Annotated in this window: 47 protein-coding genes and 2 tRNA genes (2 of these 49 only partly in view); 17 read left to right on the top strand and 32 right to left on the bottom strand. The window is 54.8% G+C overall.

All coding sequences use genetic code 11. The features are described 5' to 3' along the window. The 3 genes from ACQKLP_RS01775 to ACQKLP_RS01765 all read left to right on the top strand — a co-directional run. Positions 1–265, top strand: partial view of an RNA polymerase sigma factor gene (locus ACQKLP_RS01775; RefSeq protein WP_427319484.1) — the end only. The gene continues 350 nt to the left of window position 1, outside the view; 265 of the gene's 615 nt are visible here — the last part of the coding sequence; its start codon lies beyond the left edge, outside the window; it ends in the stop codon at positions 263–265. Positions 266–1,235: 970 nt separating this feature from the next. Then, on the top strand, positions 1,236–1,979 hold the full coding sequence (locus tag ACQKLP_RS01770) for a hypothetical protein (RefSeq protein WP_427319482.1): 744 nt from the start codon (positions 1,236–1,238) through the stop codon (positions 1,977–1,979). Positions 1,980–2,037: 58 nt separating this feature from the next. Next, positions 2,038–2,604, top strand: coding sequence for a hypothetical protein (locus tag ACQKLP_RS01765; protein WP_427319480.1), 567 nt, complete (start codon positions 2,038–2,040; stop codon positions 2,602–2,604). Positions 2,605–2,691: 87 nt separating this feature from the next. Here the strand turns inward: ACQKLP_RS01765 and nagA are convergent, their stop codons facing one another. The 4 genes from nagA to ACQKLP_RS01745 form a co-directional block, all read right to left on the bottom strand. Further along, positions 2,692–3,792 carry an N-acetylglucosamine-6-phosphate deacetylase gene (nagA, locus tag ACQKLP_RS01760; protein ID WP_427319478.1) on the bottom strand — a complete coding sequence of 367 codons (1,101 nt, stop codon included), beginning with the start codon at positions 3,790–3,792 and terminating at the stop codon, positions 2,692–2,694. Between the two features lie 13 nt (positions 3,793–3,805). Next, positions 3,806–5,545, bottom strand: a complete 1,740-nt coding sequence (locus ACQKLP_RS01755) for a RagB/SusD family nutrient uptake outer membrane protein (RefSeq protein WP_427319476.1) — start codon at positions 5,543–5,545, stop codon at positions 3,806–3,808. A 20-nt stretch (positions 5,546–5,565) separates the two neighbouring features. Then, positions 5,566–9,102 (bottom strand): TonB-dependent receptor, encoded by a 3,537-nt coding sequence (locus tag ACQKLP_RS01750; RefSeq protein WP_427319474.1) that lies wholly within the window; start codon positions 9,100–9,102, stop codon positions 5,566–5,568. 274 nt (positions 9,103–9,376) lie between these two features. After that, positions 9,377–10,381: a FecR family protein gene (locus ACQKLP_RS01745; RefSeq protein ID WP_427319472.1), complete on the bottom strand. Its 1,005-nt coding sequence runs from the start codon at positions 10,379–10,381 to the stop codon at positions 9,377–9,379. A gap of 183 nt (positions 10,382–10,564) precedes the next feature. Here ACQKLP_RS01745 and ACQKLP_RS01740 point away from each other — a divergent pair, with 183 nt between their 5' ends. Continuing rightward, a complete protein-coding gene (locus tag ACQKLP_RS01740) occupies positions 10,565–11,116 on the top strand; it encodes an RNA polymerase sigma-70 factor (protein ID WP_427319470.1) in 552 nt (183 codons plus the stop codon). Here ACQKLP_RS01740 and ACQKLP_RS01735 read toward each other — a convergent pair. The 3 genes from ACQKLP_RS01735 to ACQKLP_RS01725 form a co-directional block, all read right to left on the bottom strand. After that, positions 11,079–12,932 carry a glycoside hydrolase family 9 protein gene (locus ACQKLP_RS01735; RefSeq protein WP_427319468.1) on the bottom strand — a complete coding sequence of 618 codons (1,854 nt, stop codon included), beginning with the start codon at positions 12,930–12,932 and terminating at the stop codon, positions 11,079–11,081. The two genes, ACQKLP_RS01740 and ACQKLP_RS01735, sit on opposite strands and share 38 nt — an antisense overlap. Positions 12,933–12,982: 50 nt before the next feature. Next, a complete protein-coding gene (locus ACQKLP_RS01730) occupies positions 12,983–13,717 on the bottom strand; it encodes a murein L,D-transpeptidase catalytic domain family protein (protein ID WP_427319466.1) in 735 nt (244 codons plus the stop codon). 145 nt (positions 13,718–13,862) lie between these two features. Next, positions 13,863–14,267: a hypothetical protein gene (locus ACQKLP_RS01725; RefSeq protein ID WP_427319464.1), complete on the bottom strand. Its 405-nt coding sequence runs from the start codon at positions 14,265–14,267 to the stop codon at positions 13,863–13,865. 163 nt (positions 14,268–14,430) lie between these two features. On the opposite strand from ACQKLP_RS01725, the gene ACQKLP_RS01720 reads away from it, so the two are divergent. Continuing rightward, complete coding sequence (locus ACQKLP_RS01720) at positions 14,431–14,850, top strand: LytTR family DNA-binding domain-containing protein (protein ID WP_341842333.1); 420 nt, start codon at positions 14,431–14,433, stop codon at positions 14,848–14,850. Positions 14,851–14,917: 67 nt separating this feature from the next. Here ACQKLP_RS01720 and ACQKLP_RS01715 read toward each other — a convergent pair whose 3' ends face one another. Together ACQKLP_RS01715 and ACQKLP_RS01710 are read right to left on the bottom strand one after the other, a co-directional pair. Further along, positions 14,918–16,324 carry a S41 family peptidase gene (locus ACQKLP_RS01715; protein WP_427319462.1) on the bottom strand — a complete coding sequence of 469 codons (1,407 nt, stop codon included), beginning with the start codon at positions 16,322–16,324 and terminating at the stop codon, positions 14,918–14,920. Between the two features lie 19 nt (positions 16,325–16,343). Beyond that, positions 16,344–17,516, bottom strand: a complete 1,173-nt coding sequence (locus tag ACQKLP_RS01710; protein WP_427319460.1) for a helix-turn-helix domain-containing protein — start codon at positions 17,514–17,516, stop codon at positions 16,344–16,346. Positions 17,517–17,988: 472 nt separating this feature from the next. Here ACQKLP_RS01710 and ACQKLP_RS01705 point away from each other — a divergent pair. Next, positions 17,989–18,060 (top strand) — tRNA-His (locus tag ACQKLP_RS01705). Positions 18,061–18,559: 499 nt separating this feature from the next. Here the strand turns inward: ACQKLP_RS01705 and ACQKLP_RS01700 are convergent. The 4 genes from ACQKLP_RS01700 to ACQKLP_RS01685 all read right to left on the bottom strand — a co-directional run bounded on the left by ACQKLP_RS01700 (position 18,560) and on the right by ACQKLP_RS01685 (position 27,439). Continuing rightward, on the bottom strand, positions 18,560–21,001 hold the full coding sequence (locus ACQKLP_RS01700) for a TIM-barrel domain-containing protein (RefSeq protein ID WP_427319458.1): 2,442 nt from the start codon (positions 20,999–21,001) through the stop codon (positions 18,560–18,562). An 88-nt stretch (positions 21,002–21,089) separates the two neighbouring features. Then, positions 21,090–22,640, bottom strand: a complete 1,551-nt coding sequence (locus ACQKLP_RS01695) for a RagB/SusD family nutrient uptake outer membrane protein (RefSeq protein ID WP_427319456.1) — start codon at positions 22,638–22,640, stop codon at positions 21,090–21,092. A 30-nt stretch (positions 22,641–22,670) separates the two neighbouring features. Further along, positions 22,671–25,622 (bottom strand): SusC/RagA family TonB-linked outer membrane protein, encoded by a 2,952-nt coding sequence (locus ACQKLP_RS01690; protein ID WP_427319454.1) that lies wholly within the window; start codon positions 25,620–25,622, stop codon positions 22,671–22,673. Between the two features lie 224 nt (positions 25,623–25,846). Next, a complete protein-coding gene (locus ACQKLP_RS01685) occupies positions 25,847–27,439 on the bottom strand; it encodes a DUF6377 domain-containing protein (RefSeq protein WP_427319452.1) in 1,593 nt (530 codons plus the stop codon). Positions 27,440–27,556: 117 nt separating this feature from the next. On the opposite strand from ACQKLP_RS01685, the gene ACQKLP_RS01680 reads away from it, so the two are divergent. Both ACQKLP_RS01680 and ACQKLP_RS01675 read left to right on the top strand, forming a co-directional pair. After that, a tRNA-Asn gene (locus tag ACQKLP_RS01680) sits at positions 27,557–27,630 on the top strand. A gap of 150 nt (positions 27,631–27,780) precedes the next feature. After that, positions 27,781–28,512 (top strand): hypothetical protein, encoded by a 732-nt coding sequence (locus ACQKLP_RS01675; protein WP_427319450.1) that lies wholly within the window; start codon positions 27,781–27,783, stop codon positions 28,510–28,512. A gap of 8 nt (positions 28,513–28,520) precedes the next feature. On the opposite strand, the gene ACQKLP_RS01670 is transcribed toward ACQKLP_RS01675, so the two are convergent. From ACQKLP_RS01670 to ACQKLP_RS01655, 4 genes are all read right to left on the bottom strand, one after another. Then, positions 28,521–29,099 carry a suppressor of fused domain protein gene (locus ACQKLP_RS01670; RefSeq protein WP_427319448.1) on the bottom strand — a complete coding sequence of 193 codons (579 nt, stop codon included), beginning with the start codon at positions 29,097–29,099 and terminating at the stop codon, positions 28,521–28,523. A gap of 119 nt (positions 29,100–29,218) precedes the next feature. After that, positions 29,219–30,562 (bottom strand): RagB/SusD family nutrient uptake outer membrane protein, encoded by a 1,344-nt coding sequence (locus ACQKLP_RS01665; protein WP_427319446.1) that lies wholly within the window; start codon positions 30,560–30,562, stop codon positions 29,219–29,221. Positions 30,563–30,580: 18 nt separating this feature from the next. Continuing rightward, positions 30,581–33,649, bottom strand: coding sequence for a SusC/RagA family TonB-linked outer membrane protein (locus tag ACQKLP_RS01660; protein ID WP_427319444.1), 3,069 nt, complete (start codon positions 33,647–33,649; stop codon positions 30,581–30,583). Positions 33,650–33,864: 215 nt separating this feature from the next. Then, positions 33,865–34,611, bottom strand: a complete 747-nt coding sequence (locus ACQKLP_RS01655) for a DeoR/GlpR family DNA-binding transcription regulator (RefSeq protein WP_341842319.1) — start codon at positions 34,609–34,611, stop codon at positions 33,865–33,867. A 334-nt stretch (positions 34,612–34,945) separates the two neighbouring features. On the opposite strand from ACQKLP_RS01655, the gene ACQKLP_RS01650 reads away from it, so the two are divergent. Both ACQKLP_RS01650 and ACQKLP_RS01645 read left to right on the top strand, forming a co-directional pair. Beyond that, positions 34,946–35,698 (top strand): glycosyltransferase family 2 protein, encoded by a 753-nt coding sequence (locus tag ACQKLP_RS01650; RefSeq protein WP_427319442.1) that lies wholly within the window; start codon positions 34,946–34,948, stop codon positions 35,696–35,698. Between the two features lie 9 nt (positions 35,699–35,707). Beyond that, on the top strand, positions 35,708–36,796 hold the full coding sequence (locus ACQKLP_RS01645; RefSeq protein WP_427319440.1) for a glycosyltransferase family 4 protein: 1,089 nt from the start codon (positions 35,708–35,710) through the stop codon (positions 36,794–36,796). A gap of 64 nt (positions 36,797–36,860) precedes the next feature. Here ACQKLP_RS01645 and ACQKLP_RS01640 read toward each other — a convergent pair whose 3' ends face one another. Then, the gene (locus ACQKLP_RS01640) at positions 36,861–37,601 is read right to left on the bottom strand and encodes a PmeII family type II restriction endonuclease (RefSeq protein WP_427319438.1); all 741 of its coding nucleotides are present in this window, start codon (positions 37,599–37,601) and stop codon (positions 36,861–36,863) included. A gap of 51 nt (positions 37,602–37,652) precedes the next feature. Here ACQKLP_RS01640 and ACQKLP_RS01635 point away from each other — a divergent pair, with 51 nt between their 5' ends. Further along, entirely contained in the window at positions 37,653–38,093 is a 441-nt protein-coding gene (locus ACQKLP_RS01635) for a very short patch repair endonuclease (protein ID WP_427319436.1), read from the top strand. On the opposite strand, the gene ACQKLP_RS01630 is transcribed toward ACQKLP_RS01635, so the two are convergent. From ACQKLP_RS01630 to ACQKLP_RS01620, 3 genes are all read right to left on the bottom strand, one after another. Continuing rightward, entirely contained in the window at positions 38,085–38,648 is a 564-nt protein-coding gene (locus ACQKLP_RS01630) for a hypothetical protein (protein WP_427319434.1), read from the bottom strand. The genes ACQKLP_RS01635 and ACQKLP_RS01630 overlap by 9 nt on opposite strands. A gap of 53 nt (positions 38,649–38,701) precedes the next feature. After that, complete coding sequence (locus tag ACQKLP_RS01625; RefSeq protein ID WP_427319432.1) at positions 38,702–40,105, bottom strand: DNA cytosine methyltransferase; 1,404 nt, start codon at positions 40,103–40,105, stop codon at positions 38,702–38,704. Between the two features lie 163 nt (positions 40,106–40,268). Continuing rightward, positions 40,269–41,093 carry an SGNH/GDSL hydrolase family protein gene (locus tag ACQKLP_RS01620; protein WP_427319430.1) on the bottom strand — a complete coding sequence of 275 codons (825 nt, stop codon included), beginning with the start codon at positions 41,091–41,093 and terminating at the stop codon, positions 40,269–40,271. A 187-nt stretch (positions 41,094–41,280) separates the two neighbouring features. Between ACQKLP_RS01620 and ACQKLP_RS01615 the strand changes: the two genes are divergently transcribed. Then, positions 41,281–42,444 carry a restriction endonuclease gene (locus ACQKLP_RS01615; protein ID WP_427319428.1) on the top strand — a complete coding sequence of 388 codons (1,164 nt, stop codon included), beginning with the start codon at positions 41,281–41,283 and terminating at the stop codon, positions 42,442–42,444. Positions 42,445–42,560: 116 nt separating this feature from the next. Here the strand turns inward: ACQKLP_RS01615 and ACQKLP_RS01610 are convergent, their stop codons facing one another. From ACQKLP_RS01610 to ACQKLP_RS01590, 5 genes are read right to left on the bottom strand one after another with little or no spacing between them, the layout of a single operon-like run. Next, on the bottom strand, positions 42,561–43,274 hold the full coding sequence (locus tag ACQKLP_RS01610; protein WP_427319426.1) for a hypothetical protein: 714 nt from the start codon (positions 43,272–43,274) through the stop codon (positions 42,561–42,563). A 52-nt stretch (positions 43,275–43,326) separates the two neighbouring features. Next, on the bottom strand, positions 43,327–44,334 hold the full coding sequence (locus ACQKLP_RS01605) for a hypothetical protein (protein WP_427319424.1): 1,008 nt from the start codon (positions 44,332–44,334) through the stop codon (positions 43,327–43,329). A 3-nt stretch (positions 44,335–44,337) separates the two neighbouring features. Continuing rightward, positions 44,338–45,063: a hypothetical protein gene (locus ACQKLP_RS01600; RefSeq protein WP_427319422.1), complete on the bottom strand. Its 726-nt coding sequence runs from the start codon at positions 45,061–45,063 to the stop codon at positions 44,338–44,340. After that, the gene (locus ACQKLP_RS01595) at positions 45,060–45,830 is read right to left on the bottom strand and encodes an HmuY family protein (protein WP_427319420.1); all 771 of its coding nucleotides are present in this window, start codon (positions 45,828–45,830) and stop codon (positions 45,060–45,062) included. Before ACQKLP_RS01595 ends, ACQKLP_RS01600 begins: the two co-directional genes overlap by 4 nt. Before the next feature lie 7 nt (positions 45,831–45,837). Continuing rightward, the gene (locus tag ACQKLP_RS01590; protein WP_427319418.1) at positions 45,838–46,527 is read right to left on the bottom strand and encodes an HmuY family protein; all 690 of its coding nucleotides are present in this window, start codon (positions 46,525–46,527) and stop codon (positions 45,838–45,840) included. A 169-nt stretch (positions 46,528–46,696) separates the two neighbouring features. On the opposite strand from ACQKLP_RS01590, the gene ACQKLP_RS01585 reads away from it, so the two are divergent. Both ACQKLP_RS01585 and ACQKLP_RS01580 read left to right on the top strand, forming a co-directional pair. Continuing rightward, positions 46,697–47,026 (top strand): antibiotic biosynthesis monooxygenase, encoded by a 330-nt coding sequence (locus ACQKLP_RS01585; protein WP_341842304.1) that lies wholly within the window; start codon positions 46,697–46,699, stop codon positions 47,024–47,026. A gap of 6 nt (positions 47,027–47,032) precedes the next feature. After that, the gene (locus tag ACQKLP_RS01580; protein ID WP_341838629.1) at positions 47,033–47,155 is read left to right on the top strand and encodes an alanyl-tRNA synthetase; all 123 of its coding nucleotides are present in this window, start codon (positions 47,033–47,035) and stop codon (positions 47,153–47,155) included. An 80-nt stretch (positions 47,156–47,235) separates the two neighbouring features. Here ACQKLP_RS01580 and ACQKLP_RS01575 read toward each other — a convergent pair whose 3' ends face one another. Further along, the gene (locus tag ACQKLP_RS01575; protein WP_427319415.1) at positions 47,236–48,213 is read right to left on the bottom strand and encodes a helix-turn-helix transcriptional regulator; all 978 of its coding nucleotides are present in this window, start codon (positions 48,211–48,213) and stop codon (positions 47,236–47,238) included. Between the two features lie 228 nt (positions 48,214–48,441). On the opposite strand from ACQKLP_RS01575, the gene ACQKLP_RS01570 reads away from it, so the two are divergent. Continuing rightward, positions 48,442–50,586, top strand: coding sequence for a TonB-dependent receptor plug domain-containing protein (locus ACQKLP_RS01570; protein ID WP_427319413.1), 2,145 nt, complete (start codon positions 48,442–48,444; stop codon positions 50,584–50,586). Here the strand turns inward: ACQKLP_RS01570 and ACQKLP_RS01565 are convergent, their stop codons facing one another. The 4 genes from ACQKLP_RS01565 to nirB all read right to left on the bottom strand — a co-directional run bounded on the left by ACQKLP_RS01565 (position 50,587) and on the right by nirB (position 55,797). Continuing rightward, positions 50,587–51,450, bottom strand: coding sequence for a formate/nitrite transporter family protein (locus ACQKLP_RS01565; protein WP_427319411.1), 864 nt, complete (start codon positions 51,448–51,450; stop codon positions 50,587–50,589). A 27-nt stretch (positions 51,451–51,477) separates the two neighbouring features. Beyond that, positions 51,478–52,821 carry an alginate export family protein gene (locus tag ACQKLP_RS01560; protein ID WP_427319409.1) on the bottom strand — a complete coding sequence of 448 codons (1,344 nt, stop codon included), beginning with the start codon at positions 52,819–52,821 and terminating at the stop codon, positions 51,478–51,480. A 76-nt stretch (positions 52,822–52,897) separates the two neighbouring features. Continuing rightward, positions 52,898–53,281 (bottom strand): nitrite reductase small subunit NirD, encoded by a 384-nt coding sequence (nirD, locus tag ACQKLP_RS01555; RefSeq protein ID WP_427319407.1) that lies wholly within the window; start codon positions 53,279–53,281, stop codon positions 52,898–52,900. Positions 53,282–53,304: 23 nt separating this feature from the next. After that, on the bottom strand, positions 53,305–55,797 hold the full coding sequence (gene nirB / locus ACQKLP_RS01550; RefSeq protein ID WP_427319405.1) for a nitrite reductase large subunit NirB: 2,493 nt from the start codon (positions 55,795–55,797) through the stop codon (positions 53,305–53,307). A gap of 198 nt (positions 55,798–55,995) precedes the next feature. Here nirB and cobA point away from each other — a divergent pair, with 198 nt between their 5' ends. Together cobA and ACQKLP_RS01540 are read left to right on the top strand one after the other, a co-directional pair. Continuing rightward, positions 55,996–56,790, top strand: a complete 795-nt coding sequence (cobA, locus tag ACQKLP_RS01545) for a uroporphyrinogen-III C-methyltransferase (protein WP_427319403.1) — start codon at positions 55,996–55,998, stop codon at positions 56,788–56,790. Then, on the top strand, positions 56,765–57,472 hold the full coding sequence (locus tag ACQKLP_RS01540; protein ID WP_427319401.1) for a Crp/Fnr family transcriptional regulator: 708 nt from the start codon (positions 56,765–56,767) through the stop codon (positions 57,470–57,472). Before cobA ends, ACQKLP_RS01540 begins: the two co-directional genes overlap by 26 nt. Positions 57,473–57,564: 92 nt before the next feature. On the opposite strand, the gene ACQKLP_RS01535 is transcribed toward ACQKLP_RS01540, so the two are convergent. Beyond that, positions 57,565–57,671, bottom strand: the 3' portion of a protein-coding gene (locus ACQKLP_RS01535) for a hypothetical protein (RefSeq protein ID WP_427319399.1). 529 nt of this gene lie beyond the right edge of the window; 107 of the gene's 636 nt are visible here — the last part of the coding sequence; its start codon lies beyond the right edge, outside the window; the stop codon is at positions 57,565–57,567.

Genomic DNA, 57,671 nt, shown 5'->3' with positions numbered 1-57,671 from the left:
GGAAACGGCGTTGCCGCCGGAGGTGGAGGTGCGCGACGGGAGTGAGCCGGCGGCATACCGGGAGTTATTACAGTTACTACATTTTTTACCGCCCGCAACGCGGATGGCGGTGAACCTGTTCATCATTGAAGGTTATTCCCATAAGGAGATCGCTGCGATGCTGGGGATCAGCACCGGAACGTCGAAATGGCACGTTTCCGAGGGAAAGCGGCTATTAAAGGAATTTTTGAACAAACGCAATGCGCCACCCACAGCCAGATATTGAAGAATTGCTAAGAACGGCAGCACTAAACCAGGCGCCTCCGGTGGCATCCGCTTCGGAAAAGGAAGCCTCATGGGCGCAAATGCGCGACCTGCTTGATGCGCACGGCGATCCTCCGGCCACCGGCGGCGGGGGAACTTTCTGGATTGAAGTGGTGGTGTTGCTGGGGTTTGCGGCATCTTTCGCGTGGATGCAGGGCGCGGTGCGGTGGGACGGGAAGGACGTGGCGTTGATGGAAACGCGGGATGCGGGGACATCTGATAGCGCGGGGCGGTGGAATGGAAACGACGTGGTGCTGATGGAAACGCGGGATGCAGGAACATCCGATAGCGCGGGATCGGAACTGGGGAAGCGCGGGAAGAAAAATGGAAACGGCGGGAAGGAGGATCGTGGAGCGGAAATTGGAAAGCGTGGGAAGGAGGATCGCAATGGAGCGGAGAATAACAAACACGGAAAATATATTAAAGAAAAGAACGCTCCGGCCGCAATGGAAAAAACAATCCTTCGGAGGATCACCCCCTCAGCAGACGACGGGTCACGACCAACAACATCAAAACGAATAGAAATAACTTCCTGGGTTGAATTTGTTATCGCATGGGTAGACAGCACACAAGGGATGTTTTTTGCTGGCCACTCCAACATCCCCGCTCCCTTCCGTTATACACAGAACGGTTTTGAGCCGGCATTTCAAGATAAAAGGATGCCTACCGCCGGCAGAAGCGTCTCGGGGAAAAATGAATATCACGGGCCCCGGGGGATTTCTTACGCCCGCCGTAAAAAAATCCGGGAAAATCAACCCGACGCAAGCAGCCATCCGGCAGGCACAGCAAGCAGCACCCTGCAAAAAAATTCGTCCATTGCTCCACCCGCAAAAAATACATCCCCCAACACACCGCAACCACAATCAAATTCCAGCGCGGCCTCCGCAAACAAAAACGATCATCCCCCACCCAATACGAACCCCAAAAACACTTTGCCCACGTCCCACTTCGACCTGGCGCCCATCCACACGGAATGGCCGGTGATCGGCTCCGGGTTACGGCTCGTGCCCAAAAACCTGGCTGCCGGACAAGCGCCCCCATCCCGGGCCTACTACGCATCCGGCGGCCTGAGCCTTCGCCTGGCAACATCCTGGAGTACCGGAAGCGCCTTCGGCGCAGGGCTCTTCGTGGAATATTCCGTCCGCCTGGGAAACAGGATCGTATTGCGCCCTTACGCCGGCGCGCAATACTTCTCGGGTAAGGAACAGGAATATCAACTCCCGTACTACAAACCCTCCCGCCAGGATTCCGCGGTACGCTTCCCGGCAGACAGCGGCCATACCCGCTACATCCTCCGAAACACTTCCTACGCCATTGCCGGATTGCCTGTCGCCATCACTTTGCGTAATTGGGAATTATCTACCGGCATCTCCGCCAGTTTCCGGACCGGGCAAAGCGGCACCTCGCAAAATATCTACGAACCCTCGGTCGCCAACTTCGATCCGCGAAAGGAAACGCCCGATTTCAGAAGGAGCGGCGTGCCGGGGAGTTTCGGGATTTCCTGGCAGGCGGGTGCCGACTACCGGTTCGCGGCTCGATGGCGCATTGGCGCGCAATATCAGCTTCGTTTCGTGGAAAGTGCTTCGTCTACCCGGTTCACCCTGCAACCGGCCCACCCATCCCCCGGCAAACAACTCATCTCGCTTCATCTCCGGTATTATCTCAGAAAAAATTAAGCGGCACCCAACCTTCGCGGATGTTTATGCTGTCTGTAACAGTATAAAACTTCATGCAATGAAAAAACCCATGCTCTATCTTGCCCTTGCTTTCGCCGCGCTGTACGGCATGTATTCCTGCACCAAGGAAAACAAGGTGCTGTCCGACCAGCAACTGGCAAAATCCACCCTATCCAGCCTGGCGGATTCCATTCCTATTGACACGATCGACACCATTCCCACAGACACGATCCCGACAGACACCCTGCACGATTCCATTCCCCTCATCACTAACCGGCTGGTCGTTCAACCGCAGACCTCCAATTCGTACCTGGGGATCATCGTGCGCACCTGGGAAACCTACAATTACGATTATGTTGCATTCAGTCACCTCAACCTGATCAACAGCGGAGCGTTGACTTTCGGCGTAACGCAACCTTACGGGCATCTGCCGCATACCACCACGTATTCGCCCGCGCAAATGTTTATCGCCTTTCACACTACCGCCAATGGCTCATATCCGTTCAAGATCAACTTCAAAAACGTGAATTATTCCGGCCGCATACACGTCACCGATTCCGGGTACCGCTTCAACTGGCATCACGATTCCACCATCCTCGTCTATCCCAAATTCGTCCATAAGTAAACAAGCTTCAATAAGGTTTAACAAGACAACAATTGAAAAGGCCGGGCACTTTCTGCGCCCGGCCTCCCTGTTTCTTTTCCGGAAATATTATTGATGGAATTGCCCGTCGAGGTACACGCCTCCGGGATTACCGGCTGCATCGAGCAAAGTGAGGTTGGCGCGGAATCCTGCGCGAACGGCGCCGATGTCTGTATATCCCATTAGTTTCGCTGGGTACACCGTAGCCATCCGTACCGCTTCTTCAAACGGGATACCCGCATGCTGCACGCAATTGCGGATGCCTTCCGCCAGCGTGATCGCCGAGCCGGAAAGCGTGCCGTCCGGTAACGTAAAGCGATCCTTTTGCCGGACGTGCGGATATGCGCCTTCGCTTTTCTCCACCGCATCGGTAATGAGGAACAATCGCTCGCCCATGACTTTCTTGCTGATCGACAAAGCTTCGTAGCTCACATGGATCCCGTCGGGGATGATGCTGGCATGCGCGTTGGACTGGTACACCGCGCCGGGAAGCCCTACATCGCGGTGATGGAACGGGCTCATGGCGTTGAAAAGGTGCGTGGCCGTCTGGATACCGGCGTCGAAACCGGCTTTTCCTTCTTCAAAAGTGGCATTGCTATGGCCGGCGGATAATACCACGCCATGGTCCAGCAGGAGCCGGATGATGTCTGCATCCATCATTTCCGGCGCGATGGTCATCATTTTGACGGTGCCGGCGGCGCGCTTGAGGAGCGCTTCCACTTCCCTGCGCTCCGGTTTGCGGATACAGTCCAGGATGTGGGCGCCGCGCTTTACGGGATTGATGTACGGCCCTTCGAGATGAAGGCCCAGCACGGCGGGATGCGGATTTTCCCTGACCACGTCCATCGCCGCTTCGAACACTTCCAGCCGGTTGGTGGCCAGGGTGATGAGGAAACCCGACGTCCCGGTTTTCACGAGCCCCGCGGCCATATCGTACAAAGCAGCGGAGGAGGGGGCGTCCGAAAAAAGTACGCCGCCTCCTCCGTATATCTGCAAATCCAGCAGTCCCGGAACGATCGTCATCCCGGGATGATGGATGATGTAATAATCTGAAGGGATGCTGTTTTCACTGACCAGTCCTAAAATCCTTCCGTTTTCCAGTAACAGGGCCTCGCCTGTTCTTGTTTCTTTTCCGGTAAAAATCCGCGATTGCGTCAGTGCCAGCAACATAAATCAAGGAGTTTTAATTTGACCAAAGAGGATTCTGCTTCAGCTCATATCCCTTATCGGAGAATATTTTGATCTGATCGGCAGGGATCGGGGTCAAATATACGCGCTCGTTGTCAAAAATCCTGTCGGCATTCGCGGAAACGGATGGAATGATGTAACCTTCGTCTGCACCGGTCAGCGTAACATTCACGAGCCAGGAGCCGCCGCCGGCTTTCTCCCATTCCGACCGCTTGATCCAGGCCCCACGGTTGATGTCCGAATTGGCGCGGGTATCTGCATAGCCCATTTTTTTCCAGCGGCGCAAATCATCGAGCCGGAACCCTTCCATACTGAGCTCCACCCGGCGCTCGCGACGGATTTCCCAGATCAGGGCCGGCACACCGGGGTCGCGCGCGGGATCGTCGTACACCACTCCGTTCACGGCAGGCTGCCCGCCCACCACCTGGAGCGGCGGCAGGGGATCGGCATTGTCTACCGGCCGCGCCCGTAGTTTGTTGATCGATTTGTCGAGGTCGGCCTGCGAAAGGGTACCCAGTTCCGCACAGGCTTCCGCATAGTTCATGAGCACTTCGCCGTACCGGATCACGGGGGCATCGGTGTCGTTCAGATTGCTCGTACCATTGGGTAATGCCGCGATTTCCTCGTTGAGGAATTTATGGTGCGCATATCCCGAGCTGGAAACCGCGTAGTTATTGAACCGGCCCTTCGACCCGTTGGGCCGCAGCGCGGGCGCTACGGTCTGGCGCAGCCGGGGATCGCGGTCGGTCAGCACGTCGGCGATGGTCTTATCGCCTTTGTAAAGCGGAGAAAGACCGATGGGGAGCCCGTCTTTGCAGAGGTACGATTCCACGAGGTTTTTGGAGGGCCCCACCTGCGCATCGGTGTTCACATAACTCATCATGGAATGCGTCAATAAACCGGGCATGTAGCTGCGGTACATGATCATTTCCTTGTTGGAAGCGAGGTCTAGCGAGTTGAACGATAGCCGGTAGCCGTGGGAAAAGCTGAAACTGCCTTTCGTGATGATCTCGTTGGCGGCCCATTTGGCGGCTTCGAGGTACTTTTTGGATTTATCGTTGTTGGCGGCCTGGTATTTTTGCCAGGTGCCTTCGAACAGCATGATCCTCGACATGAAAGCGAGCGCCACCCATTTGGTAACGTTCAGCCCGATGGCGCCGTCTTCCGCACGGATTTTGGCGGCCGCGTATTCAAGGTCTTCCTGCATGTGGTCCATCACCAGCGTGCGGGCGTCGCGGGGCTTGAAGAGCTCTTTTTCCTCGACGATATCAACGGGGCGATCGTACCACTGCACGTCGCCATAATCGTTCACGAGCTGGTAATACGCCATGGCGCGGAAGAACCGGGCAACGCCCATCCAATGTTCGCGGGCGGCGGTTTGCAGGTTCGGCATCGCCTGTACGCGTGCCAGCATGAGGTTGGCGTCCCTCACCCGGGTGAAGCCCCAGTTGGAAGAGGTGTTGGGCACCTGTTTGGTGAAGGGATTGGGCGTTTCCGGCGAAAAATCGTCGTTCAGGCCTTGCCCGAGATAAGTGTAGTTAGACCAGGTGTACCCGGAATTGAAGCCGGGGAAATAAGCGGTGTAAAACCGGTAAGCGAACGCGCGGACGTTCTCCTCGGATGTCCAGTACGTCTGATCGGTGAGTTGGTCGAGCGGCATGCGCACGAGGAATTCCTTGTTGCATCCTCCGGCCAGGGTTGCTGCGAATAAAAGTGCGAATATTTTGCGTTTCATATACAGTCAGTTTAAATCGATTAGAAAGTGATCTGCAGGCCTACGGAATATTCGGCGCGGTAAGGGTACACGCGGCCGAAGGAGTTCCGGTCGGATTGTTCGGGCAGGTAGTCAATTTCGGGATCGATGGGAACGTCGAGCTTATCGAACGTCACCAGGTTTTCGCCGGCTACATAAATGCGGGCGGTTTTGATTTTGGCGCGGCTGATGAGGTGCTGCGGCAGGGTGTACCCGAGCGTGAGGTTTTTGAGGCGCAGGTACGACATGTTCAGCATATACTTCGTTTGGCGGTAGAAGTTCTTCGAGCTTTCCAGTTGTTCGTGGTTGGTGGGGCGGGGATAGAAAGCATTGGGGTTGGAAGGCGTCCAGTAATCGAGCTGGTGCGCGTACCATGCCTCGGCTTCGCGGAACCCGGGGATCACTACCGGCCCGGAAGCCCAGTAATCCCTTTTGCCTACTCCCTGGAAGAAAACGCTGAGGTCGATGCCTTTCCAGTCGCCCCCGGCGCGGAAGCTGTACTGGTAGCGGGGGGTGGAATTCCCGATGATGCGGAGGTCTCCGTGGTCATCGACGGTTTCTTTCCCGAAGGTCACTTTTCCATCGCCGGTAATATCTTTATACTTGATATCGCCGGGGCCGTAGCGGAACCAGCCGCTGCCGCGGGTGAGCTCCGTCTGGTCGGGAATCCCTTCCTTCGGCACCCAAACGCCGCCGGCCTGGGTAAAGTCTCCTTCCTGGAAAATACGGTCGGTTTCATAACCCCAGATTTCGCCCAGCACCCGGCCTTCGTAGTTGCCGTAGATGTTCCTGGTGGCGCTTACGAATTTGGTCAGCGTTTCGGTGAAGTCCGTAACGGCAGCGGTCAGGTTGATGCCGACGCCGCTTTCGGTACGGTGGTTCCAGTCCAGCGCCAGTTCCCATCCTTTCGTCGTCAATTCCCCGAAATTAAGCACGGGGGCCGAGGTGCCGAGGGTAGACGGAACGCCCACGGTTTGGGTGATCATGTCAGACGTAACGCGGTTGTACCAGTCGAACGTGACGCCGAATTTGTTGTCGAAGAACCGGGCGTCTACACCGAAGTCGAGCGTCGTCACTTTTTCCCAGGTCAATGTAGGGGAAACGAGGCCGGGAGACGAGAACGTCAGCATATTGTTGCCGCCCACGAGCCATCCGCTGTTCGCGGAGTTCATGACAGACAGGAAGCGGTAACCGCCGAGGTTCTGGTTGCCCACCTGGCCCCAGGAGCCCCGGAGCTTCAGGAACGAAACCGCCGGCTTCAGATCGTCCATGAACTGCTCTTCGGTGATCACGTACCCCACGGAAGCCGAAGGGAAAAACGCCCATTGGTCGTTCACCGGGAACCACGACGAACCGTTGTAACGGCCGTTCACTTCCAGCAGGTATTTGTTTTTATAATCGTAGTTCACGCGCGCAAAGTAACCGTTGGTGGCCCAATGGCTGGCGTCGCCGCCCACGAACTGGTCGCCCAGCGCCAGGCTGATCTCCCCGAAATTCGGATCGATGAGCTTTCTCCTTTCGGAACTGTTGTAACCGCTGGTATACTGGTCTACGTCGGTACCTACGATCACTTTGAAATTATGCGATTCATTCAGCGATTTCGTATATGTGGCGAAGGCGCGGCCCGTGTGCAGGGTGTTGTAGCCCGACCTGTCGCGCACCATATCGAAAGCGGGGCCCTGGAAATCTTCGGCGTATTCGAGGTTGCCGGCATTCCAGAAGTTGATGCCGCGCAATTTCCCGCCCACCTGGTGGATCCGGGTGTTGGTGGTGGAATACGTATAGTCGACGTCGATCGACAAACCTTCCATCGGCCGGATCGTGGTGCCGATCTGTACCCGGTTGAAGTTCGAGCGGGCACGGTCCATCTGGCTTTGCTGCATTTCCATGATAACGCTGCGCATGGGCTGCCCGCCCAATGTGCCGTAAGGGTAGGTCAGCGGCCAGCGGTAGAGGTAATACCAGGGGCCGTATGTGGCGGCGGAATAGCTGAACGGCTGGGTGAGGTTCGATTGGGAGAACATCATCTTCCCGCGGACGTCCATCCAATCCTTCACCGCGGTATTGATATTGAAAGTGGCGTTATACCGGTCGAACCGGTCGTTTTTCACCTTGAGGATACCGGTTTGGTTGAGGTAGCCGAGGCTGAGGTGGTACACCGTTTTATCGCCGCCGCCGGAGAACGACAGGTCGTGCTTCTGCTGCAGGGCGGTTTTCTTCATCCATTTGCCGGCGGCATCCCAGGTACGGATGGGGTAAAACGCGCCACCGCGGACTTCATAATCCCGGCCGATGACCATTTCATCGCCCAGGTCTACCCCACTGTATTTTTCTTCCCATTCCCTGATCTTCCGGATGCTTTGGGTATCGTACGTCATGCCCAGTGTGGGGAACGAGATGAGATTGGGGTTATTGGTGGTCCGCCGTCTAACGTCCAGTACCATGGAAGCCCAATCGGAGGCTTTTGCCACTTCGGGGAGGTTGAGGGGTTTGGACCAGGAGAAGTTGTTGCTGTAGTTGATGGTGGCGGGAGCGCCTTTCTTGCCGCTTTTGGTGGTGATGAGGATAACGCCCCATGCGGCGCGGGGGCCGTAGATGGCGGCGGACGCGGCGTCTTTGAGGACAGACATATCGGCGATATCCTGGGGGTTTACCATTTGCAGGCTGGTCACTTCCACACCGTCTACCAGGATGAGGGGCTGTGTGCCGCCGCCATTGAGGGAGCCGGTCATACCGCGGAGGCGGATGTTGGGGTTTCGGCCGAGGTCACCGCTGGCGGTGGTGATGGTGAGGCCCGGAACGGCGCCCTGGAGGCCGCGGCCGATGTCGGTGATGGGCCTGGCTTCGAGGGTGCGCTTCACGTCTACGGTGCTCACGGCGCCGGTAAGGTTCGCTTTGCGCTGGGTGCCATATCCCACGATCACCACGTCTTCCAGTTTACGGTGGTCGGCCACCATAACGATAGAAATGGGCGCGGAGCCGGACACGATATGTTCCTGCTGGATGGAGCCTACGGAAGAGAAGAGGATTACTTCGCCGCGGGATACTTCCAAAACGAACTGTCCGCCGCCATCGGAATAGACGCCGCGGGTGGTGCCTTTCACCCGGATGGAAACCCCGGGCAACTGCAATCCGGTTTCATCCAGGACTTTTCCGCGCAGGGGGAAAGTGGAGTCTGCCGCTGCTGCCGGAGCCGCGTGGGCAACGGGGGTTTCCCTGGGCTGCGATACGATCAGGATGGTATTTTCCGCGTAGCGGTACACCATTCCCGTGTTTTGCAGTAAGGATTCCAGCGCCGCGCTGACGCTGCGCGTACCCATGGGCATGAAAACCCGGTGGTGCCGCTGCACTTTCTCGGTAGCGAAAGCGACCCTGAAACCAGAGAGTTTCTCCAGCTGCACCAGCGCCTTTTCCAGCGTGATGTTGGGTGCTTCCATCGTAATTTTCTTTTCATCCAGCGCCTGGCCTTTGAGCGGGGAAGCTACCATCAGCTGGAGCCCCACGATCATGAAGAGCAGGAGAGAGAGACTAAATCTCATAACAAAACGCATTTGCGTGGAATAAACCGCTTTGTACAGTAATGGCAATAGCCGACCATTAGCAAAAACCGCTGATTTTTGCATAACTTGCAATAGTTTAAAATGATGAAGAATCAGCCCCAACAGGCTGTTTACGTTTTAGACCTTCCCCTCCCGACCTGCCACAGTACGGAGGGGTTTTTCGTTAATGGCGCAGGCACGGCTGCCTCGTCATGATCCGATCCATGTGTGTGATTTTGGTTACCGATCTATTTTTAGCTTTCTGTCTTTTTTGTTAACGGACGATACTGCTGTCTGTTTCCATGCAGCCTTCTCCGCTGATGATGATCCCTTTCGCGGAATGGGTATAGGTGGTGTTGCCGACCGTGCATAAAACGAACAGCACCTGGTCGAGCGTTTCGGTACCCTCGAAGGTGGCCCTGATCCTGCAGTTGCGCAACGATTCGCTGGCGAATTCGATGCTAACCTGGTATTGCCCGGCGATCTGTTCCGCGATGTCGCCGAAAGGCACGGAATTGAAATCCATCCCCTTCTTCAGCCAGGTCACGCTTTCTTCCGCTTTTACGCGGCGCGTTTCCGCCACGGCGGCCGAGTTTTCATATACGATCTGCTGGTCTTGCTGTAAAATGCCCAGCAGCTTGTTGCTGTCATGTTCTTCGATCTTCACCTTCCCGCTGTTGACCGTCACTGTCACATGCTCCTGGCCGGGATAGGCCTTGATGGTGAAGGCCGTCCCCAATACGGTGGTCACCAGTTTGCCCGACCGGATGCGGAAGGGCTTTCCGGGCTGTTCGCGGACATCGAAATACCCTTCGCCGGTAAGCGTCACTTCCCGCTCGTTACCGTTGAACGCCACAGGATATAAGAGGGTGCTGCCCTCCCGCAATACCACGGTACTGCTGTCGGGCAGCTGGATGAAACGTTTGCTGTCGGGCTTCGCCGGCGCTTCCGCCAGCAGGGGGCCCGGAACGGATGTGCCCGCCGACGGACGGCTCATCCACAAAAAAGCGCCGATCCCGGCCAGCGGGATCACCACCGCCGCCACTTTCCACCAGCTGCGCCAGCCATTGCCGCCCAGAAGCCGCTCCCGGCGCCGCTGCATCTCGCGAAAATCCTGCATCAATTCGCGCGTCAGCACTTCGTCTGCCTCCCAGCCCGCGTCTGTAGCGTCCGGATGACGAAAACTTTCGTACCATGCCTCCAATGCCTTCAGCTCCTCCGGCGAACATGTGCCGGCCTCGTATTTTTCCAGTAATTGCCTGATGTCTGTCACGCTCATATGTATGATTTGATGCGTCGGTTACCGTATAGGACAATCAATAAAACATCAACCGTTACGCCCTTTAAAAAAATATTTTTCCGGGGTTTCACTTTGTATTTGCCGCTTATTTTTACTTACATTTAACTTGCGATAAAACAGCCAGAATCTATTCCACACTCTCTTCAACATACCGACTCCATATTGCTGGACCGCTGGAAGAACGGCGACCAGTCTGCGTTTGAGGCGCTGTATGAAAGGTATGCCGTCATGTTGCTGAAAAAAGCATATGAAAAAACGGGCGACCGCGAAACCGCGCGGGAATTTGTGCAGGAAGTGTTCCTCGAACTGCTGGAAAGGAAAGACCGGCTCGAAATCCACACTTCTTTCAAAGCGTATGTTTTCACCGCGCTTCGCAACCGGGTCCTGAATTTCATCCACCGCCAATCCATCCACCACAAATACGAGATCTTCCAGGAAACGCGGCCCGCACCGCCTTCCAACGACGTGGAATCCTATCTTTCCCACAAAGAGCTGACCCTTCAACTGTCGGACGCCATCCAGCAACTGCCGGAAAAATGCAGGCAGGTTTTCCTCCTCAGCCGGGGAGAAGAGCTCAGTAACAAAGAGATCGCCGAGCGATCGGGTATCTCCGTCAATACGGTGGAACAACACATGCGCAAGGCTTTGCGCATGCTGAGGAGTGGTCTCCAGCGTACTATTTTGCTGGTCGGGGTGTTACTTTTTCAGTGGTAAGCCCTTCGTTTTCCTTTAGCGCCAACAGGTAAATCAGCACCGCCGTACCATCCATCGTAGGTTCATTGGTGCTGTAATCGCCGTAGTCGTCGTGGTACACCACCAGCGGGCTCTGGAAAGCCGCATACTCGTCAGCTTCCGCGAGCCGAATCCCGATGAGGCTTCCGTAGATCGATCCGTACACCGGCCCGTCCACCAAACCACCGTCTATCGGGTAATTCCCGATGTGCGTGAACGCGGAATGCGGATCAACAGGCGTATCCCCATGCGCGGGCAACCCGTACACCATACTCGTTCCCCATGGGTTACAACCCAGCAACCAGTCTACATTCGCCTGCGCCAGTTCCGCGAAACGCTTGTCTGCCGTAAGATTGCCGTACCAGTAACATTGGACCGCGAAGGCGGCGGTAAGATTGTTGCTGCACCAGATGAAAGGCACGCCGCGGTAAAACGCGTTGTCTTTCGCCTTCGCCCAAACCCTTTCGATCCCGTCGGCATAATACCCCGTCAGTTCGCGCCTGGCCGCGCCGGAACTGCGTTTGGCCAGTTCGTAATGGCCGGGATTGATGAATGGGTACCATTGATAATGGCTCGCCGTATCCTTTCCAAGCCAGGGCGTCACGGGCTCCTGCGCCGCATACGCCCTTCCTTCCCGGAAATACTTCGCGTCGCGGGTAACGCCGTACAGCTCCGCGGCCGCCAGTTCCATATCGTCCGTCCAGTTATCTTCGGCGTAGATGTAGGGAGACATGACCGAAGCCGTCTGCTGCACGCCGGGCTTCTCCAGGCCTAGCTTGTAGGCGCTGTGCGCCCTTTCCAGGAGGCGCTCCGCATACGCCGCGTCTTTCCGTTGCAGCAGCGAATGCCCCAGCGCAAAGGCGCTCGCGAATTTGCCCGCGGTAGACGCCACGCCGGTGCTGCGGTTCGTCTTTTTGTATTTCACGCCCTGCACCTGCGGCTCGCCGGAACAAAAGTATACCGGCCGCTCGAAACCACGCCCGTAAAAGGAATCCAGCTTCGGCAGCCGCATCCCGCGGTGATCGCGGTCGTCGGCGATCTGGTTGAACAGCCAGTCGGCCTGCGGATGCATTTTCAGCAACCAGTCGAGCCCCCAGCGCGCTTCGTCGAGCACATCGGGCGCGCCGTTGGCGCCGGGAAGCCCCGTGGCGGCATGATCGTCCCCGAACACCCCGGGAAAGTCGCGCCAGGCGGCCAGCAGATGATAAACCGTATTGGCGGAAGTAGTGGAATACTGGAGATAATCGCTGGCATCGTGCCAGCCGCCGATGGCGTTGATCCGCGTGCTGTCGGGCATGGGGCCGTATAGCGTGTACCCGTCTTCGGTATGGCAGGAATCCTTGAGGAAGGGATTGAAACCGCAGCGTTGCTGGCGGAGGTAGCGCAGGCAAAAATCGGCCGCACCTTTATAGACGTCGGGCCCGATGCGGAAGTCGGGGGACCTGGCGGAAGGGGTTTCGATGTAATACGTTCCGGGCGTGCGGAAGGCGGAGAAGTTCAGGCGGTACGATTGGCCGAAGGGGCCGTACGCGCCGAAGGCCTTACCGGCCGTGGCGGTAAAAACGGCTTCCCCGCTGGAAGCGTCTATCAACCGGAAAGCAGCTACCGTCATCCCCGCAGGACCGCCCCATACGGCCACTTTCACCCCGCCGGGCAAATATCCCACCTGGTTGATCCGCACCACCGGCGGCACGGCGCGAAAAGAAAAAGCGGATGGCGCCGGGATGTCTCCGCTGCGCGATCCGCTTGCTATAAATACTTGTGGAATAATTAAGAGAGAAAGGAGTATCTGCTTCATAACACCGGCGGTATTTGTCTCAATATAGACAATCCTGCCGGCTTCCGCCGTTACGCCGCAGGCTGCAATACGCGGCTGGAGGCCAGGTATTGGCGGTCTGGACTGTAAATGAACAGACAGGTGCCGTTCCGGATGCTGCCGATGATCTTCTTATGCACATTCACCGGCACCGCGGGGCAACCGAGGCTTCTGCCGATATAACCCTGCGCTTTTCCCAGTTTGTCGTTCACATAGTCGGCCGCGTGCATCACGATCCCGCGTTCCATCGCTTTATCGTTGATGCCCAGCTCCGTCCCTTCCAGGCGCAGCGAATAACCGTGCTGGCCCTGGTAAGTATCGCCCGTTACGTAGAAACCCAGGCTGCTTTTGAAACTCTCCGGACGGTTGGAAAATGAAGTAGCCATGGCTTTACCGGAATTCCGGCCGTGAGACACGAGCGTATTGAACAACACTTTCCCTTCCTCCAGGTCGATCACGAACAATCGCTTGCTGGTAGACGGTAAACTGAAATCGATGATGGAAATGATATTGTCTTTCTGGATTTTCCCTTCCGAAACGAGTTTGTGATAACCCGTCATCGCCCGCTCGAACGCCTGGCGCGACAAACCCGCGGTTTCAAGTCCCAATGAATCGTACATCATGGCGGCGCTCGCCGCAGCATGTAATTTGACCGGCTTCAACACCCCCGCGTTCTTTTTTCCGATGGAAGAAACCTTCAAAGTCAGTAGGGAAGTAAGGACTACAAATGGAAGTATGAATATCTTTTTGCTTAAACGTTTTTTCATCCGCCTCATAATTAATGTCACAAATGTTTTGTCAAAAATGGTTTTTCAAAGTCGAATAGTGACAAAGATACTAAATATTCATCATCCGTATTGTTGTTAAGATCATTGAATTGTCGGAAAGCGGTCAAAAAACGCTTATTGAAAATCAATTCTTTGTGAATGTCAAAAATTCCGCACTGGACGGATTATCGTCTGTCAGCTTGATCTGCGAGCCGGAAACGGAGATGATTTTCCAGTCGTCCGTAAGCTCGCCCAGTGGCTTATTGGCGTCCGACTTGGCGCCGAAATCCACGTTGAACCTGGAACTGCCGGTCATCGACCAGCTCCCGGCCTTGCTCACGCCGCCTTTTACGGCCAGCGCCTGTCCGTTGGCGGAAAAAGTGAAGATATAGCCGGCAAAATCCCCCGTTTCGTCCGAGCCCCGTTCCAAGAATGTGCTCACCCGCCAGCTGCCGAAAGTCACGGCGCCGGGGGAGTTATCGTTATTGTCGTTAGACGAACAGCCGTGTAATACACTGACCCACAATAGCAGTAAGCAGATTTTTCGCATAAAAACCGGTTTTCGATTGAGTACGTAAAATGCCCCCTCCGGGTTGCCATTATTGCCGTTTCATCGGAAAAAATATGTAAGTAGTTACGAAAAATAAGTAGTTAACCGGATACGCGGCGTTTTCAGATCGCTTTACTTTGCTGATAAGAATAATGCGACTCCCATGCTTACTTTACAAACCCCAGTTCCCGACATCCGGGACATCGCGCAAATGCTCGAACAACTGTTGAAAAAACAGGCCTACAAGGAACGCTTCGCCATCAAACGTGGTCAAACCATCATTTCCGTACCGGTGCAGGACATCGCGTATTTCTTTTCCCGCGACAAGATCAGCTATATCAAGACGCACGACGGGAAGGAATATTATCTGTCGATGTCGTTGGGCGAGATTGAGAAATGCGTATCGCCCGACATGTTTTTCCGCGCCACGCGCCAGCTCATAGTCAGCTACCCGGCCATTTCGCGGATCAATGTATGGTGGAACGGCAAGCTGAAGCTGGATATCCGGCCGGAGCACCCCACTACCGAGATCATCATCAGCCGCGAAAAAGTAGCCGGTTTCAAGGCCTGGCTTGGCGAGTAGCGCCCGGAAAAAGAATGGGATGGCGATCCGGAAACCACCATCCCAACAAACATTTGCCGCGCATTGCCTATTCGGCATGCAGCATTTTCAGGGCTTCCTGGAAAACGACATCGCGCCCTTCCAGCACATCGCGTACCGTGGGCAGCACGGTTACATCGGCCGGAACGCCGCCGGGCCCGGCTTCCGCCCCGTGCATGTAATATCCCAGCAGCGGCACGGCCAGCGTGAGCCTGGAATGCGGTAGCGTTACGATCGCGAAGCCTCCGCTCGTATTGCCGGTGCGGCCGCCACCGCTTTCTTCGCCGACGGTTTTTATACCCATCGCGCGGGCCGCGGCGGCAAATTCCCCGCTCACGGAAAAGCTGCTCCCGTTCTGCAGGACGCACACCTTCCCGCCAAAAACGTTTTCCGCCGCAGGCTGCTTTTCACCCAGGCCTTCGCTGGCGGTAAAAAGATATTCGTCGCCTACCTTTTTAATGAATTGTTTCAGGTACTCCATTTCCGGGGGGAACGAGGCGTATTGCGCAAAGGAATACGGCCCGATGCCGGCCACCGTCAGTTTTTGATAATAATGGAACGGCTGCTTCGCGAGGTACGACAGCAGTTGCACGCCCAACCGGTCTGCACCGCCTTGGTTATCGCGCAGGTCGATGATGAGCCGGTCCGCATCTTTGGATTTGATTTCCGCGAACGCCGCCGGAATGAACCCCGGCATTTCGTCGAAGCCGCTGATACGGAGGAAGGCCGTTTTCCCTTCGGGCCAGCTGAGGCGGAACGCGGGCGTGTCGGGCGCTGGAACTGGCGGCAGCTGCGCAACGGAGATCCCTTCCAGTTTGCGCGTAACGCGTTTGCCCATCACTTCCTTGTATTGTATGTCGAATTCGCTGCGCGGACCAAAGAAGGTGGCATAATACCCGGCGAAAAACTTTTCGAGCTCCCGGAATTTCGCGCTTTGGCCGCCGCCGTCCGACAGTACGATGTCTGATAATTTTTTAATGATGGAAGACAGGGGCTGCCCGTTGATTTTGAGAATTTCCGCACCGGTTTCGATCCCGCCGCCCGTCACGAAAGCGCGGCCATCGCGGATGTATAACCGGAGGGGGAACAGCCCGGTTTGATGGAATGCGTACCAGTCGTCGGGCCGGTTTTCGCGGTGCAATTTCGTATGTCCGTCTTTGATATTGGCCAGGATCGGGTATAAAAACCTGAAAAACTCCAGTTCCGTCATGCCTTTTCGGATACCGGCGGCGCCTTTGCCGAGGAGGGCGTCCATTTCAGTGCGGGAGGTGTAGCGATAGAGGCCGGCGTGGGCTTCGCGGAGGGCGCTACAGAAAACCTGGTAATCTTCCGCCAGTTGAACGGGGGTGAACACGGGCGCGGGGGTAACGCTTTTGAGGCTGTCGTGTGTTGCGGGAAGCGCCCTGGCAACGGTGGCCGCCATGAGGCCGGCGGCGAGCATCCAAATTCTACGCATTTTCTTTTTTTTAGCAAAACTAGCTGCCATGGCGCGTTCCGTCGACCGCGCCCATCGGCTCGTACCTCATTTCCATCCAATCTTTTTGCCAGGCGGAAGGCGTGGTCCCCGTTACCTTCCGGAAAGCGGCATTGAAAGTGGCCTTGTTCTGGAACCCGCATTCCATGGCGATGCCCAGGATGCTGAGGTGGTGATTCCGCGGATCGGCCAGCATGCGCTTCACCGCCTCTACCCGGTAACCGTTCACAAAATCGAAATAGCTGCCGCCGGAATGCGTGTTGATGACCTGTGAAAGATGGTGGCGCTTCACGCCGAGCAGGTCCGCCAGCGCCGCATGTGTTAATTCCGGATCGAGGTATGGACGGTTTTCTTTCATGAACCGGCGCAGGTTTTCGAATAGCAAAACGGGTTCGGCAAGGCCGGATTTGCGGTATTTCTTCGCCTCCGATTTTTCTTCCTCCGTAAACAGTTCGGGCATGTGCTGGCATTTCCAGGTGAGCCAATACACCAGCACCACGATGGCGGCGTAATTATAATGGTAGAAATGCGTGATGCCGGGCAGGTCCCACTTCCGGCCGAAGAACCCCAGCGCGGAGATCCCCAATATCACCAGCAGGCTCGTCAGGAACAGGTGCAGCCAGCGGAGCCGCAGGGCTTGCTGCGGCGGAGCGTCTGCCGGTAATGTGCGCTTCCAGCGCGTCAACCGGTAAACTGCCGCCAACAGGTACACGGAGATCATGCATAAATTCACCTGGTTCATCCACCCAAAATCCAGCTTCGACAATCCTTCAAAATCCATCAATAATTGCCGTTTCGCATCCGCCGATTGAAAAAACCAGGGACTGAGCACACCCAATGCGATCAGGAAAGGAATGCCATGCCACGCATCCCGGAGATAAAGCCGCGGCCCGTCGCCGGTCATTTTGCGGGTGAGCAGGTACACCAGCGGACCGAAAAGACTGAGATTCAACCACGAAACCCGGCTCAGGTGCGGGAAGGCGAGGAAGAAACCGCGATGGTCGAATGCATTGAGGAGCGCCTGGAAAGACACCAGCATCATGAGCGCCAGCAGCAGCAGAAAGGGTGCGGAGCGCCGGCGGCGAACGAGCAGGAGCACCACGGCCACGGCGGTATTGATCAATCCAGCTACTACGAAGTACCGGAAAAGCAGGGAAGTATCTACGGTTTGCATGGGGTAATTCAGTAAAAATGATCAAATGAATTCGTCCTAAAGACGCCGATGGATGCGGGAAGTTGCACGCTGTAGAGGGAATTTTGAAAACAAAACGTTGCAGGATTATTAAAATCGCGGAATTCTTTACATCTTTGCATCAGCAAATTAAAAAACGCATATCATGTACCGCAATTTTCAACATATCGTTCTTCAGGCGTCAGCGCACCGCGCGGCGGCGGGGGAACCTATTGCGGAGCAGGTAATGCTTGGATAACACGATAATACGAGTCCAATATAACTAAAGCCCCGCAAGCAATTGCGGGGCTTTTTCAATTTACGGCCAATGCTATACATAAGGATTAGACATACACAAAGAAACACTGGGGGCGAATCTTCGCCCGCACGACACACGTAGCCAGGCAACCGAGAAACGGCGGTTGCCCGGAACTCCGGCCCGGTCGTGCAGCATGCGCGGCCGGGCTTTTTTTATGGTGCCTGTAGTTTAGTGGCAGAACGTCCGGTTGTGGTCCGGGAAACGAGGGTTCGATCCCCCCTGGCACCCGATTTATCCCTACGCCTTGTGAATGGGCATTCATCCGGTTAACCCCGAAATTTTTCGCCCGAAAGCGGCCTTCATCCGGTTGACCCATTTTTAGATTCGCCTAGCGGCAGGACGTCCGGTTTTGGTCCGGAAAGCGAGGGTTCGAATCCCCCTGGCGATCCTGTTAACCCTATACCTGTGAAGCATCGCCGATGCAAACCGGCCTTCATCCGGTTAACCCAATGCGCAAGCGTGGAAGTTCAGCCCTTCCCGCCGCTGCGCCTGTCGACCCGAACACAGTGTAACCCCTGTACCTGTGAAGCGCCCGATCCCGATCGGCCTTCATCCGGTTAGCCCAACGCGCAAAGTGCCGATCGCGGCCAGCGCCCTGTTAGCCCTATACCTCAGCCGGTACCCGGTGCGCCTGCGCACACGGGGCCGCTGTGTTTTCACCCGGCCGTAAACAAACCGGCCCGGCATAAAATACCAGGCCGTTTGCTTTCCTTACTTGAGGAATCGCTTATTCCACGTTTACAGTTATGGACTGATCGTTGTTCGGCAGCGTGAGCGTCTTCACCGCGCATTTCACGACCGGGTTGGCCACGCCCTGCGGATCGAAGCGCGACACCGGCTGCACCGCCACCCATTCTCTCTCGGTCAGTTTCCGCTCCGTACCATTCACTTTCGCCGTGCTGCTCCCGAACCCGTGCAATATGAGCTGGATCTGCCGGAAGTGAGACGGGACGCCGCTTTGCGGCTGCTCCAGTACCAGGTTCCCTTCAGCCGGCTCATAGCTTATCACTCGCCGGAAGCTCGCGCCTTTTTCGTACGCGAACGTTTCGCCATCGTCTTCGTAATACTCGAAACGATGGCTGCGCGCACCTTTGTAAATATGCAGGAACAGCGTGTCCGTGGGCTTTTCAGCCGTCGACTGAACCAGCGACTGCATCGGAATGATGCTGCTTTCGCGGATGAACACGGGCAGGGTGTGCATGCCCAATGTCAGCATTTTTTCGCCGGGCGTTTCTTTCGCGTCGTTGTATAAATTGTACCAGGCTCCGCCGGGAAGGTACACCGGCGCGTAGGTTTGCTTGCTGTCGAACGGTGCTACCAGGATGCCATCGCCGAGGAGGAACTGGTTCTGGAAGCGGGGATCGTAGACGAGGGGGTCGTGCGTGTAGCCGATAGCGAGGGTGCGCATGAGCGGCATGCCCGTGGCGCTGGCTTCGTGGAAGCCGGAATAAAGGTACGGCAGGAGTCGGTAGCGCAGGTTGATGTAGTTCCGCGCGATTTCCAGGACTTCCTCCCCGAATGCCCAGGGCTCGGCGGATTTGGTGTTGATGCCGGTGTGACTGCGGCAATACGGTAAAAACGCGCCCAGCTGGATCCAGCGGGCGTACAGGGCGGGAGACCCGTTCCCTGTGAACCCGCCGATGTCCATCCCGGAAAACGCCACGCCGCTCAGGCCCAAACTGTTCATCAGCCGCACGCCCAGCAGCATGTGATCGTCTTCCGCGCGATTGTCGCCCGTCCAGATGGCGGTGTAGCGTTGCAGGCCGGCGTAACCGGCGCGGGTAAGGATGAAAGGCCGGCGTCCCTGCATGGCCGCGCGTGCGCCTTCGTAGCTCGCGCGCACCATGGCCGATCCGTATACGTTATGCGCTTCGCGATGGGTGGCCGTTCTTCCCTCGAAATCGAACAGCACATTGTCGGGCATGTTCTGCCCCCATGTGGCGATCTCGTTCATATCGTTCCAAAGCCCGTCTACGCCCGCGTCCACATATCCTTTCACCTGCTCTTTCCACCAGCTGCGGCCTTTGGCGCCGGTGAAATCGGGAAAGTGGCACCAGCCGGGCCACACCTGGCCGGTGTAATATTGTCCATCGGAATATTTGATGAAAATGTCCGCCTTTTTCCCGCTTTCGTAAGCGTGATAATTGGCTTCGGTTTTGATGCCGGGGTCAACGATCACCGTGGTGCGGAAACCCATTTTCCGCAGGCGGGCGTTCATGCCCGCGGGGTCGGGAAAGCGCTGTTTGTTCCAGGTGAAGAGCTTGTAGGCGTCCATGTAATGAATGTCGAGCGTGATGCCGTCTGCCGGGACCTGTTTCTCCCGCAGCGTTTGCGCGATCCGCATCACTTCGGCTTCCGGATAATAACTGTAACGGTTCTGCTGATACCCGAGGCTCCACATCGGCGGCATCGGCATACGGCCGGTAAGCCAGGTGTATGCCGAAATAATGCCCGCCACTTCGGGGTGATGGATGAAGTAGTAATTCATTTCCCCGCTGTTCGCGGAAAACGACGCAAAACGGTTGTTGCTGGCGCCGAAGTTGAAATTCGTCCGGAAGCTGTTATCGAAAAACAGGCCATAGCTTTTGCCGTGATGGACGCCGATGTAAAACGGGATCGTGGCGTAGATGGGGTCCTGGTTGACGGTGTACCCGAACGCATCGGTGTTCCAGTTGGTGTAGGAGCTGCCGCGGCGGTCGAGGTTACCGGTTTTTTCTCCCAGCCCCAGGAACCGCTCGCCGTCCTGCATGGTTTTGTAAGCCGTCACTTCTTCGCCGATCCAGGAGGTGCCGAGCCCCGGTTCATCGGCCTGCAGCACTTCGCCGCTCTTCGTGAGAAAGTTGACGGAGAAAGGCTTTTTGCCGATGCGCGCCACGAGCGAATCCGTTTCCAGCCTGATCTCGTTTTCGTTCTGGGTGATGACGGGCGCGAAGTTTTTCGGCGCAGCCACCACCGCGTAGGAAAAATCCTTCCCCAGTTCCTGCCTGTCCATCCGTACGCGCACCACGTTGTGCGACCAGGCGGTAATTTCTGCTTTGGCATTTGCGGTGGTGATGCGGACGGTTTGGCCGCTGATGTTCACGCCGGTCACATTCCCGGGCGTCACTACCTGCTGTGCCGCTGTGGTAGCGGTGATGAGAAGGCACAGGCTCAACATTCTACCGATCATATTTTGCTGATTTTTTTGCAAAAAGAATCCAGCAGAGAACGGCGGTGCCGCCCTCTGCCTGGATATTTTCCTGTTCAGTCTTTACGAATTAATATCCCGGATTCTGTTTCAGGTTGGGGTTAACGGCCAGATCGTTTACGGGTATGGGAAACAGGAGATTCCGCGGATCGTCTGTGGGCTTGAGGTCCCAGGGTTGCAGGAATTTCCCGAAGCGGATCAGGTCTTGCCGGCGCCATCCTTCCCAATACATTTCGCGGCCGCGCTCGTCGAGCAGGTTGGCGAGTGTGAGGGTGGCGAAGGGTGTGGCGCCGCGCTTCACACGGAGCTGGTTCACCACCAGCAATCCGCCGGCGGCGTTATTGGTACGCAGTTGGGCTTCGGCTTTCATGAGCATCACGTCTGCCAGGCGGAAGAATACCCAGTCGTTGCTGGCGTTGTTACTGTTATGGCCGCCATCTGTCACCATATCGGGCGGATATTTCACGACGCGGATGCCTTTGATCTCGAGGTCGTTCCCGGATTCGGAGAGTTTCAGGTCGCGGGTAAAGGCGAGATTATTGCCTTTACGGTCTTTCAACGCCGTTCCGTTCTTGTCGAACTGCTGGCCGATGAGGAAGCCGACGCGCGTGCCGGTCACGTCCGTCACGCCATCATATGCAACGCCGCGGCGGATGTCCGTTGCTTCGAACAGGTCATAAAAAGCGGCCGTGGTCGCGAAACCGTTCCATCCGCTGGGCATCTGGTGATAGTGCAAAGTAGGCGCCCAGTGGCAGAAAGCCGCGTTGCCGCCGCGGATCGTGCTCAGACCCGGACCATTCTGCTGGGTAAAAATATTCTCGGTACCGATCACGTCGTTGTTGTACGCGAGGTTGTCGAAATAATTATTGGCGAGCGAATATCTGCCGGAACCGATCACCTGGTCGGCCAGGGTGATCACCTGTTGCATATCGGCCGCGTCGAACGTCGGGTTGGAGCGGTTGAGGAAAGCGCCCTTGTTGAGGTAGCATTTCATCAGCAGGGCGCGGGCGGCGTCTTTGCTGGCCGTCCAGGCTTTTACGGTGCCCGAGCGTTCGGGGAGGTCGGGGATGATGGCGGTCAGCTCGGCGATTATGAATGCTATGGCTTCCGCCGCAGGCTTTACTTTCGGCGGCAACAGCAGGTTTTCGTTCGGTTCGCGGTAGGGCACCTGTCCCCATCCGTCGAGCGTCGCGAACATGCTCAGGGCGCGGATGAACCGGGCTTCGGCGGCCTGTTGTTTGGACGGTTTGAAGTTGAGCACGTTCGTAGCGGAGAATTGCAGCAGGAGGAGGTTCGTGAACGTGTTTTGGATGGTGCCATGCTCGGGCGTCCAGGTGTGGAGCTTGAGGGAGCGCCATGCGCCGTTATCGTCCCAGTCGCCGCCGCGGGTGGGCGCTACCGCTTCATCCGAAGGCATTTCCTGCAGGGCCCAGAAGTTAGACTGGTCCTGGAAAGGCAGCTGCATATCGTTGTAAGCGTTGATGAGCAGCGAATTCACCTTGATCACTTTTTCGGCTTCGGAGCGCACCAGCGTGGAACCGAGTTTTTCGTCGAGCTTCGTGCAGGCGCCGAATGCGAGGGCAGACAGGGCGAAGATGGAAAGTTTTTTATGTAGATGCATGATTATCTGGTTTAATAAAGGGAAACGGAATTAGAAGGAAACGCCGACGCTGAACATGATATTCCGGGCGGTGGGGTACGGGATGTACTCGATACCGAACGAATTCACGCCATTCACGCTTTTGTCTGTGTTCACTTCCGGATCGAACCCGGAATATTTGGTTATCACGAAGAGGTTCTGACCGGTGAGGGCGAGGTTCAGGTTCTTGAAATTCTTGCCGATGTCGCCGAAGGAATAGCTGATGGTGGCGTTGGTGAGCTTCAGGAAGTTGCCGCTTTCGAGGTAGCGGGTAGACGTGGCGATGGGGTTCGAAGTGCTTTCCCCGTTGTTCAGCAGGTTTTTCCCGATGTTGCGGGACGAGAGGTTGTTGATCGCCAGTACCGTGTTTGCCGTGTTGTTGTACAGTTTATGGCCGAAAGCGCCGTTGAAGTTCACGGAGAAGTACCATTTCTTCACGCTGAGGTCTGTGGTGATGCCGAGGAGCGTGCGGGGGTTGGGGTCTCCGCTGTAGAAACTCTTATCGGCGCCGCCTTCGTATTCGCTGATGCCGTCTTTGTTCAGCCCGGTCCATTTCCGCAGGTAGAACACGTTGAGCGGATAGCCGTTGGCGAAACGCTGGATGGTAGCGCCGGATACGCCCTGTCCGCTGATAGCGCCGGTCAGTACATCGGGCCCTTCATAATTCCGCAGTTCGTTTTTCATGAAAGCGGCGTTCACGCCCAGGTTCCAGGCCAGGTCCTTCCCGCGTACCACTTCGCCACGCAATGCCAGTTCCACACCGCGGTTGAGGATTTCGCCCGGCATGTTGCGCCATACATTGGCGGCGGGGCCGGGGCCGGTAGCGATGAAGTTGAACAGGAGGTCGGACGTCTTTTTATGGAAATAGTCCACGTTACCGGAGATCCGGTTTTGGAGGATGGAGAAATCGATCCCCGCGTTCAGCTGTGCCGATTTTTCCCATTTCAGGTCGGGGTTGGCCGCGTTGATCTGGCGCGATCCGCCGCCGCCGGTGAGCATGAATTGTTCCTGCGCGGCGCCTGCGGGGAATTCCTGGTTGCCCGTGATCCCCCAGCCCGCGCGGATCGCCAGCTGCTGAACGAACGAATTGCCTTTGAGGAAATCTTCCTGGCTGAGGTTCCATTTCGCCGCAAACGAGGGGAAATATCCGTAACGGTTATTCTTCCCGAATTTGTTGGACCCGTCTGCCCGCATGGTGGCCGTCAACAGGTATTTATCGTACAGGTTGGCGGTTACGCGGCCGAAGATCGACTGCAGTTCCGATTTGGGCTGCACCATGGTCGACATGAACGTGTTGCTCTGGTGCGGATCCTGGAGGATGCTCGTGTAGGGCAGCGCGTCGGTACTGAATCCCAGGGCGCCGAGGTCGGTGGTGCGGTATTGGAAATCCTGGTATTCATACCCCACTACGGCGCCGAGATGGAAGGCGTCGGTGATCTGTTTGTTATAGTTGAGGGTGTGGGTAAACAGTTTGGTGAGCAGTTCGGCATTTCCCTGGTAGGCCTGGCCGAGGTCTTTCACGCCGTTGATATTGATCCACGACTGTATTTCCGTGCGGCGGATGCCGGCCTGGCGGTTGATCGAGAAGAGGAAGCGGTACTCCAGGTCGTTGGTGATCTTGAAATACGGGGAGATATTGCCCAGCAGGTAGCTGATATCGGCCTTATCGTCCCAGGCTTCCGACATGCCCAGCGGGTTTACCGCGCCGTTGCTGCCGAGGATGGTGAGGCTGCCGTCGGGTTTGCGGAGGTTGAGCGTGGGGTTCCATTGGAGCGCCTGGCCGATGAGCGACCCGGTAAAGCCGGCGTTGTTGGAAATGGGCGCCATGGTTTCCACGGTTTGCGCGGCCATGAGGGAGAAATCCAGGCCCAGGCGGCGGCTTTCCAGGAACTTGAACTGGCCGGTGAGGTTGCCGGTATATTTTTTCAGGCCGGATTTGAGGACGATGCCTTCCTGGTCCATCAACCCAAATGCGGCGCGATAGCGGGCATTCTCCGATCCGCCGCTTACGGCCACGTTAAAATTATGGGTGAGGCCGGTGCGGAGGATGGAATTCAGTCCTTCCGCGGAGCCACCTTCATCTCCCCCTGCGAAATTGTAGTTTTTCAGGGTTTGACGGAACTGTTCGGCATTGAGCACCTCCAGTTTTTTCATGGCGGAGCTGGCGCCGATGGAGTAGTTGAAGTCCAGTTTGGCGGGGCCTTCCTGTCCTTTTTTGGTGGTGATGATGATGACGCCGTTGGAGCCGCGGGAGCCGTAAATGGCGGTGGCGGATGCGTCTTTCAGCACGTCCATGGACGCGATATCGAAAGAGTTCACGAAGTTGAGCGGGTTGGCGGCGGGAGTTTGGCCGATGCCGTTGGCGTTGATTTCCGGGCGGGCCACGCGGCCGTCGAGCGGAACGCCGTCGATCACGTAGAGCGGCTGGTTGCCGGAGCGGACGGACGATACGCCGCGGATCCTCACGGTGGCTGCGGCGCCGGGGGCGCCGGAGTTGTTAACGATCATGAGGCCGGCCACTTTGCCCTGGATGAGCTGGTCGGGCGCGGCCACGATCCCTTTATTGAAGTCTTTGGCTTTCAGCGAGGTAACGGCGCCGGTGAGGTCTTTTTTGCGGGTGGTGCCGTATCCTACCACCACCACGTCGGTGAGGGTGGAGCTTTCCAGTTTGAGGACCACGGAGATTTCAGACTGGTTGGCGATGCTCACTTCCTGCGGGGCGTAGCCGATGAAGGAGACCACGAGCGTTTTGGTTTGGTTGGGCACGTTGAGCTTGAAGGCGCCGGTAGGGTCGGAAACCGTCCCGATGGTGGTGCCTTTCGCCTGAACGCTGGCCCCGGGGATGGCGCTTCCCGTTTCGTCGGTAATCTTGCCGGAAATGGGTTTTGTCTGGGCGAAGGCCACCTGGGATAGAAACAGGGTCAGGCAAATCAGCAGCGCGCTAAGCAGTCGCATTTTGATCATAACGTAGTGTTTAAAGAATTACTGAGATAGTTTTTGCGGAGTGGAAACTAAACGTGAAATCCAATTTTGGTTGAACGGTTCAAAGTAAACGGGTTCGCGACTGGCGGCAAACTATTATCGCCCGAGTATAGAAATTAAAGGCCCAAAACGCCCGTCACTGCAAATCAATTGAATGATTTACAATCGGTTAACAATGCATATAAATATCCTTAATATAAACGTTTTTATATCTTGATTTGCATGATCCGGTCTTCGAACTCGTCGTTGGGGAGGGTGGATTTGTTCCGGATTTTGGTTTTATAGGCGTAAATGGTGTTGACGGAGTATTCGAGGATGCGGGCGATTTTCTCGTTTTCGGAGATACCGATCCGGATGAGGGCGTAGATGCGGAGGTCGGTATTGAGGAGCTCGTTTTCCTTGAGGCGTATCTGGTCTTCTTCCCGGAAGAAGGAGTTGAACTCGGCCACGAAGTTGGGGAAAATGCGGAGGAAGATGCGGTCGAAGTTATGGAACAGCTCTTCCCGTTCCTGTTTGATATTTATATTATTGACGATATAGCGGATATCGCCGTGTTTGTGGTCGGCGAGTTTCGTTTCGACCTGGTTTTTTAGTTTTTCGATTTTTTCGATGTAGGCCGAGGCGATGTGGAAGCAATAGCCGATATATTCTTCCTTGATCCGGTTGGATTCGAGGAGTTTGTCGTTGATTTCCTGCTGGCGGCGGTGGGCGTCGGTAATGATTTCCTTGGCGGCTTTGAGCCGGCGGATTTGTTTGAAGATGATGAAAGTGAGGAGGATGAGGGCGAGCACGAGGAAGGTGGCGATGGCGGAGTAGACTACCAGGCGGTTTTTCTCGCTTTCGACGGCGGAATACCGTTCCCCTTCGATCATGGGGAGGATGGCGCTTACCTGGACTTTCCGCTGGCGGGCGCCGTAGAAGGTGGCGTCTTCCACGGCCCGTTCGATGTACCGGGACGCGTTTTTGATATCGCCTGTCTGGAACAGCAGTGAGGCGAGGTTGAAGGCGGCGGTGGTTTCCTTGACGGAGCCGCGGGTGTCTGCCATGGCGGATTGGGCGAACATGGCGATGGCGGAGTCGTACTGTTTCCGGAATACATATATGGAGCCGATGTTCGCCTTGATCATGGCTTGCTGGTGCCAGGAGAGGTTGGGCAGGGCCATGGTGCGGCGGAGGTAATGGAGGGCGGAGTCGAGGCGGTTTTCCTTGAAGAACTTGTACCCCAGGCAGGAGAGCCGCTCGTAATGATCGTCGGGGTAGCTGGCGGCGGCGGAGTCGGTGTAGAGGCCTGCGAGGCGGAGGTAACGTGGGGAATAGTACCAGTCGTTCACATAATCGGCGAGGTCATAATAATATCTGCGGATGAGCACGTAATATTCGGCGCGCATGGTGTCGGGGAGTGCCTGGGGGTGGAGGGAGTCGAAAACGGCGGCGGTTTCGCGGAACATGCCGGACGAGAGGAGGATGAACCCGAGTTTGATATCGGCGTATGCAGACCGGTGGGGGTCGTTCATGGCGCCGGCGATTTTTTTGAGTTGGAGGGCGTAAGAAAAAGCGGTGTCGTAGTTGAACGACTTGTATTCATTATACAGGCGGATGCAGGCGTCGTACTGCGAAGCGGGAGACGTTGCGGCGGCGAGTTGTTGTTTCAGCGACTGGAGGAGGGTATATTTCGAGTTATCGAAATCGCGTGTGAGGCGGATGGTTTCGTCCAGTTGGCGTAACATGCTGTCTTTCCCGGATTGTGCCGTGGTTGCGGTACTCCAGAGGATAATAATGCTGAACAGGATCCACTTCATAAAATAATGCTGGCAGCTATAAAGATATCAGAAAACAAGATTTGAGAAAAAAAATGAAAATAGATTTTGCAGAAATGAAATTTTGTCTATTTTTGCAATCCCAATCGAGGGAAACACTCCTCCTTAGCTCAGTTGGTTAGAGCATCTGACTGTTAATCAGAGGGTCGTTGGTTCAAGTCCAACAGGGGGAGCAAAACTCCACAAAAGGATCGCGGAAGCGGTCCTTTTTGTATTTTACACCCCAAGGAAATTTCGCAAAATCCCGACAAGATGTAACTGCCGATGCCAGCTCATCCTTTTGATGGAATACAACCTCTCATCATCAAAATCCCCATCACCTTATGTTCAACCCGACAAGAAGAAACAGGAATACAGGCACGGAGCGCCGCGGCTATGGCCAAAACAACCAACTCACGATCCCCCGGTCATCCGACGGCAAAACGTACCTCGAAAAAATAAAACCCATCGAAAAACGGGAAGTCACTATCAACGGACACCCATTCCTTTTCCTCATCGAAGCCACACGCGCAGGCTCCATCCATGCATGCTCCATTTCAGACGTGGAACAGATCATCCGGCAAATCCCTTCAACAGACTACGGCGAAATGAAGTACATCATTTTCCGGCAACCCAAAAGGAAAGAAGAAATATTGTCGCCCGTTTGGGGCCGCCTTGTTTACGCTTACGAATACGAAAACGTAATCCGCCCCGCCATCATCCTGGAATCGGTGAATTATCCCCGAAAAATGAAATGGAAAAAATCTTTGTCGGTTTCCGATCAACAGGAACTGGAAAGACTGAAAAAAGACGGGCATACATTTATCGACGATGGAAAATACCTCCAGGCAGAACTGCTTCCCGAAAATGTGCGGAACACCCAATTATACCGCACGCTGCCGCATGAATTCGGCCACTACGTTCATTACCTGCGGATGGTAGAACCGCCCGACAGCGACCCTGATGATTTCGAACAATGGGAAAAACGATATGATGCCTATCATCGCCTGCCACAGGAAGAAAAGGAAACCTTCGCCCACCGGTACGCCAGCGAACTGGCGGCCAGGCTAGCGTAGTCCCGGGCTCATTTACCGGTCACGAGGCACTCCCTGCCGGGGTTTGAATAATCCAGCCCCTTATCTTCAAACAATTGCTCCAGCGCCTCGCAACCATGCTCCATCTTATAATCCCTTTCCGCCCTCGTTATCGGGATCAGCCAGTAACAATGGATTTCGTGATGCTCAAAATCAAAAATCTCTATTTCCCCATCGAGATAAGGTAAGGAAATGAATGCATGATCACAGATGGAGCTATCGAGCCAGGGTTGCCCGATATTGACGGTATGATGAATATTCAATGGAAGTCCCGTTCTATGGTAAGATGCGCAATACGTCATCATTTCCACCAGCTGTAAATCCGGCTTCGGAGAAAAAGCGAACAACTCGATCAAATTTTCATCCATTCTATCCGCCGACATCCCCACCGTACAATACACAAACAAGCCCTGACGCGCGTTGGGAGGAAACTCCAGCACATGAAAGCCAGCATGCAATTTTTCCTTCGGCCCTCTATCCAATATCCGCTTCTTTCCCTCCACACCGAAATATTGCTGAAAATGCCGCTCCAACCGTTCTATATAACTTTTTGAATCCAGTGCCTGCATCCTTTAAAAATTCACTAAAAACAAGTTAAGCATTTCCTCCCATTGACTCCATCCATCCGAAAAAACAAAAGCCGGCTGCATAACCCACGCAGCCGGCTTCATCTATCCAATCAATTCCCCTAAATCGCAGGGTCCGCCGGCGTATTCGGATTATTATCCCGCTCGTTCAACGGATAAGGATAAAAATTCCGGTTCCGCTCCTCACCAGGCTGGTTCGGGCCAGGACGGCCAAACCGCCGGCTATCCTCCAGCTCCTGTCCGCTGATGAACATCTCCAGCCGGCGCTGCTTGTAAATATCGGTCATGATCGCCGCCTGCGTTACCGCGCCGGCGTAGGGCGACTGGTTCGCCCCGATACCATAAATATCGTCTGCCGCTTTTTTCGTGCGTACGGCGTTCAGCGCAACGATCGCATTCGGGAATTGCGACTGCCGCGCGTAATTTTCGGCGATGATCAATTGCATCTCACCGGGCAGGTACACGGGGTACGACGAAATATTGGTTTCCGCGAAAGCCTTCAGCGGATAGGTAGTCCCGCTTTTGAAAGTGATGTAATACCCCACCCGCGGGTCTGTAGCGGCCGGCACCGGCGCCAGTCCGTTGCGCAGGCCCAGCGTAGAATCGATCGCGCCAAAAACGTTCTGCGTCAACGCCTGCTCCCCGACAGGGTTCGGCGTTACAGTAGAAAAAAGGAACTCCGATTTCTTGGTGGCATCCACCGCCTGCGCGTAGGTGATGGCTTTTGTACCGTCTGCTGCATTGTAGGTACCGGTAATCATGCTTTGTATGTTGTAAAACCGGGCCAGTAATGCTTTGATGGTATTTTTCGCGTCGATCCCTTTCGGCACTTTACCGAGGAATTTGGCGCTGATGGCCGTGGTGGCCAGTTCCGCATCGGCGCTCTCCAGCACCTGGATCACCTTTTTCAACGCTTCCGCCCGCGGACTGAAAGTGGCATGGTTGGCGTTCGCCAGCGGGATCTGTTCATAATATTGCACGAGCATCCCCATACTGAGCGCGTAGAAGATGCTGGCGTATGCCTTCAGACCCGCCCGGTCTGCCGGATCGGTGGCGATGGCGAGATTGTTGAGCACGGTTTCGGATTCGGTCCGCAACAACAGGCATTGCGTCCACATCTGTGTGATGAAGGAATTGCTGAGCGTGATGGCGCCCTTTCCGGTTTCCACCTCTTTTTCGCTGGTGTTACCGATGTTGATGGTATATAAAGCATACACGCTGTACCCGCCGCCCACGGCATAACAATACAAGGGGCTTTGCCGGCCTATCGAATAACGGCGCTGCAAACCGGCGCAAAGCGTCATCAGCGCATCCGGACTGGTTTCCACGCTGGGTACCGAGCCCTCGCTCGGGTTGATGTACTCCTTGTTGCACGAAGTACCGGGAAGAAGCGTGCACCCCAACAGGAAGACGGCCACGATTCGTTTTATATGATGCATTTTCATGTTACTTGACTTTAGAGATTAGAAACTGGCGCGGAGCGATAATTGATACGTTCTGGGGATGGGCACGTTGCCGAAATCGATCCCGCGGAGCACGGCACTGTTGCCGCCCGCGTTCGTTTCCGGATCGTATCCGTCATAACTGTCGAAGCTCACCAGGTTGCGGCCCGTGAGCGACACCGTCATGCTGCGGATGAAACGCGCCAGCGACGGCAGCTCATAGCTAAGCGACACTTCGCGCAGCTTGATGTAGGAACCGTCTTCCACGCGGTATTCTTCCGTATTGTACACCGAGAAGATGTAACCCCTCGGCAGTTCGCCCTTGATCTCTTTCTCGGAAATATCCCCGATGCCCACGCCCTGGCGGGTGCGGCGGTCGGCGTTGAACACGTCCTGGCCCAGCGCCCCGTCGAACAGGAAGTTGAACGACAGCTTCTTGTATTGCAGCGCGTTCCCGAAGCTCACGATCCAGTCGGGATTCGGATTGCCGATCACTTTACGCAGCAGCACTTTTTGTGTGGAATTGTTGATGGCGGCGATAGGGCGGCCCTGGCCGTCCACCTTCCATTTTCCATTCTCGTCGCGCTCGAAATAGTTGCCGTAAAACACGCCGATAGGCTCTCCCGCCAGGATAACCGACGGCGATCCCGCTGCGTTCACCAGCGTGATGGGCGTCACCTGGCTCGAGGATGTTACCAGGTTCTTGTTGCGGTTCACCGAAGCCGTGAGGTTCCAGGTGAAGTTTTTGTTCGTGACCGGCGTTGCGGTAATGCCCAGCTCCCAGCCTTTGTTGGTCAGGTTGCCGACGTTTTCCACGCGGCTGGTACCGCCGCTCGACGGCGCCAGCGTTCTTTCCACCAGCAACGAACTGCCGACGATCTTTTTGTTATACACCGTAAACACCACGCCCAGCCTGTTTTTCAGGAACGACAGGTCCACGCCGCCTTCCATTTCGCTCGCGCGCTCCGGCTCTACGTTCGGGTTGCCCAGCGCAGGATTGAGGTTGAAGGTAGCCGTACCGTTGAGGGAAGCCGACAGGTAAGAGGTAAACCGGTCGTAGCTGCCGATGCCGGACAGGTTGCCGGCCAGCCCCCACGATCCTCTCAGCCTGGCAGACGAGAACCAGGACCCCATGTTCTGCCAGAAGTCCATCTCGTTGAGGTTCCAGGCCAGGCTCGCCTTGGGATACCAGTAGTTGCGCGTGTCTTCCGGGAAACTGGTGGAACCGTCGATGCGGGCGGCCAGTGTCAGGAAGGCGATATTTTTATACCCGAAAGTTTCCTGCAGGAACGCGCCGTACACCTGCCGCTGGTCGTAGGTATACCGGGGATCGAGCTTGGTGGCGGCTCCCATGATGGTGGTGATGCCCGGCAGCATATCGCGCCCCTGGTTATATTGCCCGGTAATTTTCTGGTACTGGTGATTGAACCCCACCGTTGTCTGCGAAGAAAAATCACCGAACTTGCCCTGGTACCCAACGTTGAAATCGTTGTTGATCAGGAACGTGTTCACATTGGCCGCCGACGCATAACCTGTGCCTTCCTGCGCGGAGATGTACGGATAGCGCTGAATGAAATTCAGGCCTTCCTGCCCGAAGTTGTCCACACCCAGAATGTAATCGATGCTCAATCCCTTCACCGGACGGATCTTCACCTGGAGGTCGCTGATCGTGCGGCTGACGGATTGCGTGAGCGACATATCCTCGATCACGCTGAGCGGGTTTACGCGGGTGGGCTCCACGGCCTTGAGGTTGCCATAGCTATCCCTTTCTCTGATATTGAAAATATTGTTCGTGATGTTGATGGAGTTGATCGGGCTCCAGAACACGTTGCCATTGGGCTTTTCATTGGAAAAGCTGTTGGTATACGCCACCCCGCCGGAAACCGACAGCCATTTCGTGATCTCCTGGTCTACACGGGCCTTTACGTTGAACCGCCGGAAATCCGTGTTCTTCACGATCCCTTCATTTTTATAATAGCCGCCGGAGAAATAGTACTTCGTTTTTTCCGATCCCCCGCTCATCGACACATAATTATCCGTGCCGATCCCCCGCTGGAAGATTTCGTCCTGGTAATCGTAGCGCGTTACGTCTACCAGGTCGGTAGCGAGCTTACGCGTTTGTCCGTCGGGCCGCACATAGGTGGTGAACGGCAATCCTGTGGGCGCGTCGCTGATATTGCCGAGGCGGAGGGTGGCGGACCCGAATTGTTTGCCGTATTTGGAAATGTATACTTTCTTGCGCAGTTCGTTCATGATGATGCTGGTGCCCACGTCTACCTTGATCTGCCCGGCCTTGCCGGATTTGGTGGTGATCAGCACCACGCCGTTGCTGGCGCGTGCGCCGTAGATCGCGGAGGCGGATGCGCCGGGGATCACGTCGATCTTTTCGATATCGTTGGGATTGATGTCCGCGAGGCGATTGGTCCCGAATTCTGCGCGGGGGTTACCGAGCACGTTGAGGTTGGTCACGTTGGTGGTGGCATTGCTGATCACCACCCCGTCTACCACGTACAGCGGCTCGGCCGATCCCATGATGGTGCTGGTACCGCGCATGCGGATGGAAATGCCGCCCGCGGGGTCGCCCGAAGTCTGGGAGATCTGCGCGCCGGGGACCTTGCCCTGTAAAGACGCGCTGAGGTTACCGGAGCCGGTGTTCTGGAGCTGTTTCGCATCCACCGAGTTCACCGTATTACCGAGCTGCTTGCGCGATTGCCGGAGCGATGAGCCGATCACCACCACTTCGTCCATCTTCAACACGTCTTCCTCCATCACCACATCGGCCGACGCAGCGCCGCCGCTGACGGTCACGGTTTTGTTGATGGTTTTGAAGCCGATGCCCGAAAATTCGAGCACCTGTGTCTGCCCCTGGACGTTGGCGGTAAAGCTGTACTGGCCGTTGGCATCCGTAGTGGCGCCGGTGGCGGTGTTGCGCAATTGGACGGTGATGCCCGGCACGGTAGAACCGTCTGGCGCCGTCACTTTGCCGCTGAAGCGGACCTGCGCCATCAGCACGCAGGCCGTCAACTGGAAGAAGAGGAACAGTGAAAACGTCTTCCATCTTCTTTGCTGATAACTAATTGGATTTGTCATGACGAATCTGGTTTTGGCTGTAAAAATTGAGATCGGGGATAAAGGATTTTGGTTGATGGACGCTCATGCACGTCATGGTAAGACATAGCCGTTCCTGCCGTTCATTGTTCACTACGGTAGTTTGCTATCGGGGGTAAAGCCTTTCTTCGTCGTTAATTACTTCCGGGGTGTAATTCCTTTCTTTCGGTTTGCGCCTTTCGGGATCGATTTTACGTTTACCTGATTTCCAGCCCTGCCGCCGCATAAGGGCGCAGCAGTTCGTGATCGGGTTCCAGTTCTGTTATAATTGTATCGATACTATTGATATTGCAGACTTTCAACCGCTGGGAGGTGTTGATTTTCTCCGAAATCGCCAGCGATACGACTTTGGAGGATGATTCGATCATCGCTTTTTTGATCTGTACCACGTCGAGGTCATTGTCTGTGAGCCCGTCGCGGAGGTCGATGGCGTTGGTGCCGAGGAAACAGAGGTCGGCCTTCACCTGCCTGATCTGTTCGATGGCGGCGCCGCCGACGGTGATTTTAGAATTTTTGAGGAGGCGGTCGCCGATAACGATCACTTCGATATGCGGGTGTTGCGAATATTCGAAAGCTACGGGCAGGCTGCCGGTGAAGAAGGTGGCGTGCAATTGTTGCGGGAGGGCGCGGGCCAGCTCCAGGATGGTGGTGCCGCCGGTGGTGAGCACGAACATGCCGTTTTCGATCAGCTGTGCGGCTTTTTGCGCGATGATCTTTTTTTCCGAACGGGCGTAAACGTCTGTTGGACTGAATGCGTTATGGAAGGATTTGGACAGCGCGCCGCCGTGTACCTTGATGATGCGACCGAGGTCTGCCAGCTCGTTGAGGTCGCGGCGGATGGTGTCTTCCGACACACCCAGCCGTTCCACGAGGTAGGTCGTGAGCACCCTGTTGTGTAGGTTCACTTCGTGCAGGATTACGTTCTGACGTTCTTCCTTGAGCATAAGCGGCGAACTTGGTTGAATACGGCAAGTTACCGAAAAAGTCGTGAAACACGCAAAAAAATGCATCCACTTTCTTAAAATACGCAGTTTGGCGCATGAATCTGCCGGTTTCAGCTGGGATTCCCATGGCTGGAGGTTATCTTGATCCGCCGGTCGAAGGGAAGGCAAAAAATCGGGTCTCGCGTCTTCCCTTACATTTCAACCTTCAAAAAATCCAACCCGGTACGGTAATTGGGCATCCTGTATAATTATCTACTTCAACTTTTTACGAATTGATTTGTAACTAATCCCGGCGTTGCAACGTCATAAGTAATTGTTATAATTTTTATTAGATATGTTGGAAGGCGGAAACAGAACGCAAAGGCAAAAATCCGGAAACCCGATCGTTTCAATCATTACTGTGACCAGGAATGCGGCAGATTGCCTGGAAACGGCTATTCAAAGCGTTTTATCCCAATCGTTCCCCGATGTGGAGCATATAATCCTGGATGGCGCCAGTACGGATGGCACCATCGAAATCCTCAAAAAGTACAATGATCAGATCGCTTACTGGAAAAGCGAGGCCGACGGCGGCGTGTACGATGCCATGAACAAAGCGGTGCAGTATGCGCAGGGCAAGTGGGTGCTTTTCCTTGGTGCGGACGATGAGCTGTTCGACGGATTTTCCGAAATGGCGGAGCGTCATCTCAAGCGGCCCGATCATATATATTATGGATGCAGTCTCTGGAAGAACCTCGTGTTCGGTTGCCAGTACAGCGGATACATGCTGGCGAAGGAGAACATCACGCACCAGAGCATTTTTTATCCGCGCAGCATATTCGACACCTATAAATTTTCACTGAAATATAAGGTGCGCGCGGATTATGTCATGAACATGCAGTTGTGGGCCGATAAGCGTTACCGGTTCGAATATGTCCGCCTGCTGATTTCGCGGTACGCTGCCGGCGGGTTTTCCGGGCAGGTGATCGACGAGGCTTTCCGGAAAGACAGGGTCCGCCTGGTGGGTAAATATCTCGGTTTCTTCGTGAAGTTGCGCTACATACTTAAACGTTATAAATATAAGCGTATTAACTTTGTCGAATACTAAGCGCACTCTATGAAAGTCTATTTCGATCACCAGGTTTTCTCATGGCAACGTTACGGCGGGATTTCCAGGTACTTTGCCAATATTTACCATTCCCTGCATGATCGTGGATTTACTGATTGCAAGATCACGCTGCTATATAGCCGGAATCATTATATACAGGACCAGCGATTCCCGCTGTCCCCCATGCTGGGCGAGCGTTTGCTGAGAAAGCAGCGCAAGCTGGAAAAGTGGAACAGAAAGTATTCGAAGTACCTCATCGGGAAAAACGATTTCGACATCCTGCACCCCACGTATTACGATCCATATTTCCTGACGCGGCTGAAAAAACCGTTCGTCATCACCGTTCATGACATGATCCATGAGCTGTTCCCCGAGTTTTTCTCTCCGCACGATCATAACGTTCCCTTCAAGCGCGCCACCATTACGAAGGCCGATCATATCATCGCCATTTCCGAGTCCACCAAAAACGATCTGCAGCGGGTTTTCAACATCCCCGACCACAAGATCAGCGTGGTGCACCATGGTTACCAGGATGCGCATGTTCCGGCGGATCCGGCGTTCAAACCTCCGTTCCCGGAATACCTCCTTTTCGTGGGCGACCGTGCGGGATACAAGAACTTCGCCCGGTTCGTGCAGGCCGTTCAGCCTTTGCTGGACCGGTACGAGATCAACCTGATCTGCGCCGGCGGCGGGGATTTCGGCGTAGCGGAGAAGGAGCTCCTCATCCGTTCGGGCATCGAACATCGCGCGAAGCAGATTTCCGCTACCGAAGCGCAGCTGAACGCATTGTACCAGGGGGCACTGGCGTTTGTTTACCCCTCGCTGTATGAAGGTTTCGGGCTCCCGATCCTGGAGGCCTTCCGGAATAATTGTCCGATCGTTTCCAGCAACACGAGCTGTTTCCACGAAGTCGGCGGCGATGCGGTGGAGTATTTCGATCCGTATCAAATTGAAGACATGACTTCCGCCATCGATTCTGTTATCAACAGCCAGGAAAAATCGAAGGAGCTTCGGGCGAAGGGGTTGGTGCAGCTGGAGAAGTTTCCGATGCAGGTTTGTTTGGATAAGACGTTGGAGGTTTATCGGGGGTTGGTGTAAGAAGTGTTGTTTTTATCGCACAAATCACCACGACACAATACAACTGTTTAATGTTCAGTCTTATTCAATATGACGAATTAAACCTTACCAGCTTTTCCCAATCGATCGCTCCTTCTTCAGTACAAAAATTGATTAGAAACTCGCGATCTAACTTATTCACTAAGTTGTCATATGCCGTTTTAAACTGCTGGTTATTCTCATCCGCATCCTTTCCCAACGGTTCGATCAGGTTAACAAATAAGTCTTTTTCTCCGGAAATCAATTCCCAAAAACGTGCACCACAATATTTATAGTAGTTCCCTTTTTTATATTCTGATCCTTCTTTAGATCGCCCATAACAACAGCCATTTACAAAAATAGATTCAACTTTTCCTCCAGAAGTCGACAATCTTCTGCGCGCTGTATCAAATTGATCGATGAGTTTTTTAATTTGACTATCATTCCCCCAGGCAGGCCCGGATTTGATTGCGACGAGATAACGTTTGCCATCTTTGTCGAAATCAAGATCTATCCCATCTATACCTGCCTTGCGACCTTCGTAAACCATGTCGTTAATAAAAATTGCCAACCGTTCTAACCAATTCCCAAATATCCCTTCCTCGCTCGAAGAAATATATGCATTTAATATCCCTTCAATAATATCTCTAGACTGATTTACGTTTTTGGCTCTGTACAAATAGGGGTTCTTGCTCTTTAGGACATCCTTGAGTTTTAAACTATTAACTTTGTCCAGTCTGCTTTTGTGAAATTCTCCAATATGTTCTTCGACGTACATAGTTACCTTTTCTAGATCAAATTTTGCCATTTTCTTGGATAGATTTTAGATTAAACCTTTCATTTTAACATCCATACAGGTATGAAAAAGATTGAATACAAACGTGACAGCAGATCCCCAGTGCCAAAGAATGCGACAACATCGAAAGTAATGAGCGCCATTAAAGCGAAAGAAACAGGGCCAGAAATCATGCTTCGAAAAGCGCTTTTTAAAAACAAATTATTAGGATATAGGAAAAATGTCAAATCTCTTCCAGGCAAACCAGATGTTGTTTTTACCAAAAAGAGGGTTGTCATATTTGTAAATGGTTGTTATTGGCATGGATGTAAAGTATGTGGCTGGAAACCACCTAAACACAATACTTCGTACTGGGCCGAAAAAATTTCCAAGAACCGCCAGCGGGACGCTAAGAAAATTTTGGGTTTGAGGGCGCTTGGCTACAAAGTGATCATTATTTGGGACCATGATTTAAAAGATGATTTAACAAAAGTCATCGATAACGTAGCGAAGCAGTTACAGTAATTTCTCAAACGCATTGTTCCTTATATCAATTACATAGCTGTCTCTTGCATTTCCCATTCTATCATTTTCCCGCTGCTTATATTTATGGACCGGTGCTTTTGATAGTATTTCTTTAAACACACGGAAAGAGATTTTGTAAATTCCCAACATAGGATTTACCGTCCATTCCTTTTGTGTTTCTGTATTTAACATCCGTACAGCCACCCAATCAATGAAGTATATAACATCCATTCCTGGGAAATTTTGTTCGTACCTGCGTTTATCTTTTACGTTGAATGTGACAGCGTGCTGAGAATCAATATTATACGTCTCGCCCGATGTAAAAAACGGACGATGCTGTGACTTGAGATCCGCCAGTATTTTTGTTTTGACCGAAATAAAATCAAGTGCGTATTTATCACCCTTCTTTTTAGGGTTGATATCATAAGCCGTTATGTCCCCATATAGACTAACAAACGCCTTTTCCATTGTCTCGCCACGATTACACCAGTATGTTTTGTCTTGCAGGTCATGCTCGGTCAATTCATTTCCGTCCTTATCAAAGAATTTCAACATAGCAAATCAGTTGATCGATCAATAGGTCAAGTATACATGTTCCTTAAATTAACTCAATTTGCTCGATCCCCCAAATTGCCGGCTTTCCGCATGAAATCTGCCTCCCACTCTTTATCCGATGTTTTTTTATATCTCGAATATGGGAATTCCTTAATTTGTTTTTTAGCGATCCCTTTATGGTGATCGATTATTTCCTTTCCGATAGCCCTTCCCAACCCAACTGGCACGGCATTACCAATTTGCTTATATTGTTCGATCAAGCTACCTTCTATTATCCAGCTATCAGGGAATTGCTGTACTTTCTTATATTCTTCAACCGAAAGCGGTCTATCTAAAATGGGATGGGCAAGTTCTGTGGCAGGCATTGCGGGGTGTGTCACCAAAGTAGGGGCTGGTTTGTCCCATGCAAGTCTTCGGTAAAAACCGGTTTTACCTCCGCCCAAATGATATGAATTCCCCATTGCGATCGGCTGAACTTCCTTGGGCAGATTACGCCAGTTCTGTCCTGGCTGCAGCATTCTAATGAAGTTCAGCCTTTTTTCCGGGAACTTCACAAAGGAAGCATTCTTATCATCCAGGTCGGATACGGCTTCCTTGAAGGTTTTCCAGGGTTTTAATTTGTATTCGCCGGATTCTGCATGGGTAGGCGTTAAATATGGTACAGGGTTCTCGTTTAACGTACCAATGATTACTACCCTTTCACGGATCTGCGGGACACCAAAATTTGCTGCATTATAAAGATTGAACGTGATATTATAACCAGCTTTCTCTAACTTTTTCTTTACAAAGTACAGAGATGAACCATTGGTCTTTTTTAAATCCAGATCTCCCGCGATCTCGTCATTTACTTCGATCGTCATTGGCACAGACATAAGTCCCCTTACATTTTCAATAACGATGTACCGCGGTTTGATCTTTTTGATCACATCAATGAATTTCAAGAACACGTTCCCCCTTTCATCTTGGAAACCTTTCCTTTTTCCTGCAGTGCTGAACGCTTGGCATGGAGGGCCACCTACGATCACATCCACCTGTTCTACAGATTTCAGATTAGCATATTTTAATATATCTTCGACGTCGTATGAAAGCAGGTTCCCGATCAGGCCAATTTCCTTTTCATTCCTTACGATCGTTTTTCGGGTCGCCGGATCGATCTCACATGCCAACAAGACATTCATCCCGGCTTCCTCCAACCCAATATCAAGCCCCATTGCACCTGAGAAAAACGAAAGGACGTTCAGCTTGCTTTTTGAATATTTCTTTTTGGATACTTGATCTAACACTTTGTTGCTCAAATTTTTATTAATGTCTTCGATAGTCAGTCCTTCGATCTTGGATATTGGCACACCCCAAGAATTCCCAACCCTTTCCGCATCAATCCGTCCATCCCGGATCAATTTTCTTACGTATTGCGCTGAGCAACCTAATTTCTCTGAAATTTGACTTACGGATAGCATAACGACTCTTTCATCGCGAAACTAAAAAATTATACCCTTTGAGCAAAAAAAGGGTTAAACTGAATATTCACATGTGGACAAACCCTGCATAACTCACCCCTAGAATGCCAAATCGTAGACTTGTTCCTGAATATATGGCTGTTGCAATCGAATTAACCCACGCTCAATAACGTTTCATAACCGGCACCAGCATTTTCGTGATGGCGGCGTAGCCTTTGTCTGAAGGATGCAGACCATCGTAAGTCATATTGATGACTTCGGGCGGGTAAGGATAGGCGTCGGTTTCGGGGTTCCAGGGAATATCTTTCCAGGCAGGCCATTTGTAGTGGCGGGGTTCGTGGGACGAGGGATCTTTCAACAATTTAAAGTTGACCATATTCTTTAGGTTGATCCCGCTTTTGTGGTATAAATCCACGAATGTTATTTTCTCTTTTTGCGCGATGGAATCCAAAGCTGACACGAACGATTCGAGGGATTGTCCATTTTTATTCGGTTTGTAAGAGCCCCAGGCGTTGTTGTGATTGTTATGCAGATAGACGAAATCCCCACGCTGAAGGGGCGCCATAAGTATGATATGTGCGTTGGGATTGAGGGCGCGGATTTTGTCGATAATGATCCGGAAGGAGCCGCACACCGTGCCGTTGCCGCTGTTGGAGGAATAGTCGGACATGGTTCCGAGGGGGCGCCCTTGCCACCAATCGTTCGTTCCCAGGAAAACGGAATAGATATCGGCTTTCCCGATGCCCAGTTTATCGAATTGTTCCGCGATCCCGCCGGACGTCCAGCCGTTGTGACCCTGATTTTGATACTGGATGTGGGGGAGTTTTTCGGTCACCATGGTCATGTATCCTTTTGAGATGCGGTGGTCTGTTTCGTTGGGGTGTTCGTTAAGGTATGTGATGGAGTCTCCGATCGCGATCCAGGTGAGGGGGCGCGGGGTGAAGGAGGTGGAGAGAAGTATTAAGATCGTGGATATTAGATATTTCATAACGACAGGTGAATATTTACAGTAAGAAGTACCATTCGCAACAAAATACAATGGATTGTCATTATATTTGATATTCTTTTATCATTTATTCCTCAGTGCGTTCATTCCCATGGATCAGATCAACAATCACCCGAAAGGAAAATCGTATCAATAGCCCAAGACCGCACTAACAAAGTTGCACTCAAATATGCCCTTTCGCAAATTACTCCGGGAGACGCCGGAGCTTCTGGTGGATAAAGTTTATGAAGGCGGTCGGCAAGGAAACGCCGGAGATGATCCCCTTTCTGCCTTGATCGGCGTTGGCAATCAGGGCGGATTTCGCGTCATTGGAAAAACTGATAACCCGAAACTTATTGTTCTCTCCTCTAACTTGAGTGATCCTGACTGGCCGGACGATATCGACAAAGAAAACGGTATCGTCACCTATTATGGCGACAATAAAAAACCAGGGCATGATTTGCACGATACTCCTAAAAACGGCAATCTCTTATTAAGGAGCATCTTTGAAAAAGCCCACGGGACGGCTGAAGACCGTACACAAATCCCACCCATATTCATTTTCGCAAACACAGGCACTTATCGGGACGTTCAGTTCGTCGGGCTTGCAGTACCAGGCGCCCAAGACCTCCGGGATACCCACGACCTGGTTGCATTGTGGAAAGTAAAGGATGGAAAACGGTTCCAAAACTACCAAGCCATTTTTACGATCTTGGACATTTCGTCGGTCTCCCGAAAGTGGATAAATGATGTAAAATCAGGTAATCCGCTTTCTGAAAACTGCCCTCCGGTTTGGCGAAACTGGGTTAATACAAGAACGTATCGGCCACTCAAGGCGGAGCGCACTTTAGAATTCAGGACGAAGGAAGAACAACTGCCAAGCGACGAAAAAGACATCAAAGTTCTCAAAACCATCAAATCATATTTTGAATGTGACGCAACCAAATTCGAAATATGCGCCGGCGAAATCGCAAAGCTGATGCTGAAAAATATATCATCGATCGATATCACGAGGCCCTCCAGGGACGGCGGCCGCGACGCGATCGGGAAATTCAGGATCGGCAATGGCGAATCTTCCGTTCTCGTAGACTTTGCACTTGAAGCGAAATGCTATTCGACAGACAATCCCGTTGCAGTTAAAGAACTTTCCAGGTTGATATCCAGATTAAGGCATCGTCAATTCGGCATTTTGGTGACTACGTCATATGTGGCAAGACAGGCATACCAAGAAATCAAAGAAGATGGGCATCCGATCATGATCATTTCCGCTGTCGATATCATAAGAATATTAAAAGAGAATGGCTTGTCTTCTCCTGAAAACTTAAAGAATTGGTTAAAGACCTTTCAAAATTGATATTCTATTTTTCGATTCATTCCTGCTACAAACGCACAAAAAAAAATCGACCGCAGGAAAAAATCCCCACGGCCGATAAATCCTAAGACTAAACTAAAAGCTCCTCATACCAGGAACTACAACCCCTGGTACACAAAATTATAATACGGGAACGCCCCGCCCGTAACACCATTCTGGTAAATGGACGTCACCTGCATCTTCCAGACCGTAGTCCCCACCTTGATCAGCAGCGTTCTCCCGGCAACCGGGGTAACCGTGTGGCCGGTGCTCCAGCCATACGTATACCATCCCTTCCCGTTCGCATACGCCGAAACACCGGGAGGAACACCCGTGCCCGTCACGTTGTTCATGCCGATCACGTTGCTGCCGGCTGGTGAAGGGCCAGGCAGCGTGCCCAATGCCCAATCCGCCGCCACAACGGTGGCAAACGATTTGTCGATGAACTTGATGGAATCCCGGGGGATGATGTCTCCCGTGGCGATACCGGTAAACTTCACTTCCTGCGTGGAAGGAGTGCCGGCTTCGTTCACGGAAAAACGCCAGTAAAAATTGCCGTCCGCAGGCTGTCCCGGGCCAGTGCTGTAGGCTTGCTTGAAATTGGTCACCGTATACAGCGATCCGCTGCGCGCGATGGTGCCCGACGTTACGCCCGGCCCGGTTATGGCCTGGCTCGTACCGTCTGGGATGGTCACGGCCACACCGAGGCTCCCGGCCGGAATGCGGGATATTTCAGGGGCCGCCACGTCGCTGTTTTTCGAACAGGACGCAAGGAACAATGCCGCGGCGAGCAGGCCGCCGGCAGAACGAAGGGTTTTCTTCATGGTAATCATAGCGATGATTGGGTTTGTGGGTGAAACAATATTGAAAAGGGTATGATGTACGTCAGGGAGTAACGGTGAATTTCACGAAACCGGTCACTTCCACGTAGTTCTTCCGGTTGCCGTTCCAGCTCCACCAGCCGGAAAAATCGGTGATGCGCAGCCGGACGCCCAGCGCGCCGGGCCCCCAGTCGCCGAACAGGTACGTCCCGGCCGGGAAATCGGCGGGAATACGGTAGGTGGCAGACGTGGCCGTGCTGCTCACCAGCGTGAGGTGGGTGATCGGCTTTTCGTTGTAATTTTCATCGTAGGTATAAGCCACGGCTTCTTTGAGGTCGAAGTAATTTTGACCGGCGAAAGTGATCGTTCCGCCGCGCTTCACCGTCACATCGGCGGCAAGCCCCGCAGGCCTGGGCTTCTCGCTGTCGGGATACAACACGCCGAACACATGGTTTTCCGTGGTGCGGGATTGCGTGCCACTGGTAATGCGCACTTTGTATGCTCCGGGCTTCACACCGGCCGCGGGTACCTTGATCCGCATATTGGGAACGCCGTTGTGCGGCTTGAAGAATTCAATGTCAAGCTTCGTGGCAATTCCGGGTGTGTCAATAATGTAGAGGCTCGTTTTCGTAACGTCCGGCTCGAAATAACGCATAGACGATCCGATGTCCACCACACATTCTCCACCACGCACCGCCATATAGGAACCGGTTTCATCGATCTGGATGGGCGCCTGGTTCACCACCACCTTCAAATAATATGTCTTCTCCAGCCCGCTTTGCGCTTTTACGGTATATGCCGTACCCGTTTGGAAAGGAACGGCCACACCAGACGCCGGGCTCACGGCAGCCCCGTCAGACACGGCGATCACCGGCTGAATAGCCGACGGCGCCAGCAGGTAAGACGGCCAATAAACGACGATACTGTCTCCCGACATGGCGGCCGACATCATTTCGCCACCCGCCTCCACCGTAAATCCCGCGATACGGGCGTGGGGCGACGGCGCCTGCTCGGTCTCCTTCCTGCACGCGGCCAGCAACAGGCCGATGCTCACGATATATGCGATTTTCATTTTTTACTGTTTGTTGATCCGGATGGGATATTGCAATGTTTTCACGCGGCCATAGACATACACCCGCAGGCGATACAATCCTGTGGCCGGAATAGCGTCCAGCAAGGGTTTGAGCTGCTCCGACAGGTCGAGGTAGGGGCTCACCTGGTACAGGCTCCCCAAATGCGTGGTCGACAACAGGAATGCCGGCAGCTCTTTCCCCGAATCATCCACCGGCGCCACGCGCATCAGTTCATTATTCTCGAGAAAACCCGTCCCTTTCAGGTAAATGACGAAATTGGAATATGGATCTTTCGTGTTGATCGTATACTCCCGGATATCGTCCACCGTGCTCAGTTCTTCCAGCGTAACGTCGGGCTGCTGGGTGCGGATCAGGAGTTTGTAGTCGCGCTTGCTGCCGTCTTTCGCCGTCACGGTATATTTTATATTACGATTGGTGCGGATGGCGCCGAAAACATCTTCCACCAGAGTGCCGGAAGCGGGAGAAACGGTAGCGCCCGCCGGCAGCGTGATCGCCGGTTCCAGGATGCTCAGCTGCCGATAGGAAGGCAGGTAAAGGGTGATGGTACCGTCGCGGTCGGAAATGGCCGCTTCGATGGGATCGCCCTGGACGTTGGTGATCCGGAACGACTCGATGCGGTTCCCAGGCTCGGGCGCCGCGTCGATCGTATCCGTCTTGGTGCAGGCAAAAAGCCCGCCCGTCAGCAAAAGGGAATAGATGTATTTCATGGGATGTTCAGATTGGTGGAACCATCCATCTGGATGGAATAACGGAACGTGATGTAACCGGGCTTGTGGGTGCGGTCGGGGTTCGGCGGACTGCCTTTGTAAATGCTTTCCATGATGAGTTTGGCGTACCGCCCCTTGTGGGTTTTGACGATCATCACGCGCGGCAGCGTATACACGACATGCGCCTTCTGCGGATTGCCGGGGAAGAGGCTTCCGTAGAAATCGTAATACCCCCAGCCATCGAACCCGCCGAGGAAATGATCGAGCCCGATGTCGCGCGTAACGAACCGAAGGCCCGCCGACACGGCGGTCACTTTATTAAACGCCTCGCTCCACAACGCAGCAGGAATGGGAAGTTTCGTCGGTTTGAAATGTATGGTATCATAATACGCCGCGTCGAACTTGCGGTCCACGATCACGGCGATCTCCGCCTTTCCCGGTCCGCCGAACCCCGGCGAGCCCGTGGCGTTCCCGTTATTGGGATAAATGCTGGAATTGTAAATACCGTAAAACACGATGTCCCAATTCCCGGTCTGCCGTTGCGAAGCGGAGACCACCCTGTTCTCTTCGAGGCTGTAATAGAGGGAAACCGCGTCTCCGGCGGATGTGGCGTTGGTATCTGCCACGAGATTCACGACGCGGTAGGTACCCGTTTTCACCGGGTTGCCGCCGCTACCGCCCGGCTCTTCGGGCTTCGGAGGCGCATCGTCTTTGGAACAGGCCGCCAGCAACACGATCGCCAGCAGGCTCAGCAGTTTTGTTTTCATGGTTTCGTTAATTGGAAGTGTTCAGCCGGCGGCTCCCGTCGGCCTGCACGAAATATTTGAAAGTGAGGTAGGGCGCGGGCCAGAAAAGGTCCGTCACCACAGGTGGATTGCCTTTGTAAATATTGAGCAAAGCCAGTTTGGCGTACTTCCCGTCGGCCGTCCGTAACACGAACGTGCGGTTTTTGACCGGCACGCAAATGTGATTGCTGAGGGAATAAAAAAACCAGCCGTACCCGTTCCCGCTATCCCAACCCACGCCCTGAACACCGTTGCGCTCGAACGCTTCGTCAGATGGCGCTTCGGTAACCTGGTCGTACGGCTTTTCGACGATGACCATCGCGCCTTTGCCCGGCCCGCCCGCCCCGGGCGTTCCGGTAAAGGTGCCGTTGTTCACCACCACGTAGGCATTGTATTCCTGCGTAAAGGCGATGTCCCAATCGGTATTCTTCAGATATTGGATGGAATCGGCTTTCGATTTGATGAACCGCGATTGCTTGGTGGTAAAGCTGAAAATGAGGGAATGGAAAGGCCGTTGCTCCTTGCCTACTTCCGGCTCGCCCACAGAAGCGCCGGTATCGGCCTGCAGGTCGGAAATGAAGGTGCTGGCCGGGCCCGTGGGAGCAGGCTTGTCGTCGCCGTCCTTTCCGCAGGCGGCGAGCAGAACGCCCGCCGATATGATCAATATTCGTAATTTCATTGGTCTGTGGTTAGGCTGCAAAATTGAGGGCAGCTGCTGACCACTTCGGGAAAAAGACCAACCTATTCAGGAATTCCGGGAATGTTCCGTTTCGGGTAAGCGAAACTCCGCAAGAGGTGCGTGACAATCCGGTGACACCTGTATCTTTATGACGTTAAACTGACAAATCATGATAAACCACTACGTTGCTATCAACTACATCACCTGTAACGACGATTTCAAGGATCGTTTCGAGCAGTTATTTGCCAGCCGCGCGCATGCGATCGATACCATGCCCGGTTTCGTCAACATGCACGTGTTGCGCCCGGAGAAAGCGGGAGACGCCTACCTGATCGTCAGCTATTGGGAAACGGAGCAGGCTTTCCGCGACTGGATGAAATCCCCGGCATTTACCGCTGGCCACCAGCGCGGGTTCGACGAGCTGGCCAAAGCCAAGGCGGAGGGGCGCCCGGCTCCCATGTCGAGCGATTTCAAGATTTACCGCATCATCAGCGAATAAGCGGACATGAAAGCACCCAACAAGGAGGCCATCCTGAAATGGCTGAAAAGACTGGGCTTCTGGGGATTCGTTTTCTTCCTCGTGAAGGGCCTCGTGTGGCTCGCCATCTTTTACTGGCTGGCCACCTGAGCCGGTACTTTCCACAGACGCCGGAACGCCGCGTGGCGGGGGATCACATTGCCTCCGTTTCGCGGCATTCCCTTTTCGGGTCAGCCTTTGATCCGCCCCGGCGCATAGCCGAAATATTTTTTGAACGCCCGTGTGAAATGCGCGGTATGCTTGTAACCCGACAGGTACGCCACTTCAGAGACCTGCTTCCCCTGCCCCAGCAATTCCCGCGCATGCGCCATCTTGATCCCCTGCAGATAACCGTACACGGTAGTGCCGAACACCTGCTTGAAATGACTTTTCAGATAGGCGTCGTTCGTGCCCACCTGGTGCGCCAGGTCGATCAGCGTACAAGGGCTGTGGATGTTCGACGCGATGATTTCCCGGGCCAGGTGCATCCTTTCCACATCTTCTTTCCGGAGCGACCGCGTGCTTTCGGTGGGGCGCACGCCGGCCATCTGCTCGTATTGCGCCAGCTGGATGGCCAGCAGCTCGATGGTTTTCGCTTTGAGGAACAGTTGCTTGTAACGCCCTTCCAGCGGGCAATGCAGCATATCGTACAGGATCGTGCTGATGGATGATTGCAGCGGAAGGTTCACGGCGCTGATAGCCGCGGGCTTGTTCCGTTCGATGCTGCCGGAAAAAACCGGGTAAAGCGGGTGTTCCTGCGGCATGGCCTGCAACACCAGGTCGGGGCTGACGCCCAGTTCGAAGATCTCCAGCTGCTCATGGGCGGGCCATTGCATGTGGATGTCGTCTTCGGGAAAGAAAAGATAGTTGTATTGATGGCGGTCCAGCGATGCGAGCTTGCCCGTTCCGCCATGGGCGGAATAGCTTTTGGTGCCGCTGACCGTGTAGCTCATCTGGAAAAACGGCGTGGTGTTGCGGATGACGATCTCGCCGGCATTGCGCGAGCGGAGATTGTAGTACCCGAAATTGATCCCGTCCGGGCTCAGCATTTCGAACACGGAGCCGGTGTGGCCGTCTTCCACAAGCTCGCGGCGGCGTTCACGGAACTGGCCGGGATTGCGGATATCGAACCGGCAGGAAGGGATGATATGTACGGGTTGTGCAGGCAAATGGAGAATTGGCTGGATCCCGCAATATTAAACCATCATGCCTGTAAAACGGCCCGCAATCGGGAACGGCCAATGATCGGATCGGGAAAACCCGCGTGGTTGCGCCGTTCTTCGAAGTTGAATTTCCGGATATGGTAAATCTTTTTCCGGGAATGAGCGAAAAACCTCCGCCCCGGGTAACCCTTTCTCCGCCGCCGGTCACTATTCAGCCCGACCTTTGCGCACGATATGCATCTTCAGCGATCCCTCCTGCTCCCGTTCCTCCTGGCATGCGCCGCCGCATCCGCACAGGGCCCGCGCGCCGATTCCACGCCGGCCGTGCGCACGCTGCGTACCCACGAAATCACGGAAAACTCCCTCCGGAAATCGGACGATCTCATCACCATCGGCCGGCAAACCGCGCCTGCGCTCGTTATTTCCCGCCAATCCATTCAGCTGGCGGGCAGCCGCCGGCTCGATGAAGTGCTGCGCGAACAGACCGGCATGGCCATCGTCCCCGACCTCGGGAGCGGCAACCGCAGCGTGGGGATCCAGTTGCAGGGGTTCAGCTCGGAATATGTGCTCATCCTGATCGACGGGCAACCCATGACAGGTCGCCTCGCCGGTAATTTCGACCTTTCGCGCATCGGTGTGGGCGATGTGGAACGGATCGAAGTGATCAAGGGAGCGGCGAGCAGCTTATATGGCTCGGAAGCACTGGGCGGCGTAATCAACATCATCACCCGCCAGGCGGTCCGGAAGGCGCAGGCCACGGCTGGCCTCCGTTACGGAACATACCGGACTACGGATGCGAACGCCGGCGCGGAAGCTCCCTTCAAACACAATAAAGGCTTCGTTTCCGTATCGGGCAACTTTTACAAAACGGACGGTTTCAACGCTAACTCCGAATATCTCAAGGAAGGGAAAACTTCTCCGCCATACACGAGCATTTCCGGCCAGGCGCGCGGCCAGTGGCGGTTCAGCGACCGTACCTCGCTGCAGGCGCGGGTAAGGGCTGCCGGCAGAACGTCGGACATGTTCCGCTCATACGGCGTGCAACCATTCAACGACCACCTCCGCGAGCAAGACCTCAACGCCGGGCTGAACCTTCGCCACCAGGCATCGCGCAGCACCACGCTGCTGGCCAGGTATTACTACACAGGCTACGATACCCGCCAAACCGTGACGCTCCAGGAAAACGGGCGCATCCTCCAGGAAAACGATTTCCTCCAGCAGATCCACCGGCTGGAAGTGCAGGCGGAAATCCGGCCGGATAAGCTGCCCGTCACGTTCATCGGCGGCATGGGCGGCGACAGGCAATCGTACCGCAATCCGGGATCGGACATCCGGAATCATATGAGCGGATATTTCGCGTACCTGCAGGGCGAATTCGCTTCCACCGAAAAAATCCGGCTCACGGCAGGCCTCCGGTACGACGGCAACTCCGATTACGGCGGGCGGCTGAACCTCAGCGCCGGCGCGCGATACAGCCCTACCAGCTGGCTTTCGCTGCGCGCTTCCCTGGGCAACGGTTTCAAACCGCCGACCTACGCGCAGATGTACCAGGTGTTTACCAACATCCAGCAAGGCTATACGGTGATCGGGGCGCACAACTTCGCGGAAAAAGCCGCGCAATTGAAAGCCGCCGGCACCATCGCGCAAATCTGGGACAACGCGTCGCTGGTATGGCACCTGGAGCCCGAAACGTCCACGTCCGTCAACGCCGGCATTACGGTGAACACGGGTAGCAGGATGGAATGGCAGGCCGGCGCGTTCCATCACCGGTTAAAAAATCTCATCAATACCGAACAGGTCGGCATCATGCGGAACGGCCAGCAATTGTTTTCCTACATCAACATCGACCGGGTGGTGATGCGTGGCGTAGAAGCGGGATGGAAATATTCCATCACGCCAAACCTGCAATTGTCTGCCGGCTACCAGCTGCTGGACGCGCGCAATCCCGCCGTTACCGACTCCATCCGCCAAAAATCCCGGCGTTACCAATCCGTTCGAACGCCAGACGGCATCCGCGCCGCCACTACGAAAGATTATTTCGGGCTTCCCAACCGCAGCCGCCATATGGGCAGCCTGCAGGTTTCCTGGGCGCATCCCCGCTGGGGGCTCGGTGCTTCATTCCGTGGCACTTACAGGGGCAAATACGGCTTCCTGGACGTTGACAACAATGGATATATCGACCATTACGACGTGTTCGTGAAAGGCCATACGATATTATATTTCAGCGTACAGAAAACGCTGTTGGAGAAAAGGCTTATACTCCATGTGAGCGCCGACAACCTCACCGGTTATACGGATTTCCTGATGCCATCGCAGCCCGGCCGTGTGCTCATGGCCGGCGCTGAGTGGCACTTCTTCCGGAAAAAAGACAAAAACTGATCATTGCAAAGCGGGCGCGCTCTCCGTTGCCACCTCCGCACGGGAGCTGCTCCCCGCCGTTGCCGCAGGAACTTCTTTCCGCCGCCTGCCGTGCATCAGGTATAACGTCAATGCCGTGAAAATTACGCCGCCGGCGATGTTGCCCAGCGTTACGGGGATCTGGTTCAGCCACCACCATTGGCCCACCGAAACGGGCGCGCCCATAAAAATGCCCGCCGGAATCACGAACATGTTCACCACCGCGTGCTCGAACCCCTGCGCGAAGAAGATAAAGATCGGCAACCAGGCCGCCAGGATCTTACCCAGTGTGGAGCTGGACGTCATGGCCATCACCACGCCCAGCGTCACCATCCAGTTGCACAAAATCCCTTTCACAAAAACCGTCAGCATCCCCGCAGCGCCGAATTGCCCGTAGCCGGTGGTTTTGGCCACAGCAATATTGGAGATCATTTTTCCCAGCGCGCCGCCGTCCACATTCCCGAACTGGGTGAGCGACGCCCAGAAAAGCCCCGCGTACATCAATCCGCCGGCGAGATTGGCGAGGTACACGATCGCCCAGTTTTTACCGAGCTGCTTCAGGGAAATTTGTCCGGCGAACCAGGAGAGCGAAATCACCGCAAAGTTTCCCGTCACCAGTTCATACCCCAGCAATACCACGATGATGAAACATGCGGGAAAGATGGCCGCGCCGATGAGCGGGAGGCTCGTTTGCACAGTGGCCGTGAGCGCGAAGGTGGTGCCGAAACCCAGGACCGCACCGGAAAGGATGCCTTTTACGATCATGTCGGTCGTGCTCATGCGGGTTTTGTCGATACCGGCCTGGATCATGGCGCCGGCTACTTCGGCAGGTTTTTTATAGTCCATTGTAGAAGATTTAAGGTGATGAAAAATTTATTTCAGGAGGAAGGAAGGTTTGATATTGAACATGAGATAGGCCCACTGGTTGCTACGCGCCGCGTCCGCCACCTGCTTTGCCGCGGCCAGCGCGGGTGTGCTGCGATAGTAGCTGTAACCCGCTTCGAAACCGATCATGGGCGTGAGGGCGAAATTGGCGTTTACATCCGCCTCCCATCCGAAATCGCGGCCCTGCCCGGTAACGTCGCTGGCGGCCAGGAAACGGTGCCCGTCTGCCTGGAACGCCCACTTTGCGTTAGGTTTGAAGAGAAAGCGGAGGTAATAATCCTGCAAACCGGTGGCGCCAAATGTGCTGCCGGCGTAGTAATAATCCATGTGCCCCCAGAATTTGTGCGGCGTTCCGTACAGCGGGTCAAAAGCCTTCGACTTGCCGGACGATTTCCCGCCTGTCGTGTAATCCGCGCCCAGTCCGGCTTTCAGCTTCGGCGTAATGGCATATAACGCCTGCCCGGACAGCAGCCATCCTTCCACTTTTCCGCCGTCGGCATATTTACCGCCCTGGTAAGCGACGTTACCGGTCAGCGAAATTTTCCGGAACGTCTGCTGCGCGAAAACCGCCGCCGTGAAGCGCGCATGCACACCTGCGTCCCAGGTTTTGACGGGTTTCAGTTCCACGGTGTCTACGTGGTACCGCGGGAACTGGTCGGCCAGGGCGAGCAGGGAAACCTGGCCGTTCGCGTTCTTCCGGGTAACGTGCAGGTACTGCAATCCTTTGTACATGGCGCCCCCGTTGGTATTGGCGGCGTACGCGCCCGGAGGTGTGCCGTTGTAGAGCGTTCCCGCGCCGGCCTCACGGTTCTGGTTGAACGCAAAACCCGCATCGGCCGTCCAGCCGCCGGAAGCGTAGCGGAGCAGGAGCGCATCGTGCCGGCGGGCCTGTTGCAGCCAGTCGAGATTTCCCAGCAGCCGCCCGTCGTCATAATTCAATTCCTGCCGGCCCACTTTCAGGCTGAAGTTGTGGACAGACGCCGTATCGGTGATCCGGATCTCCGCCCATGCCTCATGCAACATCAGCCCATTATTATCGACCGAACTGATTTTGTTGATGGTAGAAACATCCTGGCCCCAAACCCGGACGTCTTGCACAGACAATCCGAATTTGAGGCGGTCCGAAGTGAGCCCCGCCGACAGACGGGTACGTTGCGAAGTGAAGAACGCCGGTTTGGCGGAGCGCGGTAGCGGCGCTCCCTGCCCGTTGCGGTACTCGGTGCGCGTGCGGAGTTGCGCCGCGATCGAGAACTGGGCTTTACCGGCCAGCGGAAGGCCGCCCAACAAAAGGGCCACGGCCGCTCCGCAGCGGAAATGCATTTTATTGTACATTTGAACGATTTTAATTCCAGCAATTGAAGTCACGAGACCCGGTTCGCCGCCAAGCCACCGGGTTTCACTTTTCTTTTCAGGCAGGCACGGCCGAATTTTCCTTTCCACCGCCAACACCAATATAAATCCTGTCTTCTTCCAGTTTTACGGGATACACTTTGATGGCGCATTCGTGCTCGTCGGAAAGGCATCGCCCGTCTGCCAGTGAAAATGTCTTCTTGTGAAACGGGCATGCCACTTTGGGCTCGCCTTGCTGCGCACCGATCATTCCGCGGCTGAGGGCCATTTGCCGGCGATGCGGGCATAAATTCTGCGATGCGTACCATTCGCCGCGCCGCGCGAAATGGAACAATGCGATCTGTTCGTCCTTGTACTTGATGCAAACCCCGCCGTTGGCCGGTACGTCCTCCACTTTACAAGCGAAGAACCAGTTCGTTTTTTCTTTCGTGATGGGAGACATGATATATATTTTCGGTTGATGATTTATTTCCACTCCACGGCTTTCTTCTGTTCGCGCAGTTGCTCGAATTGCACGCTGGGATCTTTTTCTTCCGGCGCGTTCACAAAATGGGTGAAGCGTTTGCGCAGCGCGGGCGTTTCTACCACTTCGCGCCATTCGCATTTGTAACTGTCTACCAGCGCCTGCATTTCGCGCTCCAGTTCCCCGGCGATGCCCAAACTATCTTTCACCACCACGTTCCGCAGGTAATCGATGCCGCCTTCCATTTTGTTGAGCCAGGTGGCGGTGCGGGTGAGCGGATCGGCGGTTTTGATGTAGAACATGAGGAACCGGTCGATGAACCGAATGCATGTTTCGCTATCGAGATCGGCCGCCAGCAGCAGGGCGTGCTGGGGCTTGGAGCCTCCGTTCCCGCATACGTACAGATTCCAGCCTTTCTCCGTGGCGATGATCCCGAAATCCTTCGACTGCGCCTCCGCGCACTCCCGGATGCATCCCGAAACGGCGGATTTGATCTTGTGCGGCGCCCGCAATCCACGGTACCTTTCTTCCACCCTGATGGCATAGCTCACACTGTCGTGCAGCCCGAAGCGGCACCAGGTAGACCCCACGCAGCTTTTGACCGTCCGCAGGGCCTTCCCGTACGCGTGCCCGCTTTCGAACCCTTCCGCGATCAGCTCTTCCCAGATGAGCGGCAGGTCGCCGACGTGCGCACCGAACATGTCGATGCGCTGGCCGCCGGTAATTTTGGTGTACAGATTGTATTTCTCCGCGATCCGCCCGATGGCCATGAGCTTCTGCGGAGTGATCTCCCCTCCGGGGATGCGGGGCACCACGGAATAGGTGCCTCCTTTCTGAATATTGGCCAAATACCTGTCGTTGGAATCCTGCGCCGTATCGTTGCCTTTCGCCAAAATCATATCGCCCCACAAACTCGCCAGGATGGAAGACACCGCAGGCTTGCAAACCTCGCACCCATCGCCGTGCCCGATACTGTCCAGCACTTCGTCGTAGCTATGCAGGCTGCGGATTTTGATAAGGTCGAACAACTCCTGCCTTGAATACCCGAAATGCTCGCACAAAACATTGCGCACATATTTGCCCTGCGATTTCAGCGTGTACGTGATGAGGTCTTTCACCATGGGCGCGCAGCCGCCGCAGGATGTAGAAGCGCCGGTACATTTCTTCACGGCATTGAACGTTTCGTGCCCGTCTTCCACCGCCTGGCAAATCGCGGCTTTGGAAACGCTTTCGCAGGAGCAGATCATGGCGTCGGGCGGGAGTCCGAGGACGCCTGCCGCGGCTTCGCCGGTGGAGCGCGCGCCCAGCAGCTCGTCTTCCGGCTTGCCGGTGATCTTCATTTTATTCTTGACTTTCTGCAGCAGCATGTTGTACGCCGACGCGTCGCCGATGAGGATGCCGCCGAGGAGATATTGCCCGTCGTCGGTCATATTGATGCGCTTGTACACGCCGGCCACCTGGTCTTCGAACACGATCACGCGGCAGGAATCGGGCGGCGGGAACGGGTCGCCGAAGCTGGCCACGTCTACGCCCACAAGCTTCAGTTTCGTGCTCATGTCGAACCCGCCGAAAGTGCGGTTGCCGCCAAGAATATTGTCTATGGCGATGTCGGCCATTTCGTAACCGGGCGCCACCAGGCCGTAAATGGTGTGCTGGTACAGGGCGCATTCGCCGATGGCGTAGATGTTGGCGTGGGTGGTCTGCATCCTGTCGTTCACCACGATGCCCCCGCGCGATCCGGTTTCGAGGCCGGCGGAAGCGGCGAGCTCGTCCCGCGGACGGATGCCGGCGGATATGACGATCATATCTGCGGGGATGGACGAGCCGTCTTCGAATCCGATGCCGGTGGCCGTTCCGTCGCCGAGGATGGAGGTGGTGTAGGCGTTGGTGCGGATTTTCAGGCCGAGGGTTTCGAGTTGTTTCTGGAGGATGTCCGAGCCGTTTTGGTCGATCTGGCGGGGCATGAGCCTGGGGGCGTATTCCACGATGGTGGTGTCTGCGATGCCGAGGTCCATGCAGGATTTGGCGGCTTCGAGGCCGAGGAGGCCGCCGCCGATCACTGCGGCGCGCCGGGCTTTCCGGGCGGCGGTTTTCATGTGGTCGAGATCATCGAGCGTACGGTAAACGAACACGCCTTTCTGATCGGTGCCGGGCATGGGCGGAACGAAGGCGGATGAGCCGGTGGCGAATACGAGGATATCGTACGATTCGGTGATGCCGGATTTGGCGGTGACGGTCTGGAGGCCGGGGGAGATGTGGTGGACGGGGTCTCCGAGATGGAGCCGGATCCCGTTGTCGGCATACCAGTTTTTGGGAGCGAGGAGGAGGTCGGCGGTGGATTTTCCGTCGAAATAGCTGCTGAGGTGGACGCGGTCGTAGGCGGGGAGGCGCTCTTCGCCGAAGACGATGAGCTCCAGGCCGGGGACTTTCCTTTCAACGAGTTTCCGGCAGAATTTGAAGCCGACCATGCCGTTTCCGATGACGACGATTTTCATGGGAGGAAGTTTGAAAGATTACATTACAATATTTTCTATATAGACTTTGTTGCGGGCCTTCAGCTATTTTTCAGATAAAACAATGGAAATATTCAAATTAATTTATGATTCATATCATGAATTTACGCTTCGATCTATTATTTTTATAGTGTTTCAGTGAATTTATATCAGATAAATATTTTTATAATTTGTTTTGCCATGGTACACCCAATGCTTAGTCTCGTAGGCGCCGGACCGGGAGACCCGGACCTCATCACCCTGAAGGCCATCAAAACCCTCCGCGCCGCGAACGTCATATTATATGATGCGCTCGCCAGCGAAGAACTCCTCCGCTACGCCCGCCCCGGCGCACTTTGCCTCTCCGTGGGCAAACGCGCCGGCCGCCACGCCGTTCCCCAGGAAGAAATCAACCGCCTTATCGTCCACTACGCACTCTCGCACGGCCATGTGGTCCGCCTCAAAGGCGGCGACCCGTTCCTTTTCGGGCGCGCCGAAGAAGAGATCCGCGCCGCCCGCGAAGCGGGCATTCCCGTCTCCACCGTACCGGGCATCACCAGCGCCATAGCGGCCCCGGCATCACAAGGCATCCCGCTCACGGCACGCGGCCTCCACGAATCCTGCTGGGTCACCACCGGCACCACCCGCAGCGGGCACATTTCCGCAGACATCGCCCTGGCGGCACGGTCCACCGCCACGGTCGTGGTCCTCATGGGCATGGGCCATCTCCGCGAAATCATGGACATATTTTCCGCCAACGGCAAATCCGCCACCCCGGTCGCCATCATCCAGTCAGCCACCACGGCTCAACAACGCTGCATCACCGGCTCCGTCCACGACATCGCCGGCGCCGCGGCGGAAGCAGGGATCGGAAGCCCGGCGGTCATCATCATCGGCGAAACCGTTCGCCTGCACCCTTCTATATGGAGAGAATATGCTAATTTGACGCCCCAGATCAACGAGCCACCGCATGAAAACCGCCAAACAAGCCTGTAACATGGATGCCTGCCTGCTGTGCAAACTTTGCCAGCCGGCCTGGAAGCCCGCAATCGCCGCGCACAAAAAGAATTTCAACCTCAAAAAAGGCGAAATGCTCTTCTCCGAAGGCGATCCCGTGAAAGGCATCTATTTTATTTATGAAGGAAGGATGAAAGTGCACAAGCACTGGGGCCGCGAGAAAGAACTGATCGTCCGCTTCGCGGGAGCCGGCGATATCGTGGGGCACCGCGGCATCGGGACAGACCTCGCCTATCCCGTTTCCGCCACCGCACTGGAAGCTTCCACCGTCTGCTATTTCGACCTGGATTTCTTTCAAAGCACACTGCAGGTCAACACACCGTTATTATATGAACTGATGATGTTCTACGCCCGCGAACTGCAGGAATCGGAAAAACGCATGCGCAACCTGGCGCACATGCCCGTGAAAGGGCGCATCGCCGCCGCGTTGTTACATCTTGAGAAGAAATTCGGCACGGAAAACGGGTACATCAACTTCCCCCTCACCCGGCAAGACATCGCCTCATACATCGGCACCACTTATGAAACCGCCTGGCGCATGTTGCAGGAACTGGCGAAAGAAGGGATGATCTCGCAGGACGACAAACGTTACGCCGTGCTGGACCACGAAGCGATGCAGGCGTACATCCTTTCGCAGGAAGAAGGGGACGGGCCCGCATAAAATGACGGCGCCATGTGGCCGGCTACTCCCTGAAAAAGGAAAGGCACTCCTGACCGGAGCGCCTCTCACTATACTCAAACTAACCAGACAGATTAAACCGGTACTTTCACCGTGAGCGTGCCTTCCGCTTCATTCAGCTCGAAAGCGCCGCCCTGTAAATCGGCGAGGTACCCGATGAGCCGGCACATCCGCTGGTCCA

The sequence above is a fragment of the Chitinophaga sp. NPDC101104 genome (genome assembly GCF_050277495.1).
Lineage (GTDB): Bacteria > Bacteroidota > Bacteroidia > Chitinophagales > Chitinophagaceae > Chitinophaga.
Note: the sequence above shows the minus strand (reverse complement) of the source record. Positions and strands in the feature narration are given on the sequence as shown.

Coding starts and splice junctions, on each gene's coding strand:
- ACQKLP_RS01620 (WP_427319430.1), bottom strand. CDS start 41,093: ATGAAATATCTAATATCCACGATCTTAATACTTCTCTCCACCTCCTTC.
- ACQKLP_RS01645 (WP_427319440.1), top strand. CDS start 35,708: ATGAAAGTCTATTTCGATCACCAGGTTTTCTCATGGCAACGTTACGGC.
- nirB (WP_427319405.1), bottom strand. CDS start 55,797: ATGAAAATCGTCGTCATCGGAAACGGCATGGTCGGCTTCAAATTCTGC.
- ACQKLP_RS01655 (WP_341842319.1), bottom strand. CDS start 34,611: ATGCTCAAGGAAGAACGTCAGAACGTAATCCTGCACGAAGTGAACCTA.
- ACQKLP_RS01615 (WP_427319428.1), top strand. CDS start 41,281: ATGCCCTTTCGCAAATTACTCCGGGAGACGCCGGAGCTTCTGGTGGAT.
- ACQKLP_RS01745 (WP_427319472.1), bottom strand. CDS start 10,381: ATGAGCGTGACAGACATCAGGCAATTACTGGAAAAATACGAGGCCGGC.
- ACQKLP_RS01690 (WP_427319454.1), bottom strand. CDS start 25,622: ATGATCAAAATGCGACTGCTTAGCGCGCTGCTGATTTGCCTGACCCTG.
- ACQKLP_RS01695 (WP_427319456.1), bottom strand. CDS start 22,640: ATGCATCTACATAAAAAACTTTCCATCTTCGCCCTGTCTGCCCTCGCA.
- ACQKLP_RS01685 (WP_427319452.1), bottom strand. CDS start 27,439: ATGAAGTGGATCCTGTTCAGCATTATTATCCTCTGGAGTACCGCAACC.
- nagA (WP_427319478.1), bottom strand. CDS start 3,792: ATGTTGCTGGCACTGACGCAATCGCGGATTTTTACCGGAAAAGAAACA.
- ACQKLP_RS01735 (WP_427319468.1), bottom strand. CDS start 12,932: ATGAAGCAGATACTCCTTTCTCTCTTAATTATTCCACAAGTATTTATA.
- ACQKLP_RS01730 (WP_427319466.1), bottom strand. CDS start 13,717: ATGAAAAAACGTTTAAGCAAAAAGATATTCATACTTCCATTTGTAGTC.
- ACQKLP_RS01700 (WP_427319458.1), bottom strand. CDS start 21,001: ATGATCGGTAGAATGTTGAGCCTGTGCCTTCTCATCACCGCTACCACA.
- ACQKLP_RS01585 (WP_341842304.1), top strand. CDS start 46,697: ATGATAAACCACTACGTTGCTATCAACTACATCACCTGTAACGACGAT.
- ACQKLP_RS01755 (WP_427319476.1), bottom strand. CDS start 5,545: ATGAAACGCAAAATATTCGCACTTTTATTCGCAGCAACCCTGGCCGGA.
- ACQKLP_RS01750 (WP_427319474.1), bottom strand. CDS start 9,102: ATGAGATTTAGTCTCTCTCTCCTGCTCTTCATGATCGTGGGGCTCCAG.
- nirD (WP_427319407.1), bottom strand. CDS start 53,281: ATGTCTCCCATCACGAAAGAAAAAACGAACTGGTTCTTCGCTTGTAAA.
- ACQKLP_RS01665 (WP_427319446.1), bottom strand. CDS start 30,562: ATGAAAATGCATCATATAAAACGAATCGTGGCCGTCTTCCTGTTGGGG.
- ACQKLP_RS01675 (WP_427319450.1), top strand. CDS start 27,781: ATGTTCAACCCGACAAGAAGAAACAGGAATACAGGCACGGAGCGCCGC.
- ACQKLP_RS01605 (WP_427319424.1), bottom strand. CDS start 44,334: ATGAAAATCGCATATATCGTGAGCATCGGCCTGTTGCTGGCCGCGTGC.
- ACQKLP_RS01630 (WP_427319434.1), bottom strand. CDS start 38,648: ATGTTGAAATTCTTTGATAAGGACGGAAATGAATTGACCGAGCATGAC.
- ACQKLP_RS01540 (WP_427319401.1), top strand. CDS start 56,765: ATGAAAACCGCCAAACAAGCCTGTAACATGGATGCCTGCCTGCTGTGC.
- ACQKLP_RS01715 (WP_427319462.1), bottom strand. CDS start 16,324: ATGCGTAGAATTTGGATGCTCGCCGCCGGCCTCATGGCGGCCACCGTT.
- ACQKLP_RS01650 (WP_427319442.1), top strand. CDS start 34,946: ATGTTGGAAGGCGGAAACAGAACGCAAAGGCAAAAATCCGGAAACCCG.
- ACQKLP_RS01725 (WP_427319464.1), bottom strand. CDS start 14,267: ATGCGAAAAATCTGCTTACTGCTATTGTGGGTCAGTGTATTACACGGC.
- ACQKLP_RS01580 (WP_341838629.1), top strand. CDS start 47,033: ATGAAAGCACCCAACAAGGAGGCCATCCTGAAATGGCTGAAAAGACTG.
- ACQKLP_RS01640 (WP_427319438.1), bottom strand. CDS start 37,601: ATGGCAAAATTTGATCTAGAAAAGGTAACTATGTACGTCGAAGAACAT.
- ACQKLP_RS01765 (WP_427319480.1), top strand. CDS start 2,038: ATGAAAAAACCCATGCTCTATCTTGCCCTTGCTTTCGCCGCGCTGTAC.
- ACQKLP_RS01595 (WP_427319420.1), bottom strand. CDS start 45,830: ATGAAAACAAAACTGCTGAGCCTGCTGGCGATCGTGTTGCTGGCGGCC.
- ACQKLP_RS01670 (WP_427319448.1), bottom strand. CDS start 29,099: ATGCAGGCACTGGATTCAAAAAGTTATATAGAACGGTTGGAGCGGCAT.
- ACQKLP_RS01710 (WP_427319460.1), bottom strand. CDS start 17,516: ATGCAAACCGTAGATACTTCCCTGCTTTTCCGGTACTTCGTAGTAGCT.
- ACQKLP_RS01610 (WP_427319426.1), bottom strand. CDS start 43,274: ATGATTACCATGAAGAAAACCCTTCGTTCTGCCGGCGGCCTGCTCGCC.
- ACQKLP_RS01560 (WP_427319409.1), bottom strand. CDS start 52,821: ATGTACAATAAAATGCATTTCCGCTGCGGAGCGGCCGTGGCCCTTTTG.
- ACQKLP_RS01635 (WP_427319436.1), top strand. CDS start 37,653: ATGAAAAAGATTGAATACAAACGTGACAGCAGATCCCCAGTGCCAAAG.
- ACQKLP_RS01590 (WP_427319418.1), bottom strand. CDS start 46,527: ATGAAATTACGAATATTGATCATATCGGCGGGCGTTCTGCTCGCCGCC.
- ACQKLP_RS01720 (WP_341842333.1), top strand. CDS start 14,431: ATGCTTACTTTACAAACCCCAGTTCCCGACATCCGGGACATCGCGCAA.
- ACQKLP_RS01570 (WP_427319413.1), top strand. CDS start 48,442: ATGCATCTTCAGCGATCCCTCCTGCTCCCGTTCCTCCTGGCATGCGCC.
- ACQKLP_RS01600 (WP_427319422.1), bottom strand. CDS start 45,063: ATGAAATACATCTATTCCCTTTTGCTGACGGGCGGGCTTTTTGCCTGC.
- ACQKLP_RS01625 (WP_427319432.1), bottom strand. CDS start 40,105: ATGCTATCCGTAAGTCAAATTTCAGAGAAATTAGGTTGCTCAGCGCAA.
- ACQKLP_RS01660 (WP_427319444.1), bottom strand. CDS start 33,649: ATGACAAATCCAATTAGTTATCAGCAAAGAAGATGGAAGACGTTTTCA.
- ACQKLP_RS01565 (WP_427319411.1), bottom strand. CDS start 51,450: ATGGACTATAAAAAACCTGCCGAAGTAGCCGGCGCCATGATCCAGGCC.
- cobA (WP_427319403.1), top strand. CDS start 55,996: ATGGTACACCCAATGCTTAGTCTCGTAGGCGCCGGACCGGGAGACCCG.